Source organism: uncultured Aquimarina sp. (assembly GCF_947500065.1).
Taxonomy (GTDB): Bacteria; Bacteroidota; Bacteroidia; order Flavobacteriales; family Flavobacteriaceae; genus Aquimarina.
Window position 1 is genome coordinate 1,211,104 of the sequence record NZ_CANMQT010000001.1, and the last position, 57,671, is coordinate 1,268,774.

Annotated in this window: 36 protein-coding genes (2 of these 36 only partly in view); 4 read left to right on the plus strand and 32 right to left on the minus strand. The window is 33.1% G+C overall.

Annotation, left to right across the window (positions count from 1 at the left end):
- The 23 genes from Q0975_RS05410 to Q0975_RS05520 all read right to left on the minus strand — a co-directional run.
- Positions 1-586, minus strand: the 5' portion of a protein-coding gene (locus Q0975_RS05410; RefSeq protein WP_299434128.1) for a lipopolysaccharide biosynthesis protein. It extends 761 nt beyond the left edge of the window; the window shows 586 of its 1,347 coding nt (coding positions 1-586); it begins with the start codon at positions 584-586; the stop codon falls past the left edge of the window.
- Between the two features lie 61 nt (positions 587-647).
- Positions 648-1,841 carry a glycosyltransferase family 4 protein gene (locus tag Q0975_RS05415; RefSeq protein ID WP_299434130.1) on the minus strand — a complete coding sequence of 398 codons (1,194 nt, stop codon included), beginning with the start codon at positions 1,839-1,841 and terminating at the stop codon, positions 648-650.
- 167 nt (positions 1,842-2,008) lie between these two features.
- Positions 2,009-3,223, minus strand: a complete 1,215-nt coding sequence (locus tag Q0975_RS05420) for a glycosyltransferase family 4 protein (RefSeq protein ID WP_299434132.1) — start codon at positions 3,221-3,223, stop codon at positions 2,009-2,011.
- A 3-nt stretch (positions 3,224-3,226) separates the two neighbouring features.
- Positions 3,227-4,090, minus strand: coding sequence for an SDR family oxidoreductase (locus tag Q0975_RS05425; protein ID WP_299434134.1), 864 nt, complete (start codon positions 4,088-4,090; stop codon positions 3,227-3,229).
- Positions 4,087-5,223 (minus strand): UDP-N-acetylglucosamine 2-epimerase (non-hydrolyzing), encoded by a 1,137-nt coding sequence (gene wecB / locus Q0975_RS05430; protein ID WP_299434244.1) that lies wholly within the window; start codon positions 5,221-5,223, stop codon positions 4,087-4,089. The genes Q0975_RS05425 and wecB overlap by 4 nt, the downstream gene beginning before the upstream one ends.
- Positions 5,224-5,229: 6 nt before the next feature.
- Entirely contained in the window at positions 5,230-5,691 is a 462-nt protein-coding gene (locus Q0975_RS05435; protein WP_299434136.1) for a WxcM-like domain-containing protein, read from the minus strand.
- Positions 5,678-6,691: a polysaccharide biosynthesis protein gene (locus Q0975_RS05440; protein WP_299434138.1), complete on the minus strand. Its 1,014-nt coding sequence runs from the start codon at positions 6,689-6,691 to the stop codon at positions 5,678-5,680. Before Q0975_RS05440 ends, Q0975_RS05435 begins: the two co-directional genes overlap by 14 nt.
- A complete protein-coding gene (locus tag Q0975_RS05445; protein ID WP_299434140.1) occupies positions 6,684-7,865 on the minus strand; it encodes a glycosyltransferase in 1,182 nt (393 codons plus the stop codon). Before Q0975_RS05445 ends, Q0975_RS05440 begins: the two co-directional genes overlap by 8 nt.
- Before the next feature lie 6 nt (positions 7,866-7,871).
- Entirely contained in the window at positions 7,872-8,756 is an 885-nt protein-coding gene (locus tag Q0975_RS05450; protein WP_299434142.1) for an O-antigen ligase family protein, read from the minus strand.
- Positions 8,757-9,288: 532 nt separating this feature from the next.
- Positions 9,289-10,350, minus strand: coding sequence for a glycosyltransferase (locus Q0975_RS05455; RefSeq protein WP_299434144.1), 1,062 nt, complete (start codon positions 10,348-10,350; stop codon positions 9,289-9,291).
- Between the two features lie 237 nt (positions 10,351-10,587).
- Positions 10,588-11,667 carry an acyltransferase gene (locus tag Q0975_RS05460; RefSeq protein WP_299434146.1) on the minus strand — a complete coding sequence of 360 codons (1,080 nt, stop codon included), beginning with the start codon at positions 11,665-11,667 and terminating at the stop codon, positions 10,588-10,590.
- Between the two features lie 524 nt (positions 11,668-12,191).
- Positions 12,192-13,409 carry an EpsG family protein gene (locus Q0975_RS05465; protein ID WP_299434148.1) on the minus strand — a complete coding sequence of 406 codons (1,218 nt, stop codon included), beginning with the start codon at positions 13,407-13,409 and terminating at the stop codon, positions 12,192-12,194.
- 59 nt (positions 13,410-13,468) lie between these two features.
- The gene (locus tag Q0975_RS05470) at positions 13,469-13,984 is read right to left on the minus strand and encodes an acyltransferase (RefSeq protein WP_299434150.1); all 516 of its coding nucleotides are present in this window, start codon (positions 13,982-13,984) and stop codon (positions 13,469-13,471) included.
- The gene (locus tag Q0975_RS05475; protein ID WP_299434152.1) at positions 13,977-15,257 is read right to left on the minus strand and encodes an oligosaccharide flippase family protein; all 1,281 of its coding nucleotides are present in this window, start codon (positions 15,255-15,257) and stop codon (positions 13,977-13,979) included. Before Q0975_RS05475 ends, Q0975_RS05470 begins: the two co-directional genes overlap by 8 nt.
- A gap of 172 nt (positions 15,258-15,429) precedes the next feature.
- Entirely contained in the window at positions 15,430-16,296 is an 867-nt protein-coding gene (rfbD, locus tag Q0975_RS05480; protein WP_299434154.1) for a dTDP-4-dehydrorhamnose reductase, read from the minus strand.
- A gap of 71 nt (positions 16,297-16,367) precedes the next feature.
- Complete coding sequence (locus tag Q0975_RS05485; RefSeq protein WP_299434156.1) at positions 16,368-17,405, minus strand: hypothetical protein; 1,038 nt, start codon at positions 17,403-17,405, stop codon at positions 16,368-16,370.
- 77 nt (positions 17,406-17,482) lie between these two features.
- Positions 17,483-18,025, minus strand: coding sequence for a dTDP-4-dehydrorhamnose 3,5-epimerase (rfbC, locus tag Q0975_RS05490; protein ID WP_299434158.1), 543 nt, complete (start codon positions 18,023-18,025; stop codon positions 17,483-17,485).
- A 72-nt stretch (positions 18,026-18,097) separates the two neighbouring features.
- On the minus strand, positions 18,098-18,955 hold the full coding sequence (gene rfbA, locus Q0975_RS05495) for a glucose-1-phosphate thymidylyltransferase RfbA (RefSeq protein ID WP_299434160.1): 858 nt from the start codon (positions 18,953-18,955) through the stop codon (positions 18,098-18,100).
- Between the two features lie 80 nt (positions 18,956-19,035).
- Positions 19,036-20,046 (minus strand): dTDP-glucose 4,6-dehydratase, encoded by a 1,011-nt coding sequence (gene rfbB / locus Q0975_RS05500; protein WP_299434162.1) that lies wholly within the window; start codon positions 20,044-20,046, stop codon positions 19,036-19,038.
- Between the two features lie 13 nt (positions 20,047-20,059).
- Positions 20,060-21,037: a hypothetical protein gene (locus tag Q0975_RS05505; RefSeq protein WP_299434164.1), complete on the minus strand. Its 978-nt coding sequence runs from the start codon at positions 21,035-21,037 to the stop codon at positions 20,060-20,062.
- Positions 21,038-22,729, minus strand: coding sequence for a hypothetical protein (locus Q0975_RS05510; protein ID WP_299434166.1), 1,692 nt, complete (start codon positions 22,727-22,729; stop codon positions 21,038-21,040).
- Between the two features lie 25 nt (positions 22,730-22,754).
- Entirely contained in the window at positions 22,755-24,254 is a 1,500-nt protein-coding gene (locus Q0975_RS05515) for a GH3 auxin-responsive promoter family protein (protein ID WP_299434167.1), read from the minus strand.
- 9 nt (positions 24,255-24,263) lie between these two features.
- A complete protein-coding gene (locus tag Q0975_RS05520; protein WP_299434169.1) occupies positions 24,264-25,133 on the minus strand; it encodes a M23 family metallopeptidase in 870 nt (289 codons plus the stop codon).
- Between the two features lie 211 nt (positions 25,134-25,344).
- Here Q0975_RS05520 and tatA point away from each other — a divergent pair, with 211 nt between their 5' ends.
- Both tatA and Q0975_RS05530 read left to right on the plus strand, forming a co-directional pair.
- On the plus strand, positions 25,345-25,539 hold the full coding sequence (gene tatA / locus Q0975_RS05525) for a twin-arginine translocase TatA/TatE family subunit (RefSeq protein ID WP_299434171.1): 195 nt from the start codon (positions 25,345-25,347) through the stop codon (positions 25,537-25,539).
- Between the two features lie 546 nt (positions 25,540-26,085).
- The gene (locus tag Q0975_RS05530) at positions 26,086-26,409 is read left to right on the plus strand and encodes a hypothetical protein (protein ID WP_299434173.1); all 324 of its coding nucleotides are present in this window, start codon (positions 26,086-26,088) and stop codon (positions 26,407-26,409) included.
- 134 nt (positions 26,410-26,543) lie between these two features.
- Here the strand turns inward: Q0975_RS05530 and Q0975_RS05535 are convergent, their stop codons facing one another.
- The 5 genes from Q0975_RS05535 to Q0975_RS05555 form a co-directional block, all read right to left on the minus strand.
- Positions 26,544-28,670, minus strand: coding sequence for a Tex family protein (locus tag Q0975_RS05535; RefSeq protein WP_299434175.1), 2,127 nt, complete (start codon positions 28,668-28,670; stop codon positions 26,544-26,546).
- Positions 28,671-28,771: 101 nt separating this feature from the next.
- Positions 28,772-29,755, minus strand: a complete 984-nt coding sequence (locus Q0975_RS05540) for a DUF4837 family protein (RefSeq protein WP_299434177.1) — start codon at positions 29,753-29,755, stop codon at positions 28,772-28,774.
- Between the two features lie 151 nt (positions 29,756-29,906).
- A complete protein-coding gene (locus Q0975_RS05545) occupies positions 29,907-30,392 on the minus strand; it encodes a gliding motility-associated C-terminal domain-containing protein (RefSeq protein ID WP_299434179.1) in 486 nt (161 codons plus the stop codon).
- 29 nt (positions 30,393-30,421) lie between these two features.
- A complete protein-coding gene (locus Q0975_RS05550; protein ID WP_299434181.1) occupies positions 30,422-32,056 on the minus strand; it encodes a LysM peptidoglycan-binding domain-containing protein in 1,635 nt (544 codons plus the stop codon).
- Positions 32,057-32,275: 219 nt separating this feature from the next.
- Positions 32,276-33,463, minus strand: a complete 1,188-nt coding sequence (locus Q0975_RS05555; protein ID WP_299434183.1) for a phosphoglycerate kinase — start codon at positions 33,461-33,463, stop codon at positions 32,276-32,278.
- Positions 33,464-33,781: 318 nt separating this feature from the next.
- On the opposite strand from Q0975_RS05555, the gene Q0975_RS05560 reads away from it, so the two are divergent.
- Together Q0975_RS05560 and Q0975_RS05565 are read left to right on the plus strand one after the other, a co-directional pair.
- Complete coding sequence (locus Q0975_RS05560) at positions 33,782-34,936, plus strand: DNA polymerase III subunit delta' (protein ID WP_299434185.1); 1,155 nt, start codon at positions 33,782-33,784, stop codon at positions 34,934-34,936.
- A gap of 57 nt (positions 34,937-34,993) precedes the next feature.
- A complete protein-coding gene (locus Q0975_RS05565; protein ID WP_299434187.1) occupies positions 34,994-35,392 on the plus strand; it encodes a DoxX family protein in 399 nt (132 codons plus the stop codon).
- A 65-nt stretch (positions 35,393-35,457) separates the two neighbouring features.
- On the opposite strand, the gene Q0975_RS05570 is transcribed toward Q0975_RS05565, so the two are convergent.
- The 4 genes from Q0975_RS05570 to Q0975_RS05585 all read right to left on the minus strand — a co-directional run.
- Positions 35,458-40,413, minus strand: a complete 4,956-nt coding sequence (locus Q0975_RS05570; protein ID WP_299434189.1) for a T9SS type A sorting domain-containing protein — start codon at positions 40,411-40,413, stop codon at positions 35,458-35,460.
- Positions 40,414-40,591: 178 nt separating this feature from the next.
- Positions 40,592-41,569: a type IX secretion system membrane protein PorP/SprF gene (locus tag Q0975_RS05575; protein WP_299434191.1), complete on the minus strand. Its 978-nt coding sequence runs from the start codon at positions 41,567-41,569 to the stop codon at positions 40,592-40,594.
- A gap of 5 nt (positions 41,570-41,574) precedes the next feature.
- Positions 41,575-56,238: a T9SS type B sorting domain-containing protein gene (locus Q0975_RS05580; protein WP_299434193.1), complete on the minus strand. Its 14,664-nt coding sequence runs from the start codon at positions 56,236-56,238 to the stop codon at positions 41,575-41,577.
- Positions 56,239-56,299: 61 nt separating this feature from the next.
- Positions 56,300-57,671, minus strand: partial view of a PorP/SprF family type IX secretion system membrane protein gene (locus Q0975_RS05585; RefSeq protein ID WP_299434195.1) — the 3' portion only. The gene runs 1,673 nt beyond the window's last position; the window shows 1,372 of its 3,045 coding nt (coding positions 1,674-3,045); its start codon lies off the right edge, out of view; the stop codon is at positions 56,300-56,302.

Here is a 57,671-nt window from a genome sequence, read left to right on the forward strand (position 1 = left end):
GAATTATTCCTTCTACTATTGATGCTATAAAAAAGCCTAGAATCAACCCAAAATATTTTAAAAGATACAAGCCTACTTGTAACGTGGATTGCACAATGGATCTAGCGACCTTTGATATAGATATAACTTTGTATTTTTTCTCCTTTACATTAACAAATGTAAACAGCTTGACAATTCCAAGAAAAAAGATAGTAGGTATTAGTAGATATTTCCAATAAGTACTCCCGGTAGTTTTAAGGAACGGTATTCTTTCGAAGAATAAAAAAAATAAAATTCCAAAAAACAAAGCTGTAACCCCAATAACAACTATAGTAAGGGATATTACATTTGTTTTATCCTCCTCATCATCCGCATTCATAACAGCTAACTCAAACTTACCTGTAGTTATTTCTGACAAGATAATAGCAATACTGATATATATTCCTAAAACTGAGAAATCTTCTGGCGTATATATTCTTGTAAGTATTGGTGATATTGCTATAGGAATAAATTGAGCTACTGAAGTTCCCGAAATTAAGGTGAGTACGTGTTTTACAAACTCATTTTTGATGAGATGATGAAATTTTCTTTTTATGAAATTTACCATTCTAGTTTATTGAACTTATCCCATTTAAAGTATATGAGACAATTAAAAGCCTTCAAAAAAACTAAGTATCCTTTTTAGTTTTGTTTTTCTGAATTAATTTTCCTCTTCCTTTTTTCACGTCTTTCTTTAATTTATCCATTTTTTTTCTGAAAAGAATTTTTCTTTTGATATTAGAAAAACTATAGTCAAAACGATAAAAAAGATATCCTAATATTATTACAGAAATTATAAGAATTACAACTAAATAAAAATTATATGAAGTACTTCCTAACATTACAAAAAGGACTACGAATATTAGATTAAATCCTCCTATAATAAAACTTGCCTGTCTATGAGAAATATTAAAGTAATCAATTAATATATGATGCGTATGATTTCTATCAGGAGAAAAAGGGCTTCTTTTATTGGCTAATCGTATCGTAAATACTCTTGCAGTATCAAACAATGGTACAATTAGGATACTAATCGCAATCAATGGAACATTTTCTAATAAAAACGGAAGACTATCATACGATTCTGGAGATAATGCCAAAAACTTAAGGGTTAAAACACTTATGATAAAACCAACAATTAAAGATCCTGTATCTCCCATAAAGATTTTTTTACTAGAGGATAAGTTAAAGCTTAAAAAAGCTATTAAACTTCCATTCATTGCTAAACATAACAATACATAAAAATACTCTTTAGTTAAATAAAAAATCGTAGTATAAATTATTAATATTATTATCCCAACAATTGCTGCTAATCCATCTATACCATCTATCAGATTATAGGCATTAATAATTGTCAACATCATAAACCCTCCAACCACATAATAGATATATACAGGGATTTCTTTTATTCCTAAAAATCCATTTAATGAATGGATTGTAAAACTATCATTCGATAAAATAAATAGTATTGCCAACAACTGAGCTGCCAATTTAGTCAATGGTGAAAGCACAACTAAGTCATCTTTTAATCCTACAATGAAAAGGATTGTAAGTCCAGGAATGAAATGTATTGCTTCATGATAATTATCCCAATTACGTAGAAAAAAAAGTGCAAAAACAAGTGTATAAAAAAAAGACACACCTCCTAATGTAGGCGTTATTGTTTTATGTGAACTCCTTTTATTAGGTTCATCCATAAGTTTTTTATACTCTACTAAACCAATAATTTTCGGAATTGTAAAATACGTAAGAGCATAAGCTCCAATAAAAAATAGTAGTGGATAATATGTTGGCAAAGCTTCTAGATTTACTAGTTTTTTCAAAAGTAACAAATAAAAGTGTTGTAGTAGTTATTTTAAACAACCTAATGCCATAAAGTATAGTAGTAATATAAGATATAGGATATTTTTTCCTAGATATTATGTACTAAACCCTTCTATAATCTCTTTCTAAATTTTTAATTGTATCCTTCTATAATAATGATACAATTCTATTTTTTTATATTGTCTTGTATATCCTGTAATATTTTTTTAGTTGTATTCTCAACGGAAAAATCATTTTTTAATAATTCTCTCGCATTTTCTCCCATTTCAGATCTAAAATCAACATCATTCAACATCTTAATTGCATTCTTCATCAATTGATCATCTTCTCCATTGATCGATATTAATCCTGCATTAGCTTTTTCAACAATACTTTTAAGATCATTACCAGGATTAATGCTTCCTAAAACAGGGATTTTATGAGCCATATAACCTAAAAGTTTTCCTGGAAAATTATGGCTTGAATGTAGTTTATGCAAACTAAATAATCCTATATCAAATTCCGAAAGCATCAATTGATATGTTTCTTGATCAACAGCATTAAGATAATCAATATTTTTAAGATTGTATTTTATTATTGCTTCCTTCACCAACTCTACTTCATCCCCCTTACCAACAAATACAAAATGTGCTTTATCATACACTGACATGTTTTTTGCTAACCTAACTAAATTCATCATGTCTTGTGCTTTTCCCATATTACCTCCATAGAAAAAGACAACTTTATTTTCCAATTTTAACTTTACTCGATAATAATCTTTTTTTATTAATTGAGCATCATCTTTAAAATCATTCGTCCAATTATACAGTACACTGAGCTCTCTATTTGATTTGACATTTTCAGAAAATAAAGCTAAATTTTTTGGTGATTGTAACGCAATAAAATCTGCTGCGTTATAATTCATTTTTTCAAAAAACCTAAAATACTTTGTAATTAAAGAGTTTTCCTTAAGGATTTTTTGATCAATCGCCCATTGTGGAAAAAAGTCTCTTAAAATTAAATAAGAAGTACATTTCCATTTTTTTTTTAGTATTGTTACTAAAGGCCCAAAAAATATCGTTGGAGAATAATATATTATAAGATCGTGCTTATCTCCTTTTAATTTTGAGTATAAAGCAAAATAAGCTCTTAATGATAAAAAACTTTCATTCAAAGCTCTTTTTATTTTTGATGTGTTCTTAATTTTTCCAGAATTAAACCTAAGAACAGTAAGATTCTCTATAGAATTTAATTGCATATTATTTTGTTCCGAACTACCTGGAGTAATAACAGTTACCTCATTACCTTCAGTTATAAATTGCAATGCCAGTTCATGCATCATTTTAGCAGCAATCTTTATAGAATATGGTACATAGTCATCAACTATTAACAAAATTTTCATATACTAAACATTATAGTGTTTATAGTCTACAGCATTTTCTTTAATGTCCAAAAACATTTCCTTGATCATTTCTTCATATACTGGTATCTTATAATTTACTGCTTTTTGTGTATCAATTAGCGATTTATCAACTGATTTTCCTTCGACAGCTTCAATATGTATTTCTTTATTCAAGTTTTTTGAGAATAATTTCAACAAATCATACTTGTTAATAGATTCATTGTTAGTAACGTGATATAAACCATTTAAATCAAAATTAATCGCAACCTCAATAAAACGAGCCAGTTCATATGTAGTTACACCTGACCAAATGGCTTTTGTATATCCTTGAATCGCTCCATTCTGGTTTAAAAACCAATGAAGCAATCCTTCTCCATTCTTTTTTAATTCAGGTCCAATAATAGACGTTCTTAAAGTTACATGATTTTCATAAGTTACTTCTCCCAGTCCTTTTGTTTTAGCATATGTGTCTTTTCCATCTTTCTCATCCCCTTCTGTATACTTCCCTTTTTGTCCAGAGAAAACACAATCAGTAGAAATGTGAATTAACTTTGCATTAATCTCAGAACATTTTTTAGCAAGAAAATGTGGTAAATATGCATTAATATATATTGCGTTTGCAATATTATTATTGGAACCACTAATCAATATTCCAACACAATTAATAACATAATCAGGTTTATTTTCCTTTAAACATTTACTTAGCTCATCACTATTAGTAACATCTAAAACAATAGACTTAGGCGAAACTTTTGTTCTATATGTAATATCTATAATTTCAAATTTTTCTTCGTTTTTTTTAAAATGCTTATATACCTGATGCCCAAGCATACCTGTAGAACCAATAATTAATATTTTCTTTTTCATATTTGTTTTCTCCAAACTGTTCTATTTATATAATCTGTATATGATAAAATTATTCTTAATACCTTTTTGGAAACGTTATCAGTATTATAATCTTGAACAATATTGATATTTCTTTTATTCCTATTATGTTGTTCTCTTACTACATTAATACTTTCCAGTACTCTTTCTTTTTTAAGGCCAGACATAATTAAAGTACCCTCATCCATTCCTTCAGGTCTTTCATGAGCCTGACGAATTGTAATTGCTGGTAGGTTTAATATGGATGCTTCTTCTGTAATTGTTCCACTATCAGAAATTACACAAAAAGCATGTTTTTGTAGTTTTATATAATCATGAAACCCATATGGTTTAGAAAAAGTAAGCAATTGGTTATCGTTATTATACCCTATTCTTTCTAGTTTTTTTCTTGTTCTGGGATGTGTAGAGATTAAAATCCTTTTATTAAAATATTTTGAAATTGTATCAAGTGTCTCTAATAAGTTGTTAAAATTCTCTTGATAATCCACATTTTCTTCTCTATGGATACTTACAATAAAGTAATCTTCCTCTTTTAAACCTTCTTCCTCTAAAACCTTTGAAGCGTCTATCTGTTTCATGTTACTGGAAAGAACTTCTAACATTGGAGACCCTGTTTTAATAATCGTCTCCGGATTAATTCCTTCGTTTTCTAAATACTTTCTAGCGTGCTCCGATAGTGGCATATTAATATCACTTAAATGATCCACTATTTTACGGTTTATTTCTTCTGGAACCCTTTGATCAAAACATCGATTTCCAGCCTCCATATGAAATATCGGTATCTGTCGTTTTTTTGCCGAAATTACGGATAAACAGCTATTAGTATCTCCATATAGTAAAAGAGCATCTGGTTTTTCTTTTAGAAAAACTTCATCCGATTTTGCAATTATATTAGAGATTGTAGATATTGCATCTTCCCCAGAAGCTTCTAAAAAATAATCTGGTTTCCTAAGTCCTAAATCATTAAAAAACACTTCATTTAGTTCATAATCATAATTTTGACCAGAATGTACTAAAATATGATTTGAATGTTTATCCAATTCTTTTATTACTTGACTCAATTTTATAATTTCTGGACGTGTGCCCACTAATGTCATAATTTTAATCATATCTATTCTATTTTAATAAGCTGATTCTAGGTTATTCCAATCTAACCACATCTTATAATCATATCTATAATTGTCATTTGAGGAGTCTTCTAAAGAATCCTCACAGAACGATATAAGTTTGGATTCTTCCTTTATTGCTTTTATACCATTAGCATACCCAGGAGGAATATATAATATAGATGTTTTCTCACTATTTAATTTAAACAAATCTACTTTCAAATTCTCCGACGGCTTAGACCAATTGTCTATTTTAACGCAAGCAATCCAAAAGCTTCCTGAAACAGCATAAAAATATTTAGGTTCTTTCTTGTGCCCTTGCCAAGCTCTGATTGTTTTTGTACTAGGATGCGAAATACTGTAAAATCTCTTTATATTTTCTAAAGAAAAATCATTAACATAGGATATATCACCTCTTTCATCAGAATGTTTACCGCCTTCTATAAGACTAGGGATATTACTTTTATTTGTATTCATCCAATTCATTTAAATATGAAAGACTTAAAACCTTTTCTTTTACTTCTTCCACGCTTAATTGATCTGTATTATGAGAATGATATTCTTCTCGGATTGATAATGCCATATCACCATCTTCAAAATACTTTCCATAATTCAAGTCTCTATTATCTGCTGGCACCCTAAAGTAACCTTTAAGATTATCAGCCTTACTAAATTCTTCTTTAGTCAAGAGTGTTTCATATAGCTTTTCTCCATGTCTTGTACCAATTATTTTAATTGGTTCATCTACATTACAAATTTCTTGAATTGCCTTTGCCAAATCTTCAATCGTACTTGCAGGAGATTTCTGAACAAATAAATCACCTTGCTTTCCATGCTTAAAAGCATACAAAACCAAGTCGACGGCTTCGTCCAAAGACATCATAAAACGCGTCATCTTAGGATCTGTTATTGTTAATTGTTCTCCTTGCTTTATTTGATTGAAGAATAATGGAATCACAGATCCTCTCGAAGCCATCACATTACCATATCTAGTGACACATATAATAGGGCCTCCTGGAGCAACATTTCTTGATTCTGCTATCGCAACTTTTTCCATCAAAGCCTTGGATATTCCCATAGCATTAATTGGATAAGCAGCCTTATCAGTACTTAAACAAATTACTCTTTCCACATTATGAATCCTAGCCGCCTTTATCACATTAGAGGTGCCGATAACGTTAGTTTTAGTAGCTTCTAAAGGAAAAAACTCACATGATGGAACTTGTTTTAATGCCGCAGCATGAAATACAAAATCTATCCCATTCATTGCTGTGCTTACGCTATCAAAATCCCTAACATTACCAATATAAAACTTAATTTTATCATGCTGATATTTGGTTCTCATATCGTGCTGTTTTTTCTCATCTCTGGAGAAAATTCGAATTTCTTCTATATCCGAATTTATAAGTCCTTTTAAAACAGCATTTCCGAAAGATCCTGTCCCTCCGGTTATCAAAAGTTTTTTTCCTTTAAACATTCTTCATTGATTTATAGTTTTTAATTAAGCTACCAAATGTAAGTTTGCTCGTTTTTTCCCAAGAGTATTTTTTTATCTCTAAAAGGTTTTTTTCTATTGTAAGTGTCCTCATTTTTTGATCTAATAACATCTTTTCAATAGATGCAACAATAGACTCTACTTCATATGAATTGAAGTAAAATCCATTTTCTTTAAGAAATTCTGGCATTGGTTCTTTATCACTACAAGCAATCGGTGACCCAGATGCCATAGATTCTAACAAAATATTAGGCATATTCTCGCAGGTAGAGGCAAATACAATTCCATCCGTTTTTTGATAAAATTCTTGAATTCGATTATATTCTATTGACCCTACATAATTTATAAACTTTCTATCTTTATCAACCTCATCAATAGTTCTATTCAATAATTCTCCTGCCGGTTTAAATATAACTCCTCCAACTAAGTCTAGTACCACTGGATATCCTTTTGATCTCAAAATACCAATCGCTTTTACTAAATTCCACTGATGTTTATACACATGAACAGTAGAAACATATAACAATTTATATGGGTTCGAAAACGAATAGTCAGAAATTTCGTTCTGTAACTTAGGACTCACTTCAAACATTTTTGATATTCCATGATGAATTGTTGAAATTTCTTTATTTTCTAAATTCAACTTAGCTCGTATAACAGAATCAGCATATTTAGAAATAAATAATATTCCTTTAGAGTTACTGAAACAAATTTTCTGTTTTTTATAATTAAGCCAAAATCTTGAAACTTCCTTTATTGATTTGATTTCCTTCCATATTTTTCTGTCATAAAGAAGCATGTTTCTAGACATGCTTACTAAAGGCTTAAAACCTCCTATATAATCTCCAGTCAATGAAAGAAGTATATCTATGTTTGACTTTCTTATACACCTATCATAGCCTTTAATTTGAAAAAGTATCCGCTTAAAAATCCCTCCGTTCAGTTCATCAAAAGTTATTTTTGTTAAAATATTTAGTGCGGGTAATTGGTTTAGTGTTCTAGAAGAACCAAAAACAATTATTTCAGAAATTTCTTTTTCAAAAAAATCAGTATCATAGGCTTCTAGAATTTCTTTTAAATGTGTAATTCCACCGCCACCTCCTATATTACTAGCATCTATTCCTATCTTGATCGGTTGCTCTGTTTTCAGTTTCATTATATTTTATAACGTTCTAAAATTTGTTTTTAATCGACCTAAAATGGTAATAAATAATGATATAGGTATAATCCCTTCTTGTCTAATTAAAACTGATTCCGTTAAACCACTTAAAAATATGACAATTAAAATAGATAAAGCAAAATAATCTTTCATTCTAAAACTCTCCAAAATAGGGAAAAAGAAAATACTTATAAAAACTAAAAGTCCTAAAAAGCCAAATGCAATTAAAATATATAAAAATTGACTATGAGGTCCATAATTTAGATGTGCAATACTAACAAAATTATTTTTCTCATTTTGTGTTCTAAGAACATCTTTTACATCTCCTGTACCATACCCCAGAAAAGGAGCTTTTTCAATTAACTGAAAAGATGACTTATATACCATATACCTTATTTCTGTACTACCTGGACGTAAAAATTTTGCATAGTCTTTCTCATTATCATTTCCAGGAGATAAAATATATTTAATTTCTTCTATCATTGGTTTAAAACGATAATTCAAAATTGATTTAAATAAAACCAAACTTCCTAAAAAAAATACGATCAGTAACACAACGGACCAAAATGTCTTTTTTACTTTTATTATAAAAAATGATGCAACCAATAATATTAACAAACCTAAACCAGCTTTTGATTGTATACAAATCATGGCTGCCGTTATGAGTACTAAACTAAAAACACCTAACAACTTTATTTTCTTTCTATAAAAAGTACAATATTCATTAAAATAATATAAAATAAATGCAACACAAATAATCAAATATATGGAGAAATATGTACGATGAACAGGTACTATTAAGAATTGCTGACTTAAATATTCATATACAGAACCAGGTCGATTTCCTGCAGCTATTTCCCCTAAAATGATGTATTCATCAGTACTCAAACTAACATATATGAAATCTAAAAAAGAGATTATCAAAATTAGCATACAACCATAAACAAATATTTTAAATAACTGTATTATACTTTTAGGAGTTAAGTTTAAGAATGGTATAAAGATGGGAAAGATAAGAAATGACAAAACATGCTCGATTTTTTTAAAAGCATTCGGAACATTATCTGACCAGGTGATCCCTATCATATATATAAAAAACAATCCTATTAAAGGAAGGTAGTAACTTTTGCCTTTAAGAAAATTATCAAACCAACCCTCCTTTTTTGAAAAAATCAAAATACTAATTACTAATAAAATAATAACAGGAGGAATTAAACTGCCACCAAAAGGAATTAAAAAAAACACCACTTGAAGAAAAAAGAGCGGTTTTGCTTTTTTTATTTTGTTTAAAAAAACATTCATTACTAAATCTCTAAAAATATTATTACGTTTTTTTTACTATCCGGTCTAACCAATTCTAATAATTTTTTTTTGGTTTCAACTTTTGAACATTTATTCTAAAAACATACTCTCTAAAAAATCATGACTTTAGTGCAGAAAGTATTTCTTCTGAAATCCTTTCGATAGTTTGATCATTTCTTATGTTAATTGATTTACTCATAAAATTATTTTGTAATTCATCAGAATCCATTAATTCCAATAGTCTTTTCTTATATAATTCATCATTATTCTTATCAATCAGAAACCCATTTTCTCCGTCCTCTATAATATCTCTTGGTCCTGCATCACAATCAAAACTGATACAGGCTAATGGAAAAGCCATTGCTTCACAAAGTGCATTGGGATATCCTTCAGAAATCGAAGTAAAGGCAAATACTTTAGATTTTGACATATATACACTTAAGTCTCTTTTAATTCCCAATAATTTTACATTCTCTTCTAACTTCCTAGTTCTTATTTCATTTTCCAATTGACTTCGAAGTGGTCCATCTCCTATGATATGCAACTCCCAATCCTTACGATTAATTTCATCAAAAATTCTAATTAATGTAAGTTGATCTTTCTCCGGCACCAAACGCCCTACATTTAAAACAATATTTCTTTTTACAGCATCAACTCTGTGTATAATTTTCACAGGGTTTGGCATTAAAATTATATTTTTATGCTGTATCTTCTTTAACATAATCTCTTTTGCTAATGAAGTTTGAACAAAAATTCCCTTTGCAGTAGGATATAACATTTTTTGAAAAATCCTTAGTGACAGAGATAATTCTTTAAATGGGTTACTTCTGTTAGAAACAAAAACGTTAACTCTTGTCCCAAGTCCGCTCAATAAAACAAAAGAATTATAACCTTCTCCAAAACTTAAAACAACATCCGTTTTTAAGTTTTTATATTTATTTCTTAGATAAAACAATAGTTTTATTTTATATAAAAATTTAGAAATCAAGTTCTTTTTATAAGTAAAATTTGGTGTTGAAACTGAATTCAAATTCTCATTAACTTCATAAAAAGGTTTATGTTTAACCAAAAAAACTAGGTCAATATGCATACTATTATTGGACCAGTAATCCGCCAACTCGCTCATTACTCTTTCCATTCCTCCTTGTTTAAAAGTTGGTATTACCAGTGTAATCCTCATATTTACTATTACTTTATTCTTTTTAACTTAATATTAATTCAGGTTAATAAATGTTAGTTAAGTAAATTTTCAATTAAATAATCTCTATAAATTATTTTATTTATGATAACTAAATCTCAAAAAAAGAAAACATTTTCAACAATAATAAACCTCTAATTCGTCATTTCCCTCTTTAATCTTCTTACTATTAGCAAGGTGCGCTTATTTATAAAATATCAACAACACAATGTTAGAGGTTTAAAACAAAGCTTTTTCCCTTTTTTCCCCTATTAAATTCAATAACTTGTTTTTTAATACACGATTAATTTTAACCTCTATTTTATTGCTTATAATATAGGATAGGATTATCATGAGAATAACTGTTGCAATCAGAATGATATATTTGTTCATATATTCATTTAAATTATTAAAAATGATGTAGCCTATATTCTGATGTATTAAATATAACGGATAAGTAAGCATTCCTATTTTAATTAATTTTGAAGAGTTAATAGTTTTAAGTTTACCAATAGAAACTAAAAACATCAGTAAATAAAATAAGCTTATTATACAAACTATTGTATATTCTGAATATGACGTATTATAATGAGTTTTTAAGCCCTCAATTCTCCCTATAGCGTGAAATGAAGATATAAATAAGCAGGTTATTAGAATAACTGCATATTTTATTTTAAAACCGGTTTGAAAAATACGATAAAAAGTCATTCCTGCGATGAAATAAGAACTCCAGTAAAGAATGAATATAGAATTCATTAATTTTATAAAAGCCAGATCACTAAACAATCCATATACAATTGAAAAAAGCAGCCAAGAAACTATCAAATAATCAAGGTTTATCTTTTTAAACTTATTTAGTATAAGAAACAAACCAATTAAGAAATAGAATTTCATTTCGACGAACAAAGACCAATAAACATTATCAACACTTTCTACACCAAGGTAATTTTGAAACATTGTCAAATTTATCAGTGCTTGTTTTAAATCTACATTATATCTCGACCCTCCTACCGAAATCATTACTATAAAACTTAATAGCACACCTATCCAATACACAGGGTAAAGTCTAGTTATTCTTGAAATAATAAATTTAATTAATGAGCTATTTTTTATTGAAAGCGTAATTACAAAACCGCTGATAATAAAAAACAAATCTACTCCAAGGTATCCATATTTAAAATGATCTCCAATCTCACCATAATTAATTACCGAAAGATCGTCTGCAGCATATCCTCTAAACATATAATGATACAATACAACACTTAATGCAGCTATAAACCTAAATAAATCTATCTGGTAAATTCGCCCTGATTTCTCCATGCTTTTTCAACAAATTTAAAATTTAAATTTTGCAACTTATCCATCATAACCTGACTCTATGTCCAGATAAAAAATATTGCAAAACCATTAACATCTATTTGAAATTATAATATTCAATAAAGATGTTTTAAAGCGCCCCTTACTTTTCGGTTTAATTTATATCCTGATTTTATTACAAAATATAGAATATCGGCAAAAGTAAAAATTTTAACGGATAGCCCATTGTAAAAACAGCTTTTAAAATGATGGTCAAGTTCAATTATTATTTAAGCAACCAAAAAACAATATTGATATTATAATCTTTGTTGTGATAGTTAAGCATAAACTCTTTATAGAAACTTTGTACAGGACTTCTTGTCTTTTGAAAAAATCTAGAATTACAAAAGCAATACATCGTGTTTAATTATAAAGTATTGTAAGCTATAAATATATTATCTAAACAAATTATTGGTTAATTAATCCCTTCATTCCTCTATATAAAAAAACTAAACTACAATTATATCCTTCCTTAAAAATGTTAGATATCACCAAGCGAAAATTAATTCTACTTTTTTTAATAAAATCCCTATCAACGTCAAAAAGTTCTTATTAAACAAGCTTTCAATAAAATAGTCCCTAAGCACAATTAGATTGACAAAAAAACTTGGTATCAAAAAAATAAAAAATAGCTTTAAAAAAAACTTATTATTACTGCACTTATATTCATAAAACAAAAGAAATATAAACATTAGTTCAACTAAATATGTTAATCTGAGTTGAATATCAGGAGTCACACTAAAAATATTTAACATACTCATCAATAAAATCACTATGTTTCTATAGCTTGATTTTCTATTAAACGTTAAAAACATATATATATGTGCAAAATATATCCAAGAAATTCGAATTTTATATGATAAATAAGCGCTTACAGATCCTTTAATTCCTTTCTCAATGAAATCCAGTCCTTGCAAATATCCCTTTATTTTAGCATCAAAAGATTCTGGAAGAGGTAAACTTAGAGCAATATCATGTAAGTATTGTTTAGTAAACAAAAGAAAAAAGAACGAAATCAGATATATAATAAAAACTATTTTAGTTCTTAATTTCCAAAAAATTCCAAATATATATACTGGAACAAAAAGTAATATTCCAAAATGAGTAAATGTTCCAAGGGCTATAAATAAAAAGCCCTTAATTTTTTTATCTTCAAAAAGTCCTGTATAAAAACCATAGATAGCTATAGAAACAGCTAATATATTCCGTATACCTGAGTATAACCCCATTAATTCAATAGAAATAAAAATACTTACAATTCCCAAAAAGTAATCTCTATTTGATATTTCTATATCTCTAACAAGTTTTTCATATACAGCATAAATTAAATATAGCGTTATAAAAGTACAAATAGCGAAAAACAACTGACCTGATAATCCTAATTTAGCGAAAAAGTAAATACCAAAATAAACTACGAAATCTAGTCTTTTTTGAGCGCTTAATGTGAATAAAAAATCTTCAAAACCAATATTCTTTATTTTTTTATAAAAACGATAAAACTGATATAAATCTTTGGTTTCAGAAGGAATCAATTGGTATGTAATTAACGAGGCAAAAATCATTAATAAAACCAAGCAAAACTTATTCCTATTATAAACACTAATGAAAATAGAAGGCAATGCAAGTAAAGGGCTTATAATAAACAAAAGACCATTTAAAAGACTTGTATTTTTTACCTTAATTTTTAAGTTTTTTACCTCACCCATCTTTCATACTACATTTCAAACACCACAATAAGCAGTATCTTTTTAGAATATTTTAATAATTATTGAATATTAAATTTTTTCGACAAAAAAAGCTTTTTATCCATTGGACTCATATCATGAGTAAAATCAAATTTAGCTTCATTCTTTTTTAAATAATCTTCAATTGACAAAATAAATTTAGCCGGGCATCCGGCGTAAATACTATTTGCTTTCAATTCTCCTTTTACAATGCTTCCTGCACCGACAATTACATTGTCCCCAATTTTAGTTCCGGGTAATATTGTGCTATTAATCCCAATAAAAACATTATTACCAATTATTATCTTATCAAAAAGATCTATATTTCTATATTCCTTAAATAAGCCTCTTATAACCGACAAACTACCGTCATGAGTTACAAAATGTACATTGGAAGAAGTAGCAACTCTATCACCCACCTCAATTAAATAAGGTTCTGATCCAAAATATTTTGTGCGAAATACACAATTCTCCCCATACTTAACTCCTACTCTTTTAGCATATTTATTTGGCGACAAAACTCTATAATAGAAACTGTTTAAAAACCTTTTAATCATTGTTCTCGGATATATTAAAAACTAATTTTTCATATTTAATGATCTTCCTCTTTACTATCAAGTAATTTAAGAAACTTAAAAATAACGATGTTAAAGAAAAAACTAAAACTACCATATTAAAACTACCTTCTAACATAATACTGAGAAACAATGAGGTCGTAGTAATTAAAAAACACAAAATAGTATAGTAAAAAGCATATTTTTGAAATGGATATATTTTTAATGATACCGATGACGGAATTGAAATAAAATACCAAATAAAAACAGGAATTAAGAATCTTGTAAGATTTCCGCTTTCTGTCCAGTTTTCCCCAAAAACTAAAACTACAATAGGTGGTAAAACAAAAAATATTATACCAGATAAAATAATTGCTGAAAGCAGTAATATGTAGAAAACTTTGTTATATATCGATAAAATAGGTTGATTATTCTTTTTTCTTTGTGCTAATTTCGATAATAATACTGGTCGTATGGAAGAAGATATTAATCCTGCCGGTTGTACAATCAGACTAAAAGCTATTGAGTATATAGCAACATCTGTTAAAGAAAAATATTCATTAAAAATTATTACCGGCAGTCCAGCAGATAATGCCAAAATTAAATTAGACCAACAGAAATATTTAGGATACTCTTTATATGTTATTAAATTTTTATATAAAGCTACCTTATTTTGCCATTTAAACAATCCAGATTGGATGTTTCCATCTTTATAAATCAAATAAAATATCGTGCCTACAGATGCAATAATAAACCCTAATATTAACCCTTTTTGACTACTTAAATAGTATAAACCAACCTGAAATAAAAGAAGCACAAAATTCCTTAATACTTTAGATGTGCTCAATCGTGAGTATAAATTATATCTAATTTTAAAATAACCCAGAGAGTTCACTACCACCTGAAAAAAAGTCCCAATAGCAATAAAAACAGCTATTGATTTATACTCCTTAAAAAAATCAAACGGGATATATAAAATAAGTGCTATTAGAAATGAAAATGAAAATGAAAATAAAAGAGCAATTTTCAATACTGCATTTGCATCTTCATCCTTTTTCGGCAACACAATCGTCGTGTCATATGCCAAGGTAACAAATGAAGTCGTAATGCTAATAGTAGAAACAAAAAGAGCGTACACACCTATAATTTCCTTGTCATATAAACGAGTTATGATTGGCATTCCTATAAGCATTAATAACTGTGCTAAAAAAGTTCCCGTTGAAACTTTCAGTACATTTTTTACAAATAAACTTTTTAGGACGGTCGCTTTAACCATTTCGTTTTTATCTACACTTTTTAAAATCAGAAGACGAATAATAACTCATCATAAATTACAAATGTGATTATTAAAAAATCTTTCTGTTACATTATTATTCTGAAAGTAAACTAAAATTAACAATGCCGAAAACATAGATTACAATCAAAAAAACATTAATAAGTTTTCTTTATTATTTAATTTTTGTGCTAAGGTTTTTTAGTGATTCTTTCCAATTCAAAATATATAAATTAAATGTATTATTACATTTTATTTTATTCAATACACTGTATTTTGGTCTTTCCGCAAAAGTATGGTAATTATCTGTTTTTTCTAGTCTAATAGTATCATCTTTACCTATGTTATTAATTATTTCCTTTGCAAAATCATACCAAGTAGCTTCTCCTTGATTACTAAAATGATAAACCCCATAATCCTTGTTTTGAATACTAATTAAATATAAAATAAACTTAGCTAAATCATTAGCATTTGTAGGGGTTCCTTTTTCCGAAGTTGTTATTTTTAAAGTATTCTCTTTTTTAGATAAACTAAGAATTGTTTTATAAAAATTATGTCCATATTCAGAATATAGCCACGAAGTTCTAATAATAAAATATGTCTTTAAAATTTCTTCAATATATTTCTCTCCTTGCAATTTAGATTTTCCATATTCATTAATTGGATTGGGAGTATCTTCTTCGCTATATGGAGTTTGTTTTTTGCCATCGAAAACATAATCAGTAGAAATATGAATCAGAGTTTTGTTTGTTTCTTTACAAATTTCAGCCAAATTCTTAACACCTTCTGCATTTACCAAAAAAGCTTTGTTAGGTTCTTTTTCTGCTTGTTCAACATTAGTATATGCAGCACAATTAATCACATAATCAAAAGAATTATTTCTAAAAAAAAGAACTATATTTTCTTTATTAGTAATATTTAACTCCTTAGAATTAGTAAAGCACAAATCTAAATCTGGATAATTACTTTTTAATAATTTAATAGATTTTCCTAATTGGCCATCTCCACCTGTAACAAGGATATTTATTTTATTTTTTGGCATAAAGGATCTTTAAAAACTAAATTCAAAGGGCTCTTCTAAGTTAAGTCTTATAAGAGTTTTTAATCAATTCTCTATTTGTTGTACTCTTTTAAGTACTTATTTATAGATAATAAAATAAGTGCGATAAATGTTAGTACAATAAACGCTATTGGAAGTAGCACTTTCTTTTGAGTAACTAAATCATTAATCAAAGCTCCTTTTTCAGGGAAATCAGAAATCACGTTAATTGTACTTTTTGTGTTGGCCTTCAAATTATTGAGTCTTACTTTTTCTTCTTTCAATAATTTTGACTGAACAAGTAAATCAATTTCTGAGGCCGATGAAGAACTTTCCTTAGCAAGATTTATACTGGTAGAACTAACAGATTTATTTGCTTCCAAAATCTTTATCTTTTTATAAAAATCTTGGAGGGAATCTATTTCTATTAACTGCTTCTCAATTAATGAATCTCTTAATGCAATATTAACATCATTTACGTTTTTTTGAAGTAGAAAATATTCGTTATTTTCTATAGATCTTACAATTGTCTTTTGGCATTTTTTAGCCGCTATAGGATTCGTAGCTTCAATCTGAATTCTATGAAATTTAGCATTGATATCATTAAAATTATTCAAGTAATCCTCGTAATCCACAAGTTTTCTAGAAACCGTATCTAACTCCTGAATAAACTCACTAAACTGTCTTATTTTCTGAGTTTTATCTGAGAATGATTCTATTTTAATTTTCTTTATCGTTAGAGCGAAACTATCAGGAATCGATAAGGCCTGGGCTAACGCCTTACTTTCTCTCTTAATCGCTAGCTCGTTATAAAATTCAATATTATTATATAATTGTTGAACACTATTAAAATTAGGCTCTACAATCATTGAAGATCCATAAATAGGCTCCGAAATTGAATCCCAATACCATCCTGTCACTAATCCAACGCACCCAGCAATAGCAAATTTCAAAAAATGTCTTCTTATAAATTGAAGAAAAAGAATAATGGAATGAAAAATTCCTTTAAAAATATTAACTATAAAAGTGAATAATCTATTAAACCCGTCACCAATTAATTTAAATAATTGACCTAGGTCTATTTCTTCTGAAGTATTTTCCTTACTACTCATATTTCACTAATGTTGAAAGTGTAATTTTACCTTAATTTTCGGCAAAGTTAATTTCTTTTTAAGAATATATGGAAAAATTACGCTAAATCTTTATAAAAGCGCAGTTCAGAGTCTTTCTCCGATACCTTGATTTCTGATGTTTTGATTTTCCAATCAATGCTTAACTCTGGGTCGTTATATATTATTCCAGATTCTGCTTCTTTATTATAATAATTATCACATTTATAATTAAAAATAGCTTCGTCACTCAATACAACAAAACCATGTGCAAAACCTCGAGGAACAAATAATTGGTAATTATTTTGATCATTTAATTCTATAGCAAAATGTTTTCCTAAAGTAGGAGAATCTTGTCTCAAATCAACTGCTACATCCAATACACTCCCTTTCGTTACTCTAACTAATTTTGCTTGTGCATACTCCCCTTTTTGAAAATGTAATCCTCTTAATATTCCTTTTGAAGAAATTGATTGGTTATCCTGAACAAAATCTGTCTGTAATCCCGTTATTTCTTTAAATGTATTAGCATTAAAGCTCTCAAAGAAAGAACCTCTTTCATCTTTGAATATTCTTGGTTTCAATACGAAACAACCTTCTATAAACGTTTTTTCTATTTGCATTGTGTATTTTGTTATACCTTATCTCTATGAAAGGTGGATTCCAGCCTACGCAGGAATGACAAAAAATGAATATTAATCTAATTGCAATAAATATTTTCCATATCCACTTTTAATCAATGGTTTTGCCAATCCTTCTAGTTGATTTTTGGTAATAAAACCCTTTTTGTAAGCTATTTCCTCGATTGCACCTATTTTCAATCCTTGACGCTCTTCAATCACCTGTACAAATTGTGAAGCTTGCATTAATGAATTAAACGTTCCTGTATCCAACCAAGCAGTACCTTTATCCAAAATACTTACTTTTAATTTTCCTTGTTTTAGATATTCATTGTTTACATCAGTAATTTCCAATTCACCTCTATCACTTGGTTTAATATTTTTCGCAATCCGAACAACTTCATTGTTATAAAAATAAATCCCTGGAACTGCATAATTAGATTTTGGAAGTTTTGGTTTTTCCTCAATTGATATTGCTTTTCCAGTACTATCAAAATCTACAACACCATATCTTTCTGGATCTTGTACATGGTATGCATAGATAATTCCTCCTTCTGGATCGTTATTACTCTCCAGGAGTTGCTCTAAACCAGATCCATAAAAAATATTGTCCCCCAAAATCAAGGCCACCTTATCGTTGCCGATAAATTTTTCTCCTATAACAAATGCTTCTGCCAATCCATTTGGCTCTTTCTGAACAGCATACTCAAAAACACATCCATATTTCTTACCATCTCCTAATAACTTTTCAAATAATGGCAAATCTAATGGAGTAGAAATAATAAGGATTTCACGAATTCCTGCAGACATTAGCGTAGAAAGCGGATAATAGATCATAGGTTTATCATACACCGGCATAAGTTGTTTACTTATTGCTAATGTTAGTGGGTGCAAACGTGTTCCTGATCCTCCTGCTAATATGATTCCTTTCATCCTAGATATTTTAGTCTATTTGTCTTCGGCAAGCTCAAGTTTATACGCTAGTAGACGATTTGACATATATTTTTGAAATATTACTGAAATTTTTCTAAATACCAGCTTATTGTTTTTTCAATTCCCGATTCAAAATTTTCTTCGGCTTTCCAACCTAATTCATTTTCAATTTTGGAAGCGTCAATCGCATATCTAAAATCATGGCCTGGTCTATCTGAAACAAATGTAATTAAATCGAGATATGATTTTTGATCTTTTAAAGGTCTGATCCTATCCAGAATTTTACATATTGTTTTGGCAATATATATATTCTCCCTTTCGTTCTTACCTCCTATATTATAGGTTTCACCTAATTTTCCGTTTTTTAAAACTAAATAAATTCCTTTACAATGATCCAAAACATATAACCAATCCCTTATGTTTTTACCATCTCCATAGATTGGAATATTTTCTTCAGAAACTGCTTTTCTTATAATAGTAGGTATTAGCTTTTCATTATGTTGTCTGGGACCATAGTTATTTGAGCAATTAGTAGTTACAACAGGAAAACCGTATGTATGAAAATAACTTCTGACTAACATGTCTGAAGATGCTTTGGATGCACTGTATGGACTATTAGGGGCATAGGAAGTTTGTTCCGTAAATAAACCTGTCTCTCCCAAAGTCCCATATACCTCATCAGTTGACACATGCAGAAATCGAGCAGTTTCATATCCTTTTTTAAAAATATTAGGAGCGCTCATCCAATATTTATAAGCTGTTTGGAGTAGATTAAACGTACCGACTATATTAGTATCGATAAAAGCTCCGGGATTACTAATGGAGTTATCTACATGAGATTCTGCAGCAAAATGCACTACAGTATCTATTTCATATTTCGAAAAAACATCTTCAAGAGCAGCTAGATCACAAATATCACCTTGAACAAAATAATAATTGTCGCTATTGGTTATTTCTATGTTTTTTAGATCAGAGGCATACGTTAGTTTATCGAAATTAACAATCACTTGACTATCCAATGCTGATATATAGTTAACGTAATTCGATCCTATAAATCCTGCTCCTCCCGTTATTAAAACTTTTCTTGACACTAAATCGTTGTTTTTAACTATTAATATATTCGATTAGCTTACTCGGTAATTGCTTCAATATAAATAATAATGAAACTAAAAACACTAATAAAATAGGAACCCTAACCAACATTCTTTGTAATAATCCAGCCTGATAAAAAATTACATCTCCCTTTTCTACAATACTAAAAAGCTCATTGTCTAATGTTAATATTTCCTCTTGTCTCCTAATTATATTTAGTAAGCTTTGTTTTCTTGCTAATAATGATGCTATTGTAGGTATTTCTTCTTCCTTACCAACAACAATAAATTTATCCTCTTTTTCAAGAGGGTTATTAAGAAGTCTTTCTAAATACTTCTCTATATACGCTACTGTACTTTTATTATAATCTAACTCTTCTTTAGTTTTTTTCAGTCTCCAACTCAGCGCTTTATCATAATAGTCATTAGAACGGATATAGCTTAGTATATTCTCTGAAATCTTAGTGTTCTCAGCGTTTTTCATTTTAAAATTAAATATCAATCTATGATATTTATAAAAATTCTTATATCGCTCATCTTCAAGAGTCTGGGCATCATATTGCTCAATAATATGATGGAAATATTCTTTATCCCCATATTCCAAATGTAATTTTTTTAAAACATCTGTGGCTCTTATAATAGGTTCTATTTTGGCATTTTTAAAATAGGCAATACTGGCAGAGTCTATATTCGCTTTTTGTAAAAAAATTGAATCTCTTAATTTTATATTTAGATTATCAACAAGATCATATATATACTCTTGTGAATCATACTTAGGTTCTATAATAATTTCTTGAGTATATCTTTTACCATAATTCCCTTTAGATTCTAAGAAATAGCCTCCTACTGCACCAATTATTAACAACCCTACAAAAAGTATCCATTTCTTTTTATAGAATAAAAAAATAGAAACAAATATCTTTAAAACTGATTTGAAGGCTTTTACTATATTTCTAACTATATAACTTAGATTTACTTCTTCAGTACTCATTTAATACTCTTTAAAAATTTGTTCTAAGATTTTCTCTGTAATCAAATATGTTGGTTTTACTCCTGTTGTTCCCAATCCTCCGGATGCTAATGTGCTTCCTGTTTCTAATGGGTTATCAGAGGCATAATACGCATAGTTTACTTTTACTTCAGAACTTATGCTACCTCGTAACTTTGATGCAGACTGAATGGCTTTTTGATAATGAGCACCTTCCATTTCTAATCCTATTACATTCCAAGTAGAATCGTGAAAAAACTTTAATATATCTCTATTTTGTAAAGATGTTCCTAGTACAGTTATCATTGCGCCTTCATATATATCGATTCCGTTCCCTTCTAAATCTTCCTTTTTTAGTCCATTATCAAAAGGATAGTTATCTGCTGTTCCTTCAAATACATGTGCAGAAGGTATCATAATATCACCTTTACCTCCTTCTAGAATACCTGCTTTTCCCATTAAAGAAACGGACTTGACATTAAGGTACTTTCTTTCTTCTGGTTTTACATAAGGTTTTAAAAGCTCATCCATGGTTTCATACGCCTGTTCTCCAAAGGCATAATCCATAACTATAATAACTGGTTTATCTTCCTTTTTAGTATCAGATATGAATGGAGCATAGGTATCTCCTGTATATTTTTCAGTATCAAATATCTGAACATTTATATTTGTTCCACTTTGATCCTCTAAATAAGTCATTCCCTTTTGCAAAGCTAATTTTTCTACTTTAGCTCTTAGCTTATCGTTTTTACCTTCACTCAGAAGTTCATAAATATCAAAAGTAGTTTTATTCTTTAATTCTGTTTTTAAAGCAATTGGTGCATATAATGTATTCATTACACTATGCATATTGGCGCTTATAACATGTATTGGTCTATCTAATAAATTGAGTTGTTCCAACTTATTTTTGATAGCATTAGCCCATATTTCTCCATGAATATGATGCCCTAAACGTTCTCTTAGTACTGGACTAAAAGTTACAATTCTCTTATTTCCACTAACGTATTCCTCAATCGCTAACTTGCCTAACCAGTATATTATATGAAGGAACCTCTCTTTGTTTTCAGGACAAGAAAAACTACTGTAAATAGACGTCACCTCTTGAAAGGTTCTGCCTAATATATTTGCGGTATGTGTAAGCGCAACTTCTCTTTCTGCTTTGGTAAGTTCTTTTTTAGAAGATACTGCATTTTCTAATTTATCCCAATCTCTTGTAACATTTCCTTCTTCATTAATTACCACACGATTCATAATCTTATGGGATTCAATAAATAAAAAGGTTAAGTGGGTAAGAATATCATAAATTTCCGATCTTCCTCGGGTAATTTCGATATTCATTTGCTCTTCATCAATTCGATAGCAATTTCTTCTTCTCTTTGGAGGAACAATTGCTTTAAAATGTGAATTTTTATATCCTTCTTCGCTAGTAAGGTTTATGTAACGACATTCTTCAATTCCTATAGGCAAACGATCAATTACATATAACAAACCATCTAATTCTACTTTTTCCTCAGCTACCGAACCATAAATTTCCGGACGTAGCGCAAGTAGTCCTTCTCTCAAAGTATCACCAGAAACTCCCATTGGCTTATAAAAACCTCTATTGAATAGGTGTCGCATTGTGATGTACATGCGCTCTATTGCACTTGAGCTTTCCTGTGCTCTTGTTCTTCCTTGTTGTTTCAAATTAGGCATAAATTTTTCCAAACAAATATATAACTTATTTGCCTATACTAATTATTAAGGAATCTACAATCTTTCTATCATTAGAAAGTCGCGGTAGTTTGTTTTGTCCTCCTAGTTTTCCAATAGATTTCATGTAGGCATGAAAGCCGTCTTTTTGAACCGATCTAACCTTCAGAGTTCTTAAGACTTTTCCAACTATCAGATCGTCATAATACGTGTTTTGTTTTCGTAAGGAATTGTCAATTTGTAATGCAAAATCTTCTAGGTTATCTGGACTATTCTGAAATTCTACAAACCACTCGTGATAAGGTAATTCCGAATTATCTGGATTAATCTGAGGTGCCACTGTAAATTCTGTGATCATGACTCCTGTTGCTTCTGCTGCTTCTTTCATAGCCTGCTCCACTTCTTTACCGATAACATGTTCTCCAAAAGCAGAAATAAAATGTTTAATTCTACCAGACACCACCAATCTATATGGAGAAATACTAGTAAACATTACTGTATCTCCTATATTATATGCCCATAAACCCGCATTAGAAGAGATAAGCATTACATAGTTTACTCCAACCTCAACTTCTCCGATCGTTAATCGTTTTGGTTGTTCTTCAAAAAACTCATCTGCTTTTACAAATTCATAAAACATTCCGGAATCTAGCTGTAGCAACATTCCTTTTTCATCTTGTTTATCCTGAAAAGCAAAAAAACCTTCTGAGGCTGGATATAGTTCAATACTCGCAACCTTTCTTCCTATTAACTGTTCGAAAGTTGCTTTATAAGGTTCGTAGTTTACTCCCCCATAAATAAATAATTCGAAATTCTTAAAAAGTTCTCCAATTGGTTTTCCTGTTCTCTTCTTAAGTTTTTCAAAATACATCTGAACCCAAGGCGGTATTCCACTAATGATTGTCATGTTTTCATCTACAGTTTCATCAACTATAGCATCTACTTTTGTTTCCCAATCATCTATGCAATTAGTTTCCCAACTTGGCAACCTGTTTTTTTGAAGATATTTAGGCACGTAATGCGCCACAATTCCTGAAAGCCTTCCTAAATTGATTCCATTTTTCTCTACTAACTCTGGACTTCCTTGAAGAAATATCATTTTACCATCTACAAAAGCTGTTTTTCCACTTTCTGCGACATAACATAGAATTGCATTTCGTGCAGCCCTGATATGCGTTGGCATAGAATCAGAGGTTAATGGAATATATTTTACTCCACTTGTTGTACCAGATGTTTTAGCGAAATAAATTGGTTTTCCTGGCCACAAAACATCACTTTCTCCTTTTACCACACGGTCAACATAAGTACGTAGTTCTTCATAATCCCGAATAGGTACTTCTTTTACAAAATCTTCGTGAGTTTTTATAGTTCTAAAATGATGGTCTTTACCAAAAGCAGTATTAGCTGCAGTATTCAATAACTGCTTAAAAACACGTTTTTGGGTTTTTATGGGATTATTAGCCCATTTATTTATCTTTTTACGGATACGTTTTGCAAAAATCTTTGCCCCTAATGATTTAATAGACATTATCTGTTATTATTCAAAATCAATAAATTTTGATGGATCTGTAGGATATCCATCTCTCCATAATTCGAAATGTAAATGCGGTCCTGTAGAAAGTTCTCCGGTAGATCCTGCAGTAGCGATCACCTCTCCAGCTTTAACCAGTTCACCTTGCTGTTTTGTCAAAGAAGCATTATGCTTGTATACAGTAAGTAAACTATTTCCATGTTCTAATATGATTACATGACCCGTTTCTGAAGTCCATTCTGCAAAAATCACAGTTCCAGCAGCAGCAGCCTTGATCGGAGTATCTTTTGGCACAGCAACATCAATCGCATAATGTTTTTCGTTCACATTGTATTTTGATGTAATACTCCCTCTAACAGGTGGAAAGAGCGAAAAGTCCGTGCTAGATTTTTCACTTTCGAATAGACTGTATTTATCTTCTCTAGAAACTTCTTCCCGAAGCTTTATATCTTGCTCTGATGGATTTAAATCAACTTCTTCAGGATTTAGTTTCTGTGATTGTACGGCAGAATCAATATCAAACTCCACTGTTTTCACATCACCTGTGAGTACTTTTTTGATTGAATTATAATATTTTTGATTAACCCTTAGTGCAGTTTCTAATGAATCTGCTGTAGAAACCAATCTTGTTGCTTTTTGATTAAGTGATGTAGAAGAATATCCTGGAATGTATTCTCTTAATGGCGTAAAAGCAATTAAAATTGTTGTACAAGAAACTAAAATGATCGAAGTAATCATTAAAAGCACAAAAACATTAAGCCTAGTGAGCTTAAAGGATATTCTCTCCTCAAAAGTATCTTCGTTCAGAATTACTAATCGATACTTGTTTAGCAGCTTCTTGGTAATTCTTTTTGGTTCTTTTTTCTTTTTAGCCATAGATTAATCTACTATCAGGGCAATTGTATTTGTAACGCAAATATACATATTCTGTTTACGGATAAAAATGCTAAACTTCATATTAAAACGTTATTTAAAAGTGAATAGTCTTATTTCAAGGTGTGAATATTCTCTTAAAAGAAGTTTTTAGCTCTTTAAAAATGTCTTTTTTATTTAAATCTTGTTAACTTTGTATTCTAATTTTAAGATCATGATGTCATTAAGTGTATTTTTAGGAATGTTAGGCCCTTGGCAAATCGCGTTGATTGTTGCTGTGGTTTTACTTTTATTTGGAGGTAAAAAAATTCCAGAATTGATGAGAGGTTTAGGAAGTGGTATTAAAGAATTTAAAGATGCCTCTAAAGAAGAAGATGAAGATCCTAACAAAATAGAAGAGAAAAAATAATTCAAGCTTTTATTTTAAAGTATAAAAAAAGCCTAACCTGTGTGTTAGGCTTTTTTATTACCTATCCCGACTAAAGCTTAAGTTCTTGATTGCTTACTAGAGATTATCTCGATTCAACACAAAAACAACATCCATTCCTCATAATCAGGTACATTGTGAATTGTATAGAGATTCATTTTATTTCGAAAAGTTAATGAATTTGATGGTATACATTTCATATAGTACTTATGCCAAAAATTAATCCAATAGGTAATCTAAATTCTACACATGTTAACTTTTTCTAAAAACAATAACACTATTTACACCCAAAACTTTTAAACTGCTCACTAACAGCCTAAAAACAAGAAAAACAAACATCTAAAAGTGGTAAAATCTTCAAAATTCAACAAAATACACCTTACTTTTTTACGGTAAAACCATAAAATTTGTGTATTTCATCGAATTAAAAAACCACTTTATCTAAAAGTTTTGAATACATTTCGTAACACTATTATTTCCTCTTAACTTTGAATAAGTTAAATAAGTAACTTCATAAAGCCCCAAACTATGAAAACTATATTTTTTACCATCGCAGTTTTATTTTCTTTCTCTACCATTAGTGCTCAAGAAGTTGACACTAAAAAGACTACTGCAACTACCACTAATATTAAGGCTTCAAAAACTGATTTTTATAAGATCCTTATAAAAATGAATAATTTTGACATTACTATTAAAGAAGGTAAAAAAGAAGTTACTAATACTACTAAGAAGGATTTCTATAACTTATTATTAGAAAAGAATGGTTTCACCACTGACACCAAAAAAACTACAAGATTAACAAACAATACAATTATTACTAAAAACAACCCGGTTGTAAGTTTAGTTCCATAATTGCAAAACATTTATTAAAAATATAGATAGTGGCTGCTCCTTTTTTTAAAAGGAGTTTTTTTTGTCTTTTTGTTTTGAAAGTGCGATGAAACTTGACTTTAAGAAAGCTATGTTATTTAGTTTGTCGCAAAGTATCAATCAACCAAAGAAAGTTGAACTCTTTTTCTTGGTAAATCCACACTCATCACAGTAACCATCAGATGCTGGTTTAATTGAACCACCGCATTGACATCGCTGATATATTCATTTGCCAGTTTCGAGATATGTATCAACCCGCTTTCTTTAATACCAATATCTACAAAACACCCAAAATTAGTTATGTTATTTACAATACCAGGCAATTTCATTCCTGCTTTTAGGTCGTTAATCGTTTTTACATTTGGATCAAATTCAAAAACTGTTGCTTTCTTTCTAGGGTCTACTCCAGGTTTTTCTAATTCCTTTACAATATCCGTCAGTGTTGGTAACCCTACATTCTCTGCAATATAGTCTTGTAATTTGATTTTGGTAATTGCCGTTTTGTTTCCTATCAATTCCTCTAAAGGAACACCAACATCTTTAGCCATTTTGGAAACTAATTTGTACCGTTCCGGATGCACTGCAGAATTATCTAATGGGTTTTTAGGTTCTGAAATTCTTAAAAACGCTGCTGCTTGCTCATAAGCTTTTCCTCCTAATCTTGGTACTTTTTTTAGTTCATCTCTGGATTCTAACGCTCCATTCTCTGATCTGTAATTTACTATACTTTCTGCAAGTTTATCTCCTATCCCAGACACATAACTTAATAATGGCGCACTGGCTGTGTTTACATTAATTCCTACACTATTTACACAACTCATCACTACAGTATCGAGTTCGTTTTTTAATTTATTTTGATCTACATCATGCTGGTATTGCCCCACTCCTATTGCTTTAGGATCAATTTTCACTAATTCTGCAAGTGGATCCGCTAATCGTCTACCAATGGATACTGCCCCACGAACGGTTACGTCATAACTAGGAAATTCTGCTCTTGCAATTTTAGATGCTGAATATACCGATGCTCCACTTTCATTGACCATAAATACTTGAATTGGGCCTTCAAATGGAATTTTTTTAACAAATGCTTCCGTTTCTCTTGCTGCAGTCCCATTACCTATAGCAATTGCTTCAATTTTATAAGCATTTACTAAGGATCTTATCTTTTTTATAGCATTAGTAGTTTCTCGCTGTGGAGGATGCGGATAAATATTTTCATTATGTAGCAAATCACCTTGTTTATCCAGACAAACCAATTTACAACCGGATTTAAAACCAGGATCCAAAGCCAAAATACGTTTTTGACCCAAAGGAGAAGCTAAGAGCAATTGCTTTAGGTTTTGAGCAAAAACTGTAATTGCATTGTCATCTGCTTTTTCTTTTGCTAGATTTAACACTTCTTTAGAAATTGTAGGTGCTAACAATCTTTTATATGCATCAGCTATCGCTAGAAACATCTGATCTGTACAAGCTTCTATATTAGATTTTATCATGACATCATCAATAATATCCAATGCATCATTTTCTGGAACGGTAATTTTTACTCTTACTATCTTTTCATTTTCTGCTCTAAGAATAGCCAATAATCGATGTGAAGGGCATTTATGTAGTGGTTCTTCCCACTCAAAATATTGTTGGTACTTCTGTGCTTCATCTTCGTCTTTTTTGGTTTTAATCACAGCCGAAGATATAGCTGCTCTGCGTTGATACAATCTACGCAACCTGTTTCTCACCTTTTCATCTTCATTGATCCATTCTGCAATGATATCTCTGGCACCTTGAAGCGCTAATTCTTCATTGATAATTGTATCGTTAAGATATTGAGAGGCTACAAAAAGAATTTCTTCTTCTCGCTGTTGCATAATAATCTTAGCCAAAGGTTCTAATCCTAGCTCTTTAGCAACCGTGGCTTTTGTTTTACGTTTTTTCTTATACGGTAAATATAGATCTTCTACTTCAGAGAGTGTCTGTGCAGCTTCTATACGTTTTTGTAATTCTGGAGTCAGTGCTTCTTGTTCTTTGATAACAGAAAGAACACTTTCCTTTCTTTTTTCTAAGGTTTCAAAAGCAGCTTTATACTTTACAATTTCACCAATCTCCACCTCATCAAGATTACCGGTCATTTCTTTACGATACCTGGAAATAAAAGGAATTGTGGCCCCATCATCTAGCAATTCGATGGTTTTGGTTATTTGTTTTTCCGAAACAGGAACCTGTTTCGCAATAAAAGAAACAATATTCATTGGTTACATTTTTGAACCGCTAAATATATTATAAACCTGTTCTAAAATCAAAACTTATTAGAAATTCACTCCTTTTTTCCATTTTAGAGCAATGGAAAGTTCTAGTCAAATTTAATCGTCTTAATTATCGCTTCTAGTTCGAACATGAAGTTCCTTTTTCTAACGGATGGAGCTAATACAAAACCTTCAATTACAAATTGCCTATTGTTAGGTACATCATCAATCACATAATTCACAAAAGGACCTGCCATATATCGGTCTTTGATTTCCCAGGTACCTTTGGTTTCAAATGCGAATTTATTATCCAATTTGGTTTCGAACAAATACGGCGCATACGCTTCTTCTGTAATAAATTTCCCAGAATTGGTTGGTATTTTTAATTGTCCAATAGAATCTCTTACTTTTATAATCTTGGCGATTGTATTAGAATCTTTGGATATAGATCCTAAAGGAAGTTCATATATCATCAGATTCATATCTCCATTAGTAATATCCTTACGTAACCAAAAGAACTTATCTTCTTCTTTAGCAATTCGATATGCAGAAGGTATTTTAAGGGTAATTCCCATCTTCTCTTGCAACTGAGGAATGTATTCTACTGATTTTTTAATTCTATACTGTTTTTCTCTGGTTTCTACCTTTTTGTATTTTGAAATCATCCCTGCAGATCGTTCCTGAATCAAACGGATAATTTCATCTTCACTAGTACCTGTGATTACATACCCTAATTGTGGGGTAGCGTATTTATTTTTTGCTATATATACTTTGGACTCTTCTCCTTTTTCTATTTTAAGAAACATTCTCCTTCTTCTGGCAATACTCGTAAAAGCTTCAGTAGGTATTTGTCTCATAGAAAACAAAGGCTCTTCTTGTGGTAAGCCAGGAACTTCTGCTCCAAAATATTTGCGTATAGTGTCTCCTAAACTACCCGTCCATGATTCATTGTCAATGATCACAGATAGCTCATTTATTTTACCCAAAGATTGAGCAAGAGAACCGTCTATTTTTTCTGAAGTATCTTTTTTAGTCTCTGTACAACTAATTATACATAATACTGAGATAATGGCAAAGGTTAGTTTTTTCATAATACAAATATACTTGGGATGTGCTAATATCAAAAATAATAATATCCAGATAACAGATATAATACTGCTTTTGACATCATAAACCGTTCCAATTGCAAGTTAATACTAAAACTTTCTAAATATCTATCTCCTTAAAATACCTAATAAACAATTAATTTCTAATTATCGGATCAGGATCCAATGGGCCAAAAGCACAAGATGATGGTATGTCAATGGTTAGAACTTTAACCGCGCAAACATAACCCATCGCTTTAAAAACATCTCCATTATCTATTTGTAGTTCATATCGATACACTCTGGTGTCAAAATTTTGATCAGAAATACTAGTGCTAAAATTCTGGCTATCTTCAAGATCATAATTGTCTGTTTCAAAAACTAGGTTATTGTTCAAGAAAATCTTGACTGAGCTATTTGTGAAACCTTGGAGTCCAATAATATCAAAAGTGTCATGAAATCCATCTGCATTTGGAGTAAAAGCTTTTACAGGCTCAATCTCTGAACCTTCAGGTAAATTATTTATTTCTATGACGTAAGAATCTTCAGAACAACAACTTTTCTCTGCTATTGGAGTATCATCATTATCACTACAATTCACTGCAGAAGCAATCATTACTAAAATTAGTAATTGTTTTTTCATATAATTCGTTTGATTAAAAAAGAAAGTGTCTAGGATTTAGACAATTTCAGCTTCATACCTGGTTTGATTCCTGTACCACTGATATTGTTCCAGCTTCTGAGATTTTCTATAGAAACTCCTTTAAATTTTTGAGAAATACTCCATAAAGTATCTCCAGATTTCACCGTATACACTTCAGAGCTTCCTGGATTGGCACTTGCCACAACTTTTTTGGCAGATGTTTTCTTTTTTTGTCTTTCTACAACGGGACGGCGAGGGTAAATCGTTAATCGTTGTCCAATTCTAAGATTGTTACTTCGGAGCCCATTCCATCTCTTTATCTGGCTTACGCGAACTCCATATCTTCTGGCTATTTTTCCTAAAAAATCACCACTACGCACACGATATCTAACTCTATCATTTGCTTCGATAAACTTAGGAAGTGGTTTTTCTCGTTTATTGAATTCTTCCTGTGCTAGTGCATATAATTGATTTTCGTTTGTAACAAACTTACCTACTTGATCTAGAGGCAAACGCAATACATAGTTTTCATCTTTTATATATGGAATGATATCTAATTTATAGGAAGGGTTTAGGAATTGTAATTCTTCCATATTAATATCCATAACTTCGGAAACCTGATCTAAGGAAATCATCTGTTTTACCTTAATAGTATCGGTCTCGAAATATGCAAATTCCGGCTTTCTGGGTTTAAATCCATGTTCTTCGGCATATTCAAAAATATACATCGTTGCTAGAAATGCTGGTAGATATCCTGCTGTCTCTCTTGGTAGATTATGACGTATGTTCCAGTAATTCTTATATCCACCACTTCGTCTGATAGCTTTAGTTACATTTCCTGGTCCAGAATTGTATGATGCTAATGCTAGGTCCCAATCACCAAATACGCGATAAAGACTTGCTAAGTACTTACACGCTGCCTGTGTCGCCATAATAGGATCCATACGCTCGTCTACATAAGAGCTTACTTCTAATCCAAACATTTTTCCTGTACCAAACATAAACTGCCACAATCCGGTTGCACCAACTCTTGATTTTGCTCTAGGTTTTAACGCAGATTCTACAATCGCTAAATATTTTATTTCTAAAGGAATGTTCTGATTGTCTAACTCTTGTTCAAACAATGGAAAATAAAATTCACTTAACGCCATCAATCTTTCTAAATGTTCGTGACGATTTTTAAGATAATTCTTAATTACACTTTCCAAAGAAGGATTGTATTCTACATTAAAAGGGGTACGTGCATTTAATTCTGCCAATCTAGCTTTTAAGGTATCTGTTGGAAGATCTACATATTCTACTGGTTCATATTCTAATTCTGTAACCGATTTATAAATGGTATCAAATAAACTAGAATTATATAATTCCTGTTTCCATATAGAATCTAATTGCGCCATTTTCGGATGATCCTTCGCGGCATATAGTACGCTATCCTTAACACTGGTTTTTGTAAATGTTGTAGTTTTTAGTTCACCTATTGTACTTATTACCTTAGTTGTATCAATTACCTGAACTGTATCTTTTTGTAATGTAAGTTCTTTATCCAGCGTTAGTGTTCTGGAAACTTTCATTACTTTGCTTACAGATGAAGGGATCGTATCCTGAGCCTGCAGTGAAACAAGGCAAAAAAGAAAACTAAGATAAAACCAACAATTTTTAATCATTTCAGATATTGTTTACAATTATTCAAACTAACGGATATTTTAGGGCAATTAGTGCGATGTTTTAACAAGTTATCAACAACACTGCCGCGAAAATCGTCTTTTTTTTCTAAAGCGCAAAAAATCAACAAGTTAAAAACATAAAAAAATCAGTCAAAACGACTGATTTTTAATAAGTTTTGTCTTTATTAAGACTTTTCGTACAGAAATTTAACGCTTTTATTAATTTCCAATAGCTGCAATACCAGGAAGTGTTTTCCCTTCAAGACTTTCTAACATAGCTCCGCCACCAGTAGAAACGTAGCTTACTTTATCTCCAAATCCAAACTGTTTTACTGCAGCAACAGAATCACCACCTCCTACAAGAGAAAATGCTCCTTGCTCTGTTGCTTCTGCAATAGAATGTCCTAGCATAATGGTTCCGTTCGCAAAGTTCTCCATTTCAAAAACTCCAAGAGGTCCATTCCAAAGTATCGTTTTAGAATTCAATATAACCTGGTGAAAATTCTTTAATGTTTCTGGTCCTGCATCCAATCCTTGCCATCCATCAGGAATTGCATCTACACTCATTGCTCTGGTATTGGCATCATTATCAAAAGCATCCGCACCAATTACATCTACAGGTAAGTGTATTTGTACTCCTTTTTCTTTGGCTTTCTTTAAAATTTCTATCGCCAGCTCTTGTTTATCATCTTCACAAATAGAATCTCCTATCTGCCCTCCTTCTGCTTTAATGAACGTATATGTCATTCCACCACCAATAATTAGGTGATCTACCTTATCCAAAATGTTTTCTATAATAGTAATTTTAGAAGAGACCTTAGATCCTCCTAATATCGCTGTAATCGGTTTTTCTCCTGTTTTTAGTATCTTATCTATACTTTCTATTTCTTTTGCTAATAAACTTCCGAAACATTTTTTCTCTGGAAAGAATTGTGCAACTATTGTTGTTGACGCATGTGCTCTATGTGCTGTACCAAAAGCGTCATTGACATAGATATCGCCTAAGCTTGATAATTGTTCTGCAAAACCTGTATCTCCTTTTGTTTCTTCAGCATAAAATCTTAGGTTTTCTAACAATAATACCTCTCCTGGATTTAGTTGTGCAACTGCATCTTCTGCTTCTTGTCCGATACAATTGGCAACAAACTTGACTTGCACACCAATTACCTGAGAAACCTCATCCATAATATGCTTTAAGGAAAACGCTTCCTGAACTCCTTTTGGGCGACCCAAATGAGACATTAAAACAGCACTTCCGCCATCTTCCAGTACTTTAATAATTGTTGGTTTAGCAGCCTCGATTCTGGTATTATCAGTTACCTTAAAATTTTCATCTAAAGGAACATTAAAATCTACTCGAATTAATGCTTTTTTATTTTCAAAATTGAAATCATTGATTGTCTTCATTGGATTGGATTGATTTTTCCCAAACGAAAATAATTTTATTTCCTCAAAAACACCGAAAACTATTAGAAAAAATGCCTAATTTCTTTGCTAAAGTTTCACTTTTATTGATTTTTAGCAAAAAGAAGGTTTTAAATGAAAAAATCACATTTAATTTATATCTAAACTGCTCTGTAGATATTGTGCGCTATTCTATAAAAAATGAAAATTAATTACACGATTGGTTTTTATATCCCTCATTCCTGTTTCTCCCCCAATGGAGAAATGATAAAAGGTTCGTGGAATTAATTTTTTAAACTTTATATAAATTATATTTGCCTTATGCTTTTTTCGGAAATATTAGGGCTGGCACATATTAAAAGTTATCTCACTACGAGTGTAGAACGAGGTCGTATTCCACATGCACAACTTTTTGTGGGGCCTAGTGGAAGTGGTACATTACCCATGGCAATTGCTTATGCTCAATATATTTTATGTCAAAACAAAGATGGTGAAAACAATGGTGGGATTAATTCTTGTAACATAAAATTTGATCATCTGGCGCATCCTGATCTACATTTTGCATATCCCGTTGCTACCAATGATAAAGTTAAAAAACATCCTACTGCAAATCATTTTGCTGAAGAATGGAGAACCTTTGTGAAGAATACGCCTTATGGCAGTATTTTTGACTGGTATCTTTTGCTGGGTATCGAAAAAAAACAAGGTCAGATTGGTGTAGATGAAGCATTAGAAGTGGTAAAAAAGTTGTCATTAAAAAGCTATGAAGGTGGTTATAAGGTAATGCTGATATGGATCGCTGATAAAATGAATATCGCTGCATCTAATAAACTACTGAAACTCATCGAAGAGCCTCCAGAAAAAACAGTTTTTATTCTAATTACCGAGGATGAAGAACAACTGATACAAACCATACGATCTAGATGCCAAGTTGTACATTTCCCTCCTTTAGGGGAACAGGTAATTAAAGATGCCATAAAGGAATCAGAGAATCTTTCGGATGCTGAAGCATTAAAAATTGCTCATCAGGCAAATGGAAATTATAACAAAGCATTGCATTTATTGCATCACGATGGTGGTGATGAACAATTTGAAGATTGGTTTATACAATGGGTAAGAACTGCTTTTAGAGCAAAGGGAAATAAATCTGCTATTAATGATTTAATTAATTGGAGTGAATCCATTGCAGGTTCTGGAAGAGAAACACAAAAGAAATTTTTGAAGTATTGTCTTGATTTTTTCAGACAAGCTCTACTAGTAAACTACGGCGCAGAAGATCTTGTATTTCTAGAACCTAAAACCGATGGTTTTAAGCTTAAAAACTTTGCTCCTTTTATTCATGGCGCTAATATTATGGATATAAGTAATGAACTACAGGATGCTATTTATCATATCGAACGAAATGGTAATGCAAAAATTATTTTGACCGATTTATCTATTAAACTCACAAGATTACTGCATAAAAAAGCAGTATAACTTGTTGGTTTTACAACCTATATAATTTGTTATTATCTCAAAACTAAATTCAATTTTATGGACAACTTTATGACTCACCTGGTCTCCATTACTATTTTACTATTCTTACTTATTACTTTTTTACAATCAGGCATTGATAAAATTACAGATTGGAAAGGTAATCTTAGTTGGTTAACAAGTCATTTTTCAGCTACTTTTTTGGGTAAGATGGTACCGTTACTTTTAGGTACGATTCTAATTATTGAAGTCATTACTGCTATATTTTGTGTTATGGGTATATATCACTTGATCGCAGATAACCACACGGGATTTGCCATTGGTGCTATGTTTTCTGCATGTATAACATTATTAATGCTTCTTTTTGGTCAAAGAGTAGCAAAAGACTATCAAGGTGCATTAACCATTACTTGTTACTTCATAGTTGCTATTTTTGGGCTATATGTAGTAACCTCTTAAAAGGTTTAAAAAACAAAAAGAGCACTGTAATAGTGCTCTTTTTATATTCTATTTTATTCGTTACGCTATTCCTTTAGCATTTTTATAATTTTTTTATCTCCTTTAATCGTTTCCACTTCGGTGAAGTAAACTCCATTTTCCAGACGACTGATATCAAAAGTCTTTTGTGTAGTTTCTAAAACAACCTTACCAGATATATCAAAAACGCTAATACTTTTCACCTCAGTATTGATATTAACAATTGTATTTGCTGGATTCGGATACAAGTTGATTTTAGAAGTTAAAACATCTTCTATGCCTAGCAAATTAGCATCCGCTCTAAAATAATATATTTTTGTGCTTTGCCTTGACCTAGTGTTGAATGTAATCACAACTCTATATTGTCCAGATTCTGTAATTGTACAACTTGAGCCTGTTTGAAAATCAAACCAATCTGAACTACAACTATCGTCGGTAGTTGGACAATTTTCTTCAAAAGAAACATTACAATTAATCTCATCTAGTTGTTGCCAAATGATTGATACTACATTCGTAAAAGATAAATCTACTACTTCTCCGTTTTCATCTTCAATACTAATTACTGGATAACTTTGTCCAGTAATTGCACAGAAAAGAATTTCATCTGCATAATCAACAATTGGATTATCCTCTGTAGTTTCTACAGTAACTTCCTTAAAATAAAAACATCCATTACTATCAATAACTTTAACAATATAATCTCCAGCTGTATTTACAATAAGTATATTACTATTTTGAGAAGGAATAATAACAGAATCGCCTGTAGCATCTAGCAATTCATATGTATATCCTCCTATTCCACCTGATGCCGTTACCTCTATTGCTCCATCGTCATTTATAGATACTGGCGTAACTGATAATGCTATATCTACGACAGATTGACTAATAACAATATCAAGAACCGTTTCTGGGCAACCATTTATATCTTCAATTTCTACTCTATAAGTTCCCGGTACCAAACTATCAAAAACATGTTGTCCAGCAATTCCATCAATATCATCTTCTATAAATACGGACAAAGGATTGTTACCTCCATCATATAAAGAATACAAGTATGGAGCATTACCTCCTGTAGCAAGAACTGTAATTGAACCATTTTCAATACCATTACAGGTAGTCACATCTTCTTGTTCTACAGAAACAATAAATTCTGCTGGTTGTACTATAGTAAAAGGAACACTCTTAGAACAAGCTTCACTAATTACCTCGTATACATATTCTCCCGCTAATAAACCAGAAAAAGTGCTTGTAGTCTGTGGATCAACGCTAACAGTGCTGCCCAAATAATCTGTTCCGGTTATTGCATAAGAATAGAAGCCAGATCCACCAGTTACCATAGAATTAATAACCGCTGTTGATCCACCAAAGCAAATAATCTGAGTTCCTGACAAATCTAACACAACATCTATCTGTGGAACCTCATTAACTGTAACATTTGTTGCAGCTACGCAACCATTACTATCTCTTACAAATAAGATATATGTTCCTCCTTCTGTAAACGTAAAAATAAAGGAGCTTGCATCTGCGTTAGAGGGAAAATAGTTCATATTATCCAAACTAAATACATAGGGTGGTATTCCTCCCGATGCTACTAAACCAACTTGAGCTTCCGCACTATCACAACCGATTTCTTCAATAAAATTTATATCAGTTACTATAGGAGATGTTTCGAGAATAACAAAATTGTCATCATAGCTACATCCTGTATTATCATTAGTAACACTAAGGTTATAAACTCCCGCAATTAAATTAGGAATTGTAATTGTATTACTTGTAACATTATTATCAATAATCGGAACAGAATTATCAGCGGTTAATTCATACGTATATGTCTCTGCAGTAAGGTCTATTCCGTCTACTACAAAAGTTACCAAACCAGTATCTCCGCTACATAATCCATCTGTAGTAATAATAGAATCTATAGTTATTTCCTGTATTGGATCTATAGTTACTGCTCCAATATTTATAGGACAAGCTACTGTATCAGTATCCCTGATAAAAACACTATATGTTCCGGATGTTAATCCTGTAAAAATTCCAATAGTATTGCTAAAATCTATTCCATCTAAGCTGTATTCATAACTGCCGTTGCCACCTGTTGGATTCATTACTGTTATTTCACCAAATTGAATACCACCTGAACTACATATATATTCTCGTGTAATAGCAACATCAGCGGTTATTGGAATAGGTGCAGAGATTGTTACTGTTTCGGTAAAAACACATGCTTCATCATTCGATAAAACCTCTATGTTATAAGTCCCAATATCTAATGCATTAAATATGAAATCAGGAGAAGTTACTGAGCCTGATGATATATCAAATGGAGTCGTTGCGCTACTAATATTAAATACATAACTTGGATTACCTTCTACAACAGTTATATTGATTCCTCCAAGGTCACCAAAACAAATTGGTTGAATAGCATTTACTGAGATTAAAGGGTCTGTTCTATTCAAAACTACATTTGACTGAAAAATACAGGCCGTAGGTAATCCATTATTTTGGCGTGCGATTATTTCATATACGCCTTCTTCTACTAATCCTGTAAATTCTGGAGACACCTGATAAGGAGTAGTTTCCCCTTGTGGCCTAACTAATTGATATTCATAATCCAGGGAAGGATTTGTAACTCTAATTATTCCTTCAGAATCACAAACAATATCTCTTATTACTACAGCGTTTACTGCATAATCATTTATAAAAATCTTGAAATAAAAATCTTGAATACAACCTCCATCAAATTCTACACGAATTCTATATTCTCCCGCTTCAGTAACTATAAAATCTCTGGTAGTAGCAACCTGTACCCAATCTGGATCACATGTGCTGTCCAAAGTAGGGCAATCCTGATCTCTAACAACAGTAGAACAAGCAGCTGGATCTAAACGCTCCCAAACAATACTAGTAGTATTTACAAAACCTGAATCTAAATATTGCTCATCTCCTGCACCACACAAAAATAATTCGGGTAAAAGATCTCCTGTTATTGGACAGGTTCGAATATTTCCATTAACTAACGGATCATTTGCGATAGCTATTACTGGATTTTCCACAGAACCAAAATCATTTACCGTCCAGATTTCCGTTTGGTCAAGACAATCAGGGTTTCCCGTTTTATCCACTTTATATAAACCTGCTGCGCTTACCGAAATTATTTGTGAATTTCCTATTATAGTATTTGTACTTAAATCCGTCCAAACATATTGAGGAAAACCACTCTCTGCTACAATATCAATAGTACCTGAACAAATTAAGGTACTAAATTCTTGATTACAATCACCTGAAGTATCCAAAAAATTCGGGGGTGCAGGAAGTGTAAAAGAACAAGAGGCAGGCTCAGAAAGTGTTGTATCAAAAGCTACTATTCCTGAACTTTGTCCTGTATAAGAAACAAGAAACGTATTAACTATATCTCCACGACACGCATCTCGTAAATCTCTACAACTATCAACTACCCTTACCCCAAATCGAAACGTTAATTCAGGATCTAAACGCTCTACAGAACTATCGTCAAACGTAAAAACAACTTCACGATTAGCATCATTATATATTGCAGTAACTCCCTCTGGAGTTATCGAGCTTCCTTGAACAAAATCTATATTATCAGCAATAGACGCAACAACACTTACACTTGTAAGATTTTCATTTCCTGTATTTTGAATTATAAAATCATAGAAAAATTCTTGTCCAAATTGTAAATCACCTCCTGTGATATCTATTCCATCAACATCCAGTACTCTTGTATATCCGGTTAATTCTGGTTCTACAACTTCTATACTAAAGGTATTCAAAAATACTCTATATAAATCCCCTTCTGTACTTGCAACAAACTCTACAGAAGATTGATTATTACCAATAATAGTGTTTCCCACGTTGGGCAGATTAAACATATCCGCATCAAAACCCAAAGTATTCTCCGAGGCAGGATTACGAGCTGTATTATACGCACCATCTACCGAGATTGAACTGTTAAAAAAGTTAGTAGCACCATTAACCGGATCCGCAGATAATGGAATAGGAAGTCCTCCTAAAGGAGCTGCATTAATTGCCAACCCATCACCTGGAATGCCAAAATCTCCTTCTAATGTCGCAATACCAAACTTAGCATTAACGGGGTTAGGTGCTGGTGGCGTTTGAAAACCAGTGTATTCAAATGTTTCTGAAGAGTTTTCAGCGTTTATTTCCAAAAACCCATGCTGAGTACTAAATTGTTTTCTGCTAAGAGAAGGATCCTCATATATTATTACCATTACCCAACCAGAAGAAATACCATTATCGGATGATGTGAGGCCTGTTGCTGATCTTACATTGGCAACAGTATAGGTTCCGTCTGGATTAGTTAATGCTTTAAGCTCTGCTGTGACATCAGCATAACATACATATGAAATATCTTTGCTTGCAATATCATTAGGGTTTGTTACCGTATTCCTGTATCCATCATAAATGACACCATTACCTCCAGACTCTGCATTCACATCAATATAATTTGATGTCCCTGGTAATTTAAGTTTAACAGCTCTAAAATCAGGTCTGGAATCTACTAAGGGAAGATTATCTAATTGAGGGCTATTATTGCCATTTGCAGCATCTACTCTATCTATATAATAAGTAGCTGACCAATATAATCCTGCATACGCTACTTTTGGACAATCAGCTCCACTTATAAAATCTGCGCTACTTGAACTAAATGTAGTTCCATCATTATCAATGTCTATATAATTTTGAGTCAACCGATCATTAAAAGAGCCTCCATTATAAGGGTTATTAGGGTTATAATTGGTTGTATCTCCGGAGAAAAATGAATTACCTGTTCCACTCTGATCCCCACTAAGGCCTGTAACAGCATTAGCAATAATTTTCATATCTCCTTTTAGAGTAAGATTACTCGAATTATTTAATGGAGGTGTAAATGGGACCTCCTGAGCGAAAGAATTCAAAACACTTAATTGATTTATCAAAATAAGTATTGTAGTAATTTTAAAAAATAGTTTTGTTTTCATAGGTCCTAATTATTCGTAATCAAATATTTATTGGTATAAGTTAGTATTCAAAAGAATAAAAATGTTACCCTGTTTTTTCCTTTTATTTATATTTTTTTAATTGACAAAGGTATCTTTTTTGCACAAAAAAAACCCACCCAAAATGGGCGGGTTTTTATTGATTTCTATTTTAATTATTTTAATAGGTACATCCACATTTACTTTGTCTACACCCAAAGTCTATTCCTAGCGTTATCATATGAGAGCCTGCTGCACTACTAGCATCAAAAACCTCATTGACATTCACTTGATATCCATATGCAACATAAAAGTTAGCCTTCTTAATACCAATCATAGGTGATATCGATAATGGCTTAAAATCCTGATCAACCAATGAACGTAAACTAACGCCTGCCCAATAGTAATCTCCTCTATGTAACTTACGTACTTTTAAATTTAAATCAGCAGTACTACGACCATCACCTGCAAAGTTCTGATACAAAACAGAAGGTTCAACCTCAATATCGCTAAAACGATCATAAAAAGTATATCCAGAATACACATAATAATTCTGTATCGAAGAAGGCTCAGTTGGATTAAAATCATCAATCTCCTTTTGTAATAAATTTACGGCATTTGCGCTTAGGAAAAATCGACCTAAACGATATAAAACACCAATATCAAAATTAGAATTATTCACCGTTACATCCTGTAATTGTTGACTAGGCGGTAAATTAGGGTCTCCATCATTAAACTCAGAAGTATCAATTCCAAACTGTGTAAACTTATAACTAATACCAAAGGATAAATATTGATTTGTATATTCATTCAATGTCAAGTGATGCGCAAACGATAACTGAACTCCCTTTTGCTTGGTAAATCCATTTTGATCATTAAACAAAACAGCTCCAACTCCTGAACGATCAGATATACGACCATCTATTGATAATGACTGAGTGCCCGGAGAATCTGCAATGTCAACCCACTGCTCAAAACCAGAAGCACGTACCTGCCAACAATCTCCAACACCAGCATAAGCACTTGATATCAAATAAGGATTATCTGCAATGTATTGATTCTGAACAGGTGCAAAAAACTCCTGACCATAACTCTTACTCTCTAATATAGCTACCAATAAAACAATAGCTATAATCATATGTCTTGTGTACGTTCTCATACTTATTATCTGTATAAAGTAAAGTGACCTGTAAACTCTCTATTATCAATGTCGTTCAAGATAATAGTAAACCAATAATCTCCCGATGGCAACTCACTTCCTTGGTAAATACCATTCCAACCTTCTTCATCACCAACAAACTCAGCTAATAATCTACCATATCTATCGAAAACCTTAACCTCCATATCACTAAAGAAGAATGGGTCACTACCTGGATTAGAACTATCCTGCCTTGGATACCATGTATCATTAGTACCATCACCATCTGGTGTAAAGTAATTAGGAATAACAATATTGATAAATGTTAATTCCTGAACTCCAACTACGTCACAGCCCATATTATCAATTACTCGTAAAGCATATTCCGCTGTCTCCTCAATAGAGAAAATATTAGCATCCAACTCTCGGTAATCAGCATCTGTTAAATCATTCACTGTTAATCCATTTGGAATAATAGCTACGAAATAGGTGTAATCTCCACTTCCACCAGTAACGATAATCTCATACTCGTTAGGATCCTGAGGGTTACCCGTCATCTGGGCAATTGGAACTGATAAAGGAGTATATTCTACAACTTCAATCTCCGGAACCATCATATCACACAGTGAAGGATCATGAGTAACTAAACCTTCATAAACACCTGGATCAACGATAAAAGTACCTGTAGTATTACTCGCTACTATAGAACCATCCGATGGATTGATCAAGTAATATGTGATCGTACCCGTAGTAACTGTATTATCATCCAAAATGAAATCTATGTAATAAATCTCATCGGTAACATTACCCGATGTTGGATCTATAACCGGACAGTCCATTCTAGTACTCAGTACAGCACCTAAATTGACTCCTGGTGTGATATCCAAGTTTAATGGAAATTCACAGTTTGCACTATTATTAAAATCTCTAATAAATAAGGTAGTAATACCTCCTGGAAGATTCGTAATTAACAAATTAGTAGGATCTATTACCTGTTGGTACGTAACTCCATCAATACTCCAGTAATAAACCGGATTTAATGGATCTGGACCAACAGTACCTCCTGTAATCGATACCGTAGCTGTACCATCTGCAAAACCAGCACACGATTCTGGAGTCGTAGATAAAACAGTACCATCGATCGCTAGTGGCTCATTGATAATCAGATCTAATATCGTCTCTGGACAACCATTAGCGTCTTCTACTTCTACTCTATATGTATCTGCTCCTAATTCATCAAAAATATGTCCTCCTAATCCAAAACCGCCATTACCAACATCAATATCATCCTCTAAGAAAGTGAATAGTGCATTACCTGCGCTATCATATAAGGAATAGAAATAAGGTGCTGTACCACCAGTAGCAGTAACAGTAATTCTACCATCAGTCTCTCCATTACACGTAATATCTTCGGTAGTAGCAACAGCAACAAACTCGGTAGGCTGTGAAATACTAAATGGTGTGTCTTCTGGACCACAATCTTCACTCGTAACGCTATAAACATAATCTCCTGCCAATAAATCTCCAAAGAAACTTTCTGACTGTGGACCAACGTTTACTGCTGTACCTAAATAATCAGTACCTGTTAACGTATACATATAATTACCCAATCCGCCTGTAACTTCAGAATCTATAGAACCTGTAGCTTGGCTGAAACAGATAATCGCTATATTTCCTAAGTCCAATACAACAGCAAGATCTTCTGGTGCACGTACTGGAACCGTATTAGATGGACCTCCAATACATCCATTGTTATCTCGTACATAGAACTGGTAATCTCCTGGAACAAGTGATGTAAATGTGTCTCCTGCTACAAAGGTAATCCCATCAATACTGTATTCATATGGTGGAGTACCGCCTGAGCCTGTTACTTGTATATCTGCCGTTGGATCCGTACAACTTGGGTCTCGAATCGTCTCAACAGTTACTGTAACCTCTGTAGGTGCAGTAATGGTAACATCTGTAGTAGACTCACAATTAAGATTGTCTGTAACTCTTATGGTATAAGTACCAGGGCCTAAATCTGTAAACACATACATATCCGTTGCACTAGTAAACTGAGCAGAGGTAGTACCATTTGGATTCGTAATACTAAATAAATAAGTACCTGCACCTTGACCACCACTTGCAGTAGCTGTAATAGCTGCATCCACACTGTCGAAACATAATAAAGAATTCGTCTCCACAGCGACAACACTCGTTACTACAGGTGGATTAATAGTAATATCCTGAGAGGCCTCACAAAGGCTCGCATCTCTTACACTTACTGTATAAGTACCTGCATCTAAGTTCTCAAATAACCCTGTAGTATTTATGCCATAAGCAACTATCGGAGTACCTGCTGGTTGTTCTAATTGATAATCAATAGTACCTGTGCCTCCTGTTCCAACTGCTTGAATCGAAGCGTCATCGCCAGGATTACAAGTCTCATCAGAAACTGGATTCACAACAACCGTTAATTCTGCTGGCGAAGCCAATGTAACTCTATTGGTAGTCTCATCACAGAATGGGGTATCTAATGCTTCTACAAAAATTTCATATGTCCCTGCTGGTAAACCAGTAATCAATACTGGGTTAGTGGCTGTATTAGCTAAAATATTAGTAGCTGTTGGCACATTAATTCCAGTAACTGTATTAGTAACTGTATAATTATACGCTCCTGTATACATCGATACATCTAAACTAATCTCACCATTTAAATCTCCAAAACAAGCTACCTCAGTTACCAATGTAGCAGTAGCTACAATCGTATCAAATGGTGCAACATCATAAGGTGCTGTATCTATAGAACAACCTGTATCCAGATCAGTGATTCTAATTACATAACTTCCAACCGCTGGTAAATTAAATATGGCGCTTGTAGTACCTGAAGCGTCCTCTGGAACAACCTGAACATCTGCCCCTCCTACTGGAAGTAAATCAAACTCAAAGCCTGCTACATTACCTGTAACTCTATCTACTGAAACTGTAACAACTTCTGCATTTGGTGCATCACAAGTAATTCTATCAACCAAAGTAACCGTAGGGTTAGTCATAATTGGGAATGGACCAACAACTTCTGTTGGAACAACAAATGAACAATTGTTGTCATCAAAAACAGTAATGTCATAATTACCTTCAACATCCGCGTCAATAATAAATTGTGTTCCTGTTACTGATTGATTAGTAACTGTAATACCCGGTCCTGTATACGAAATCGTATATGGAGGAGTACCATCCAAAATATCAACCGTGATATCCGGGAATACCTCACTATTATCAGAAGGATCACAACTATATGTATTTTGAGAAGCAGTAGCCGTTACTTGAGTAGGACTTGCTATGGTGATTGGTTCTAATGTATCTACACAAGAATTAGCGGAAGTTACTACTACCTGATAATCTCCTGCAACTAATCCATCAAATAAAGGATCATCGGTTTGTGGACCTTGTAATAAAGCTCCTTGTACTCCTCCAGTAAAGTCATATAATTCATATACAAAAGGACTATCACTATCTGTTCCTGTTTGTAAACTTACCAATATAAATCCATCACTATCTCCAATACAAGAAACTGGTTCATTATCCTCTAATACTAAAATAGGCTCCACTGGAATATCAAATGAGATTAAGAAATCATCTGAACATCCTGCAGCACTTGCTCCTGCATCAAGAACTATTACTCTATAGTTACCCGCAGGAACATTCGTAAATACTCCTGTATTATTCGTTGCAATATTCGCTACCGGTGGGCCCAAATCCTCTAACGTATAACTAATTACTCCTCCAGAACCTCCTGTTACAGTTGCTGTAATAGTTCCATTCGCATCTAAACAAGTTGGATCAGTGGTAAAAGTAGCGTCTACTATTAATTCTTCATAAACCGTAATGGTTTCCTGATTAGAAGGACAGTTATTTTCATCATATACCGTCACTGTATACGTTCCTGGAGCTGTAACCGTAAACTGATGTTCAGTATTACTTACATTTCCTGGTACTGGAACATCGCTATCCAACTGGAATGTTAATGTTCCTGTTCCTGGAGGAACTGTTACATTACTTGTAGCTGTAGCCGTGAAGGTATAAACATTGTCAAATGTACAAGGATCATCCACAAACGCAGCCAATGGATCTAACACTGGATTATCCGCAGTAATTACAGTTACACTTAAGGATGCAGGGTTAGAATTACAACTATTAGCATCGGTAACTGTAATTGTATAGACAATACCCGCTCCAGTTGCTCCAGGTAAATCAAAGTTTCCATCATTATTTGTAAATACTGTAAATCCATCTGTAGCAGTAAACGTATATGGCCCTGTTCCTCCAGAAGCAGTAACTTCTACTCGTCCATCTGCATTACAATTCCCTTCTATCTGAGAAACTAAGCTCAACATCAACTCTGTTGGCTGCATAATTGTTACAATATTAGATACATCATCACAAGAAGAAATAGGGTCAGTTACAGTAACCTGTATATTTCCAGCTCCTAAACCAGGAATGATTATTGGATCTAAAATTGTAGTATCTCCTGCTCCACTAACAATAACTCCTGTAGTAAGATTAGTAGCATCATATGTGTATGGTCCTGTATGACCTGTTACAGATAAGCTAACTTCACCTGTAGTATCTCCGAAACATTGAATGGTATTAGCAGTAAGTGCTATAGTTCCTTCAATTGTATCAAATGGTAATACCTCATAAGGTGCTGTATCTATAGAACAGCCTGTATCTAAATCAGTGATTCTAAATATATAAGTTCCTACAGCAGGTAAATTAAAGTTACCACTTGTAGTAGTACCTGATACATCCTCAGGAATAACCTGAACGTCAGCACCACCTACAGGAAGTAAATCAAACTCAAATCCTGCTACATTACCAGTAATCCTATCCACTGAAACCGTAACAACCTCAGCATTCGGTGCAGCACAAGTAATTCTATCAACCAAAGTAACCAATGGATTACTCATAATTGGGAATGGACCTATATTTTGTGTAGCAATAGTAAACGTACAGTTATTATCATCTGTAATCGTAATATCATAACTACCTGCCGGAGTATCCAAAATAACAAACTGAGTACCAGTAACTGGTAAGTTCGTACCTGATAACGGACCGGTATAAGTTATACTATATGGTGCAACACCTCCTACAATATCAATCGTAAGGTCTGGTAAATTCTCAACAGTACTTGGCGCACAAGTATACGCTCCTGGTGTCGGTGTCGCAGACAATGGTGTCGCAGCATCAATAATAATATTTAATTCATCATCAAAACAACTTAGAGATGATGTTACTCTAATACTATAAGCACCTGGTGCCAAACCTGTAAATAAAGGATCGTCAACCTGTGTTACTATTGGTAATCCCGCAATAACTGCTCCAGTATATAACTCATAGGTATATGGTGGATTGTCATCAGCTAATGGGAATGCAGGATCTAATCCTACCAAAATAGAACCATCTGAAGCTCCAACACAAGTCTCATCATCTGTGTCAACTAAGATCAAAACAGGATCCAATGGTATCGCTCGGGATACCGTTGCTGTAGCATCACATCCCGGTGCAGGACCAATAGCAGCATCTGTAACAGTAATTGAATAACTACCTGCCGAAAGACCTGTGAAAACTTCACCACCTGCGCCTACTTGAGTAATAGGACCAACTGCGGCTCCTCCACTATCTGTACCCGTAAGTACAAAGGTGAAGTTACCTGGATTAGCAACAAAATCAGATCCTCCCGCTACCGTTACTGTAACCTCTCCATCAAAATTCCTACAACTAGGCTCTGTTGTGAAGTTTGCACTAACAATAAGTTCTGGATAAACGATCATCTGATCTGTATCTATACAACCATTCTGATCTCTTACCGTTAAAGTATAGAAATCAACACTTGCAGCAGTAACTGTATACGTATAGGTATATTCATTAGGATTTCCTGTTGGGGTTCCTGCAACAAAAACCGGAGCATCTGCTGTCCCCGAATCTCCATCATCAATACCAAAATCTAATGCTGTTGCACCCGTTGCAAGTACTGTAAATGTATAGTTATTATCAAATGTACAAGGATCCACTACAAAAGCAGGAACACTTGTAAACACCGGATCAGGTGTCTCTATAATACTAACATCCAATGGCCCTGCAGAACAAAAACCAGGAGCTGCAGCTGTCACACTAGAATCAATAACATAAATATCCCAATCTAATCCTAAAGCTGGATCCAATACTAACGTACTACTCGTTCCATAGGCGCCAATTGCAGGAGCTGGCGCTCCATCCAAAACAGCAGCATATTGATATGGTGGAGTTCCTCCTTGACCATTCACTACTACTTCTGCATCAATGTTACAATTCGCAGCAGTTTGAGATATTAAAGTAAGATCCAATAAAGGTGGCTCTGTAATACTGAAATCTATTGTTCCTGTACAGAAAGGATCTGTTGGAGTTGCAACCGCTAATGTATAATTACCAATACCTAATCCTGGTATATTTAAAGAGTAAGGATCTGTAGCTGCCGCATCATTATTAGTTAATATAGATACTCCTGTAGCACTATTAAATAATTCCCATTGTAAACCAACACCTGCAAAGGCCGTAACATCTACAGTAATCTCTCCATCTGTTAATCCATTACAACTAATGTTTTGAAGATCAGTTTGAGTTAGTGTAGGAGAAGTAGCATTAGTTTGAGGGATTAACGTCTCTCTGTAGACACAACCTCCGCCATCTCGAACCTCAACTATATAAGAAACCCCAAACAACAATCCTGTAAATTGATGTAAGTTACCTCCAACTCCTGGAATAACAACAAATGGTGCTCCCGGAGGAGTACCTAATCCATTAGTGTCACTAAAAACACCCAATGGTGCTGGCTCTCCAACGATACGAATCTCAAAATTAGGATTCCCATTATCTATAGCAATATCATATACCGCTCCTGTAGCATTACAATCCGAAGGACCCGCATCAAATAATATCTGTAAATCATCTGGCGGACTGGATACTGTAATTGTATCTGTTGTAAATACACAACCATTCTCATCCTCAACAGTAATGTAATAAGTCCCAAAATCAACTTGCCCGAAAGTAAGAGTCGTAGCTGTAGTTGGCACTGCTGGGTTAGTAGAAGCAAATACTGCAGGCAAAGCACTCGCTGGAGTAACCAATGTCCCATCAGAATTAAATAAAGTATACGTATAACCTGTAACTCCTATAGTACCTCCTACAACGTTCTCAACTATTACAGTACCGTAAGTAAATGATCCTGCGCCTGTACAAGTCACAGGAGTGAAATCAATATCTGCATCAATTGCTAATGGCTCTGCAATCACAACGCTTCCTGTTAATGTACACATTTTAGCATCTCTTACTACATAGTCATACGTTCCTGCTGCTAGTCCAGAATACACTGTCTGTGAAGAAAAAGTACCTCCATTATCAATACTTGTTTCATAAGGACCAGTACCAACTGTCGTATCAATTGTAAAGGTAATTATACCGGTAGTATCTCCATTACAGAAAATATCCGTAGGGACAACCGTAGCAACTGGTGCTGGTGCTGGAGTGACAGTTATAATTACTGTTTCAGCCTGACAACCTTCACTATCAGTTACTCTAAATTGATATGTTCCTGCAACAAGTGTTGTAAATGGAAAACCACCAACATAAGCAACATAACCTCCGCCGTTAGTATTAAGCTCAAAAGTATTTCCTCCATTACCACCAGTAGTAATAACATCTATAATAGCTGCCTCATTACCTGTATCACAATCTAAATCTTTATTTAATGAAGCACTTAATGTTAACTCGTCAGCAATCGTAAAATTAATCGCTGGAGTCGAACAATTGTTTACATCATTCACAACAACACTATAGGTTCCTGGTATTAAGCCAGTAATTTCAAAAGTATTTGCAGGGTTAGGTGGGGAAGCTAAGAAGGTAACTGCTACCGGAGCATTACCATCTAAAATATAGGTATAAGGACCTACTCCGCCCGCAATGGTAATCCATTGACTAGCCTGATTTGTAGTATCATAACACGCATCTCCGCCAGCTACTGCTGTAATAGATCCAGGAGATGTTTGCCCCACAATAACCTGACGTGAAAATTCACAAGCAGCTGCACTATTACCATCTCGAACAAAAACAGTATACGTTCCTCCAGCTAAACCTGTAAATACATTACCAGCCTGGTATGCCACTATAACTGCAACACCTGCAGCATCACGTAACTCATACTCATAACCGCCTCTTCCGCCTGTTCCTGTAACCGTAATAATACCAGTACTTGCACCACAATCTGCAGCATCAACAACTTCAGTAAATCCTAATACTGTAGGCTCGGTAATGATTACCGTATCCGTTGCTGTACAATTCGTCGTATCATCAGTAACTGTTATTGTATATGTTCCTGCTCCCAAACCAGTTATTGGTGTAGGGGTCGTGTTAATAGGGCCTCCTGTTATAGAACCAACTATAGTACCGCCAGTAACTACATAACTATATGTCGTAGCTCCAAAATCAATGTCCGTAACAGTAAATGATAGAGAACCATCTGTATCTCCATTACACGTAGGTTCTGAAGCAACAGCACCTGAAACAGCTATGAAATCTATATCATCAATCGTAAAATCTTCTGAATATACACAACCATCTGTTGTTGTTCTTGCCTCAAAGGTATAAGTCCCAGCTGCTAAAGTAAATGTATTAACAGCGCTAAATGCAGTAGCACTACCTGCTGGAGCAGAAATGCGATATTCAAAACTACTCGCTCCATTATTACCAACAGCAGTAACAATAACCGCCGAGGTTAAGGCCGGACACTCAATAGCTGGTGATACAAAAGTTAAATCTGTAACTTCCTGTAATGGATCAATCGTTAAATCTCCTAAATTAACAGGACAAGCAGCAGTAGCTGTATCTCTAATATATAAGGTATAGGTCCCATCTGTAAGTCCTCCAAAAATACCTGTTGTATTTGTGAAATCAACTCCGTCAATACTATACTCATATGTACCATTACCATTTTGAGGGTTTGAAATAGTGATTTCTCCTGCAGTAAATGGAAGACCTGTCGTGTCATCACATCGATACTCTTCTGTTATAGCAATATCTGCAGTAATCAGCACAGGATTAGCAATTGTTGCATTTAATGCTGGATTAATCACACAACCCTGAGAATCTGTAATCGTTATTACATGTGCACCAACAGGTACATTATTAAATGTTGTTGTTGTAGCACCAGTAGTTACTACTTGGGTACCAGCATCTAAATCATACGTATAAGGGCCTACTCCTCCAGTAACTGTAACTGTGATAGAACCTTCATCTCCCACACAATCTGGATCTACCACTGTAGTGCTACCTCCTAGTGGCACAAGAGCATTTACATCAATTGGTATCGAAATTGCTTGACATGATTCTGCATCTGTTACTCTGATTTCATAGGTTCCTGCAACACTTGTTGAATAAGGAGAACCTCCTGTATAATTAGTATCTATTACTGTACCATCTCTAATGATTTCTATAACATTAGAACCGTTTCCTCCAGTAATAGTAAATTCTATGGTTGCATCTGGGCTTGCAGAACAGTCCAAATCTTTCGTTAAAGACGCTATAATAGTAAGTTGTGGTTCAATATCAAATGTAATTGGTGCGGAAGAACAATTATTAGTATCCGTTACTACTACACTATAACTTCCCGGAGTAAGATTAAGAATTGTAAAGGTTGGCGGTGTTGCTACAGCAACCGGTCCACCTCCGTTAAGACTGTAGGTATATGGTCCTACTCCTCCAGTTATTGTAATATCCATACTAGCCTCATTAACCGTGTCATAACACAAATCACCACCAGCTAAAGAAAGGACCGGTAAATCTGTAGCATCAATGGTTACAGCTGTACTAACTGTACATAAAGTATTACTCCCATTATCATCATTTACATAAACAGTATAAGACCCTGGAGCCAATCCTGTAAATACATTAGATGTTTGGAAAGTCACATTATCTAAACTATATACAAAATTACCTTGTCCACCCGACGCCGTAACGGTAATAGTACCAACTGGATTCCCACAAAATGCCTCTGTTGCAACAGCAGATCCTATAGTAATTGCTGTTGGAGGTTCGGTAACAATAACCTGTGCTGAATCCGTACAGTTATTTGATGGTGGAGTAATGCTTCTATCTCTAATATCTATTGTATAGGTGTCTGCTTCTAACGCCCCTATTGTAACTGTTATTGGATCTGTTCCTGTTGCAACTCCGGTTGTGGAAAAACCAGTAGTAGCTCCCGTAACTGTATATTCAAACTCTGTACTATTAACAACTGTAAATGCGAATTCACCATTAGTACCTCCAAAACAACTTACAGGATTTGTTTCATTTGCACTTGAAATTTGTATTTCTGGCAAACCATTTTCGCTAAACGTTTCTGAATATGAGCACCCGCTATCTACATTAGTAGCAGTGATAGTATAAGTAGTACCTCTTCTTAGTCTAAATTCTCCTGTTGCAGTATTTCCAGATTGAGGAGCTGGGGTTACGCTATAAGTATATGTTGGTCCAACCGGTTGAGCTGTCGCTGTGACACTAAACGTTTGACTAACACAATTCGAAGCACCTGGAACTGTAAATGTAATATCATCTATTGTAGCTAATGGATCAATTGTTAAATCTCCTAAATTAACAGGACATGCTGCTGTTGCAGTATCTCTAATATACAATGTATATGTACCATCTGTTAGCCCTCCAAAAATACCTGTTGTATTTGTAAAATCAACACCATCAATACTATACTCATAACTACCATTACCATTTTGAGGATTCGAAATAGTGATTTCTCCAGCTATAAATGGAGCACCTGTAGCATCACAACGATAATCTTCTGTTATAGCAATATCTGCTGTAATTGCTGTTGTTCCGGTAATGGTAACATCAATTGGAGTGTTTATTGCACACCCAAAACGATCAAAAACGTTAATGATATGTGTTCCTACAGTAACATTACTAAATGTTTGTGTTGTAGCATTACTTGTAACCACCTGCGTTCCTGCATCTAGATCATATGTAAAAGGTCCTTCTCCAGCAGTTACAGTTACCAAAATAGAACCTAAACCACTCGGGCATATTGGATCTGTTCCCGCCACTGTCGCTTCAACCTGAATATATGGATTTACTGTAACTGAGTTTGTATCAATAGTACACCCTGTTGTAGTATCTGCAACAGTAAATGTATATGTTCCAGCAGTAGTAATTACAAATATGTTTGAACCTTGCTGACTTCCAGGGTTTCCTTGGAATGAATATACAAAGTTTCCTGAACCACCTGTTACTTCAATTCTTATTTCAGCATCTGTACAACTTAAATCCGTATCTAAAATCGCTGAAGCAGTAAATGCTGCTGCAGGTGAAATTGTAATTTGTTGTGTATCGATACATTCTCCATCATAAGATAATACTTCTACATCATACACATCTGCATCTAATCCAGTAAAAATATGATTAGGATCTGTCGTTGGGCCTTCACTTGCTGTAAAAGCTGTAGTCGTACTACTTATATTATATGTATAATTACTATCTCCATCTGTTACCTGAATCTGAATCGATCCCTGATCACTTGGACAAGATGGGCTGACTGGAGTTATAGAAACCGTAGAATCTAACTCCTCCATAAACTGTGTCGCCTGAAACACACAAGCCGTTGGCAAACCATTAGTTTGACGAACATTAACAGTATAAGTACCCTGCTCTGTCAAACCTGTAAACTCAGGAGATGCCTGATAACCTATTACTGTACCACTAATCGGAGTGATTAATTGATACTCATATTCATTCGATGAATTCTGAACTCGTAAGGTACCTGGAATGGCACAAACAATATCTCGAACAATAACTAGGTTAGGCTCAAAATTATTCTTAAATACATTGAAGTAAAAGTCTATTTCACAATTACCATCAAATTCTACACGTATTCTATATTCTCCCGCATCTGTAACTGTAAAATCTCTGGTAGTAGCAACCTGAACCCAATCAGGATCACAAGTATTATCCAAAGTCGGGCAATCCTCATCTCTAACAACAGCTGGACAAGCAGCTGGATCTAAACGCTCCCAAACAATGTTTGTAGCATCTACAAAGCCTGAATCTAAATATTGAGAATCTGTAGCTCCACATAAGAAAATCTCTGGTAATGGATCTCCTGTAATTGGACACGTACGGATATTACCATTAACACTTGGATCAGTAGCAATTGGAATAATTGGATTGGTCACCGTATTAAATGCAGTAACTGTCCATATTTCGAATAAATCTGCACAATCAGGATTACCTGTCTTGTCAACTCTATAAACTCCTCCTGCACTTACTGTTAATGTCTGAGAATTACCAATAACAGCTCCTGTTCCTACATCAGTCCAGGTATACGTAGGAAATCCACCTCCAGCTGTAAGATCTAAGGTACCTGTACATAAAAAGGCACTAAAGTTACCATCACAACTATCTAAATTAATTAAGAAATTAGAAGCTCCTGCTTCTTCTCTGTTACATGCGTCCAATCCTAACACACTATCTTCTGCAGAATTAGTAACTCCTGATATCACACCAGTATAGGTAGATCTGGCTATATTCTCAATCTCATTACTACAAGCATCTCGTAATTCTGAACAACTATTAACTACTTCTACTCCAAAACGAATTGTTAATGGACCATCAAAGCGTTCAACTACATCATCGTCAAAATCAAATCGAACTTCTCGGTCTCCATTAGTTAAAGTAGCCGTAACTCCAGAAGGAGTCGTAATGGTGCCGCCTACATAATCCACATTGGCAGGAAGAATATCATCGATAAACGCGCTAGTAATACTTTCGTTACCTATATTCTGTATAGTAAGTTCATAAAACAATTGCTGACCTAATACCACATCTCCTCCTGTAATATCAACACCATTGATATCCAGCACTCGCTTAAATACCGCTAGCTCAGGTTCAATAATCTCAATACTAAACATATTTAAGAAAATTCTATATCGATCTCCCTCTGTACTTGCAGTAAAATCTACTTGTGTTTGATTGTTACCTATTATAGAATTTCCAGTGTTGGCTATATCAAAAATATCTGCATCAAATCCTAAGGTGTTTTCTGAATTAGGATTACGTGCCGTATTAAAATTCCCATCTACCGAGATAGAACTATTAAAAAAGTTGGTTGCACCATTTACCGGATCTGCAGATAAAGGAATCTCAAAACCTCCTAATGGAGCAGCTTGAATTGCTAATCCATCTCCTACTAAACCAAAATCTCCTTCTAAGGCAGCTACACCAAATCGCGCCCTAATATCGTTAGGCGGTGGTAATGTCTGGAACCCTGTATATGTAAATGTCTCTGGTGGGTTTACACAACCTGTAGGAACATTATCTGTTAAATATCCACTTATAGAGCCGCCTTGGGCAATTATGTCATCAATAATTAAATCACCATTCCCATTATCAATCATAACGGCTGGTATGGTAATTCCTGTTCCAGTACCCGTCATAGTAAGTGTTCCATTTCCTCCATCATTATTTACAATTACCACAGCAATTGCTCCCGCATTCTGAGCATTCAAAACTTTTTGGGTAAATGAACAACTACCTCTTCTAATCACAGCTATATTGCCATTTACGGCAGCTGCATTAACTAAACCTTGACATCCATCTTCTGTAGTTCCACTTCCATCATCGACTAGTACAAAATCTCCGTTTAACAACGTTGGATAGTCCGGTACCGGTACATTCCCTGGAGAAAAATTATTCTGTGTATGCGTCGTTCCCCCACCGTCATATGTTCCCGATGTAATACCAAGTTCAAAAGCAGATGTTGATTCACACGCTATTTCTAAAAATCCATGATTGGTACTAAAGAATTTTCTGGATAAAGTAGGATCTTCATAAATGATTACCATTACCCATCCAGCAGAAATACCACTTCCTGATTCTGTAAGTCCGGTAGCTGATCGTACATTAGCCACTGTATATGTTCCATCTGCTCTAGCTTCTCCAGTAACAGGGTCTTGTAAGGATTGCAATTGTGCAGTTATATCAGCATAACATACATATGGGATATCATTACTTGCTGTATCATTTGGATTGGTGGAAGTGTTTCTATACCCATCATAAATGGTACCTTCATCACCAGCTTCTGCCGTTACGTCAATATAGTTTGTAGCACCAGGAAGCATTAATCTTACCGTTTTAAAATCCGGTCTTGGATCCGGTAATGGAAGATTGTTTACCTCTGGAGCATCATTCCCATTTGCTGCATCAATTCTTTGTTCATAATAGGTAGCAGACCAGTACAATCCTGCATACGCTATCTGTGCACATGAGCTACTCGCTGTAAAATCAGCACTACTAGAACTAAATGTGTTGGTGTCACTATCTACATCAATATAACCCTGTGTTAACTGATCATTATACGCACCTCCATTATAAGGATCATCCGGATCATAGTTGGTAGTATCCCCACTAAAAAATGGGTTTCCCGTACCACTCTGATCACCACTTAATCCGGTAATCGCATTAGAAATAATCTGCATATCCCCTTCTATTGTCAAACTACTAGCATTATTTAATGGGGTTGTAAAAGGTACTTCTTGTGCAACTAGACTTTTTATGTTAAAACATAAAAGTATCATTAGTATTACAGCTGATTTAATATGTACTGAAATTTTCATAAGCTGTTTTTTTTTGGGGTTGAGCTTGTTTAGTTTGGTTAACAATAATTTCATCATAAGATTATTGTATTTTTAAAATATAAAGATCTCCATTATATGTATTATTCACATTAGAGAATAAACTTTGTTTTGCTTGATCCAACGTCTCAAATCTATCTAAATAAACATATATATAATTGTCTTTTGGGTTCCTGAAGAATTTAGGCTCTAAACCTTGAGATTTTAATCTCGTCATTCCTCTTTCAAAATAATTTTCTCTCTTAAAAATATTGGTAATCAAATAATAACCGTTCTCAATATTATGGCCTCCTATATACGATAGACTCTCCGTTAAAACGGTATCATCCTTAACAGTATCTTTTATCAATCTCGATTCTTGTACCAATCGTTTTAAAGATTCCACTCTACTCTTAGCAATATTTAATATCCACATATCACCAAAATACTTATTCCCTATATTATTCAAATAATTCTCTGCTGCTTCATCTTTATCTGCATAATACTTAATAGCAACATATTGATATTGATTTTCAGGATTAAGAATCACTTGAGAATCATTGAAACCAAGATCTTTTAGTTTATTAGTGAAACTCTCCGCATAAATACCTCCTTTAAATACATTTCCTATCAAATAAAAACCTTCTGCATATCCTGGAATAAACTTGGTAGCATATTTAGCTTCTGGTCTTGTTGCTTCAGCAAATTTGATAAATCTATTTTTACCTGCAAGTCTTCTAGAGCTTGAAGGATCTTTCTTAACTTCCTCTGCTTCATCACTCATATTCACCAAAGATTCTAAAAGTTTATTGAACTCCCTTTTATCAAGGTTTTTCGATGAAGTTAATAATGAATCTCTTGATGCAATCAATTTATCAGTAATTCTACTACTGTTATCTAATTCTTTTTGTATTTCTTCCAAATCTTCGCTGCTACTTTCTTCAGGTTGTGCTGCTGTAGCTGCTGCTTCCTGACGTAATCTTTCTTCTTCAGCTAACCTTGCAGCCTCTGCTTCCTGACGTAACCTTTCTTCCTCAGCTAATCTTGCAGCTTCTGCTTCCTGACGTAACCTTTCTTCTTCTGCTAATCTTGCAGCTTCTGCTTCCTGACGTAACCTTTCTTCCTCAGCTAATCTCGCAGTCTCTGCTTCCTGACGTAACCTTTCTTCTTCTGCTAATCTTGCGGCCTCTGCTTCCTGACGTAACCTTTCTTCTTCTGCTAATCTTGCAGCTTCTGCTTCCTGGTTTAGCCTTTCTTCTTCTGCTAATCTTGCAGCTTCTGCTTCCTGACGTAATCTTTCTTCTTCTGCTAATCTTGCAGCCTCAGCCTCTTGGCGTAATCTTTCTTCTTCTGCTAATCTCGCAGTATCAGCTTCCTGACGTAACCTTTCTTCTTCTGCTAATCTTGCAGCCTCTGCTTCCTGGCGTAATCTTTCT

What these genes read in the sequence shown, in the direction of transcription:
- Q0975_RS05420 (WP_299434132.1), bottom strand. Translation starts at nt 3,223, where the DNA reads ATGAAAATTTTGTTAATAGTTGATGACTATGTACCATATTCTATAAAG.
- Q0975_RS05425 (WP_299434134.1), bottom strand. Translation starts at nt 4,090, where the DNA reads ATGAAAAAGAAAATATTAATTATTGGTTCTACAGGTATGCTTGGGCAT.
- Q0975_RS05435 (WP_299434136.1), bottom strand. Translation starts at nt 5,691, where the DNA reads ATGAATACAAATAAAAGTAATATCCCTAGTCTTATAGAAGGCGGTAAA.
- Q0975_RS05440 (WP_299434138.1), bottom strand. Translation starts at nt 6,691, where the DNA reads ATGTTTAAAGGAAAAAAACTTTTGATAACCGGAGGGACAGGATCTTTC.
- Q0975_RS05445 (WP_299434140.1), bottom strand. Translation starts at nt 7,865, where the DNA reads ATGAAACTGAAAACAGAGCAACCGATCAAGATAGGAATAGATGCTAGT.
- Q0975_RS05455 (WP_299434144.1), bottom strand. Translation starts at nt 10,350, where the DNA reads ATGAGGATTACACTGGTAATACCAACTTTTAAACAAGGAGGAATGGAA.
- Q0975_RS05460 (WP_299434146.1), bottom strand. Translation starts at nt 11,667, where the DNA reads ATGGAGAAATCAGGGCGAATTTACCAGATAGATTTATTTAGGTTTATA.
- Q0975_RS05465 (WP_299434148.1), bottom strand. Translation starts at nt 13,409, where the DNA reads ATGGGTGAGGTAAAAAACTTAAAAATTAAGGTAAAAAATACAAGTCTT.
- Q0975_RS05470 (WP_299434150.1), bottom strand. Translation starts at nt 13,984, where the DNA reads ATGATTAAAAGGTTTTTAAACAGTTTCTATTATAGAGTTTTGTCGCCA.
- Q0975_RS05475 (WP_299434152.1), bottom strand. Translation starts at nt 15,257, where the DNA reads ATGGTTAAAGCGACCGTCCTAAAAAGTTTATTTGTAAAAAATGTACTG.
- rfbD (WP_299434154.1), bottom strand. Translation starts at nt 16,296, where the DNA reads ATGCCAAAAAATAAAATAAATATCCTTGTTACAGGTGGAGATGGCCAA.
- Q0975_RS05485 (WP_299434156.1), bottom strand. Translation starts at nt 17,405, where the DNA reads ATGAGTAGTAAGGAAAATACTTCAGAAGAAATAGACCTAGGTCAATTA.
- rfbC (WP_299434158.1), bottom strand. Translation starts at nt 18,025, where the DNA reads ATGCAAATAGAAAAAACGTTTATAGAAGGTTGTTTCGTATTGAAACCA.
- rfbA (WP_299434160.1), bottom strand. Translation starts at nt 18,955, where the DNA reads ATGAAAGGAATCATATTAGCAGGAGGATCAGGAACACGTTTGCACCCA.
- Q0975_RS05505 (WP_299434164.1), bottom strand. Translation starts at nt 21,037, where the DNA reads ATGAGTACTGAAGAAGTAAATCTAAGTTATATAGTTAGAAATATAGTA.
- Q0975_RS05510 (WP_299434166.1), bottom strand. Translation starts at nt 22,729, where the DNA reads ATGCCTAATTTGAAACAACAAGGAAGAACAAGAGCACAGGAAAGCTCA.
- Q0975_RS05515 (WP_299434167.1), bottom strand. Translation starts at nt 24,254, where the DNA reads ATGTCTATTAAATCATTAGGGGCAAAGATTTTTGCAAAACGTATCCGT.
- Q0975_RS05520 (WP_299434169.1), bottom strand. Translation starts at nt 25,133, where the DNA reads ATGGCTAAAAAGAAAAAAGAACCAAAAAGAATTACCAAGAAGCTGCTA.
- tatA (WP_299434171.1), top strand. Translation starts at nt 25,345, where the DNA reads ATGATGTCATTAAGTGTATTTTTAGGAATGTTAGGCCCTTGGCAAATC.
- Q0975_RS05530 (WP_299434173.1), top strand. Translation starts at nt 26,086, where the DNA reads ATGAAAACTATATTTTTTACCATCGCAGTTTTATTTTCTTTCTCTACC.
- Q0975_RS05535 (WP_299434175.1), bottom strand. Translation starts at nt 28,670, where the DNA reads ATGAATATTGTTTCTTTTATTGCGAAACAGGTTCCTGTTTCGGAAAAA.
- Q0975_RS05540 (WP_299434177.1), bottom strand. Translation starts at nt 29,755, where the DNA reads ATGAAAAAACTAACCTTTGCCATTATCTCAGTATTATGTATAATTAGT.
- Q0975_RS05545 (WP_299434179.1), bottom strand. Translation starts at nt 30,392, where the DNA reads ATGAAAAAACAATTACTAATTTTAGTAATGATTGCTTCTGCAGTGAAT.
- Q0975_RS05550 (WP_299434181.1), bottom strand. Translation starts at nt 32,056, where the DNA reads ATGATTAAAAATTGTTGGTTTTATCTTAGTTTTCTTTTTTGCCTTGTT.
- Q0975_RS05555 (WP_299434183.1), bottom strand. Translation starts at nt 33,463, where the DNA reads ATGAAGACAATCAATGATTTCAATTTTGAAAATAAAAAAGCATTAATT.
- Q0975_RS05560 (WP_299434185.1), top strand. Translation starts at nt 33,782, where the DNA reads ATGCTTTTTTCGGAAATATTAGGGCTGGCACATATTAAAAGTTATCTC.
- Q0975_RS05565 (WP_299434187.1), top strand. Translation starts at nt 34,994, where the DNA reads ATGGACAACTTTATGACTCACCTGGTCTCCATTACTATTTTACTATTC.
- Q0975_RS05570 (WP_299434189.1), bottom strand. Translation starts at nt 40,413, where the DNA reads ATGAAAACAAAACTATTTTTTAAAATTACTACAATACTTATTTTGATA.
- Q0975_RS05575 (WP_299434191.1), bottom strand. Translation starts at nt 41,569, where the DNA reads ATGAGAACGTACACAAGACATATGATTATAGCTATTGTTTTATTGGTA.
- Q0975_RS05580 (WP_299434193.1), bottom strand. Translation starts at nt 56,238, where the DNA reads ATGAAAATTTCAGTACATATTAAATCAGCTGTAATACTAATGATACTT.